We start from the raw sequence: 57,671 nt of genomic DNA, 5'->3' as shown, positions 1-57,671 counted from the left end.
CCAGTAGTAGATGCCCAGGGCACAGGCGGCCACGACCACGGTGTCGAATGGGTGGCCGATCACGCCCAGGCCGCCGAAGCTGCCCAGCCAGGACAGCAGAATGGTCACGGCGTAGAAACCGATCAGCCAGGCCGACGAACGCACTTGCTGGCCGATGGACAGGTGCTGGGTTGGCACGAAGCGGGCGCACAGCAGGTAAAGCACGAACATCACGATTTGCAGGGCCAACAGCCACGACACGGTGTTCCAGCCAGACCAGTAGACGATCAGCGCGGCGATGATGAACGACAGCGGGCCGAGCACGCTCATGCCCTTGACGCGGAACGGGCGCGGCATGTCGGGTGCGTTGCGGCGCAGCGCGGCGACGGTGACCGGGGCCACGGCATAGCTCAGTACCAGTGCCGCCGAGACCACGTTGATCAGCGCTTCCCAGGACGGGAACGGCAGGGTCCAGAACACCGACAGGGCAAAGGTCAGCCACAGCGCCGGGCGGGGGATGCCGGACTGCTCGTCGATGCGGGTGAAGACTTTGAAGAAGGTCCCGGTCTGCGCCCAGCCATAGATCACCCGCGGGGTGGCGTTCATGTAGATGTTGCCGCAACCGCTTGGCGAGATGACCGCGTCGGCCACCACCAGGTAGGCCAGCCAGCCCACGCCCAAGGCCAGGGCGATGTCGCGGTAAGGCAGGGCGAGTTCCTTGGTCACACCGGCCCAGCCGTTGGCCAGCATTTCGGTTGGCACGCTGCCGAGGAAGGCCAGTTGCAGCAGGGCGTAGATCGCGGTGGACAACAGCACCGACAGGATCAGCGCGATGGGAATGGTGCGCTGCGGGTTCTTCACTTCACTGGCTACCGAAATGATCGGTGTCAGCCCCAGGTAGGCGAAGATGATGCCACCCGCCGAGACGGCCATTTCCACACCGGACAGGCCGAATGGCGCAAAGCCCTGTACCTCGAAGTTTGCCGGTTTGAAGAAGGTGAACAGCACGCCGATCACCAGCAACGGCACGATGAACTTGAATACGCTGACCAGGTTGTTGGCTTTGGCGAAGGTCTTGACGCTGCGGTAGTTGAGCAGAAAGAACAGCCCCAGCAGCGCGAACTGCACCAGCCAGCCGAGCACGCTCGGGTCACTGGACCCGGCCTTGGTCAACTCGGGGAACCAGGCCGCGGCGTATTGCCGTGACGCGACCACTTCGATGGCGATCAGGCTGGAAAACGCGATCAGCGTGATGAAGCCCATCAGGTAACCAAGCAGCGGGCCGTGGGAGTACACCGGGTAGCGCACTACGCCACCGGCGCGGGGCAGGGCGGCGCCGAGCTCGCAGTAGACGATACCCAGCAACAGCACGGCGAAACCGCCGAGGAACCAGGACAAAATACCGGCGGGGCCAGCGATGGCCGAGACGTGGCTGGCGGCGAACAGCCAGCCAGAGCCGAAGATGGCGCCTAGGCCGATGAAGGTGAGGTCGAGCAATGAGAGCTGTTTTTTGAATTTGCCTGACATGGGTACGCCTTTTTGTAGGTTTTGGATAGGCAGGTCTGATGTCACGAGGTGCGGCTTTTTGGGCCGCGCTCTTGTAGGTATTGGGCGGCTTGTGTGGGGCATAGAGTGGACCGATCTGGGCATCGGTTCTTGATGGTTTTCTGCAGGGTGGATGACGAAATCGGCACAGTTGCAGAAAAGTAGTGGCGGGGTGGTGGGCTCGTGGATAGGCTGAAAGCCATACCGCATAAGGGCTTGGGAGATACAGTGCCAGTGCCGGCCTCTTCGCAGCACAAGGCTGCTCCTACAAGGCAGTGCGGTTCCTGTAGGAGCAGCCTTGTGCTGCGAAGAGGCCAGTAAAGCCATTAGAGATCAACCCGATGAGCGCCCCTTCCCTGGCAACCCTGTACCAGTCCTTGGACCAGCACCGCCCCGCCACCCTGGAGGCCCTGCTCGCCGGGGTCTCCCTGCTGCTGCCGATCCTCGACGCGATCCCCAACGCCGCGATCTTCATCAAGGACGCCGACGCCCGCTACGTGCTGGCCAACAACACCCTGGTCCAGCGCTGCGGCCTCAAGCGTTTGCAGCCCTTGCTGGGCAAGACCAGCGCCGAGGTCTTCCCGGCACAACTGGGCCCCGGCTACACCGAGCAGGACCGTCGCGTACTCAAGGATGGCCTGGTGTTGCAAGACCAGCTCGAACTGCACCTGTACGGCAGCCGCGAACCGGGTTGGTGCCTGACCCACAAGCGGCCTTTACTCAACCCCGACGGCGCAATCATCGGCCTGGTGGGCATCTCGGTCGACCTGCAGTCAGCCGCCGACACCCACCCCGCTTACCAGCGCCTGGCAGCCGTGGATGAGCACATTCGTCGGCATTTTCATCAACCCATCAGCATGGGCGAACTGACCCGCATCGCGGGTATTTCCGTGGCGCAGCTGGAGCGCTATTGCAAGCGGGTGTTCCACCTCACGCCACGGCAGATGATCCACAAGGCGCGGCTGGAGCATGCCCATCGCTTGCTGCACAGCGACTTGCCAATCACCGAGGTGGCGATGCAGTGCGGCTACACCGACCACAGCGCCTTCAGCCGCCAGTTCAAGCAACTGACCGGCTTCACCCCGCGCCAGTACCGCCAGGCGACGGCCGCTCAGGAAGGTTGAAACAGCGCGCGCGCCTCGTCAAAGCACTGCTCGGCAATCGCCGAACGCGGCTCGCTGCGGCGCAGCAGCAGGCCCACCGGGCTGTGGATGCTGGCGTCGACGATAGGCAGGATGCGCATGTGCTCGCTCAAGTCTTCCAACCCGCAATCCAGTGGCATGATCGCGCAGCACACGCCGGTGCTGATGGCCTGGATCAGCTGGAAGCTCGAGTCGCTTTCCAGCACGGCGTTGGGTTCCAGGCTGCGGCTGCGGAAGCTCAGGTCCAGCGATTGACGGTAGTGCATGCCTTTGCTCAGCAAACCCAGTGGAATCTCGCCGAGGTCTTCCCAACGCAGGGTGTCGGCCTGGAACTGGAAGTGGCGGGTATCGTGCAGCAGGCCCATGGTGGTGGTGCCCAGCTCGATCACTTCGAAGAAGCTGGCATTGACTTGGTCGAGGTAGCAGATGCCCAGGTCGAGCTGGTTGCGGCTCAGGCTATCCATGATCTGCTCGGTGCTGTGCGAGCTGATCTGGAAGTGCAGCTCGGGGTATTTTTCGCGCAGCGGCAGCAGCAATTGCATCGGGTTGAAGCTGGCCAGCGGCACGGTGCCCAGGCGCAGGCTGCCGACCACCTGGCCGCGGCAACTGGCGGCTTCGGCTTGCAGGCCGTCGTGGGCCGCCAGCAGCGTGCGGGCCCAGGCCAGAATGCGTTCGCCGGCTTCGGTGAACCCTTCGAAGCGCTGGCCGCGTTTGACCAGCACCAGGTCCAGTTCGTCTTCCAGGTTGCGCAGGCGCATCGACAGCGTCGGCTGGGTGATGTGGCACAGCGCTGCGGCCTGGCCAAAATGGCGAGTCTGGTCGAGCGCGATGAGGAACTTGAGTTGCTTGATGTCCATGGGAGTGCCTGGCGTCTGGTTATGCTGACCTTAACCAAGTCAGCGATAGATGTCATTGATCACCCGGTACGCCATATCGATTGGACGCCCCCCGGCCGTGCCTCTAGCGTGGTGACAATGCCCTTTCAGGAGTAGCCCACCGTGAGCGTCAAACCCGATGCGGTCTTCGTACCGCTCAACATCGCCGTACTGACCGTCAGTGACACCCGCACCTACGACACCGACACCTCCGGTGAGCTGCTGGCCAGCCGCTCGGTGGAAATCGGCCATCGTCTGGTGGCGCGAGCGCTGCTCAAGGACGACCTGTACAAGATCCGCGCCCAGGTCGCCACCTGGATCGCCGACGAGCAGGTGCAGGTGGTACTGATCACCGGCGGTACTGGCTTCACTGGGCGTGACAGTACGCCGGAAGCCGTTGAATGCCTGTTGGACAAACGTATCGATGGCTTTGGCGAGCTGTTCCGGGCGTTGTCCATTCTCGATATCGGCACATCGACCATTCAGAGCCGGGCATTGGCTGGGCTCGCCAACGGTACCTTGGTGTGCTGCCTGCCAGGCTCGACCGGGGCTTGCCGCACAGCGTGGGAAGGGATCCTGGCCGAGCAACTGGATGCGCGCCACCGGCCGTGCAACTTCGTGCCGCACCTGAAGCCTGTCGAGGCTTGCGCACGCCGCGGTTAATGCCCTGCCCGCGAAGCGGCCAGCACAGGCAGTAAAAGAATCAGCTCAACACATACCCCACCGGCTCCAATGCCGGTGGCAGCGGTTCAACCCCCAACCCGGCCAGCACATCGCGCTCCACGGTGCGCACCAGCGCATCGGTAGGCAGGTCGTTCTCATCGCGCCCAAACGGGTCTTCCAGTTCGTTGCCAATCGCATCCAGCCCAAAAAACGTATAGCCGACGATGGTGGTGAACAGCGGCGCCAACCAGCCCAGCGGTTCAGCCAGGGCGAACGGCAGCAGCAGGCAGAAGATGTAGATGGTGCGGTGCAGCAACAAGGTATAGGGGAACGGCAACGGTGTGCCTTTGATCCGCTCGCAGGTGGCCTGCACTTCGGTCAGCCCCACCAGCCGCTGTTCCAGCACGCTGTAGCGCCAATCGCTGATCTGCCCCTGTTGCGCCAGCCGTGAGCAGTGCCCGCCGGCTTCGCGCAAGATCGTGTCGCACACATTGTGCGCGCTGATCGCATTGGGGTTGGCCAGCCAAGGCCGGGCGGCCGCCAGGTCATCCTCGTTGCGCAGCCGGGCGTTGAGCGCATGGGCAAAGCCGCACAGGCTGCGCAACAGTTCGGCACGCAGTGCCGGGTCGGCGATCACCACGCTTTCGCGCACGAACGAGCGGGTCTCGATGATCAGCTTGCCCCAGGCCTTGCGGCCTTCCCACCAGCGGTCGTAGCAGGCGTTGTTGCGAAAGCTCATGAAGATCGACAGCGACAGGCCCAGCAAGGTGAACGGTGTGGCGCTGACCGGGTAGAAAAATGCCGGATAGTGGCGCTCGACCAGCACGATCAGTGCGGCCAGCAGGGTGACCATCAGGCAGCGCAGGGCGATGCGTTTGACGATCGACCCCTTGAGGGTGAACAGCACGCGCAGCACATCGGGGCGGGGGTGAACGATCATGGAAATCCAGAGGTGGCTGTTCAGCCGCCGGTCATGTTCATGAAACGCAGGATCTGCACGTCACCCCCCACCTCGAAATGATGGCGGTAAGGCTTGAGGTGCAAGGAGTCGCGGATGGCGTTTTCCAGGCGCTCGGCGTTGCCCGGGTGGGCACGCAGGACCTGCTTGAGGTCCACCGAATGCTCGTTGCCCAGGCACAGCAGCAGGCGACCTTCGACGGTCAGGCGCACGCGGTTGCAGGTGGCGCAGAAGTTATGGCTGTGCGGCGAGATGAAGCCGACCCGGGTGTGCGCCGCTTCGGCCAGGCGCCAGTAGCGTGCCGGGCCTTGGGACGACTCGGTGGACTCGATCAGGGTGAACTGCTCGGCCAGCCGGTCGCGCACCTCGTCACTGGAGTAGAACGACTCACCACGCTGGTGTTCGCTGATGTTACCCAGGGGCATTTCTTCGATGAAGGTGATGTCCAGCTCGCGGTCGATGGCAAAGCGCACCAGGTCGACCAGTTCGTCATCGTTGCGGCCCTTGAGCACTACGCAGTTGAGCTTGGTCTTGCGAAAGCCTGCCTGGCGCGAGGCGTCGATGCCGGCGATCACCTGGTTGAGGTCGCCGGTGCGGGTCAGTTGCTTGAAGCGCCCAGGGTCCAGGCTGTCGAGGCTGATATTCAGGCGCGAGACGCCGGCGTCGAACAGCGGCTGGGCCAGGCGCCCGAGTTGCGAGCCGTTGCTGGTCATGCACAGTTCGCGCAGGCCGGGCAGGGCGGCGATGCGCCCGCACAGCTCGACGATGCCCTGGCGCACCAGCGGCTCGCCACCGGTCAGGCGGATTTTGCGGGTGCCCAATGCGACGAAGCGCTCAGCCACCTGGAACAGTTCTTCGAGGCTTAGGATCTGCTGGCGCGGCAGGAACTGCATGTCTTCAGCCATGCAGTACACGCAGCGGAAGTCGCAGCGGTCGGTGACCGACATCCGCAGGTAGTCGATTTTCCGGTTGAAGCCGTCGATCAGGGCCCGGCTGTTCTGTTCCACGATTGCGCTCGAATGGGAGGGACTCAGCTCCAAGCTATAACCTGGCCGCACCCCCGTCAAATTGCTTTCCCCGACTGGTTGATCAATCTGCTCTATCACGGCTTCAGGCCCCGGCATGTATGGGAGATTCCCCCTGTAGGAGCAGCCTTGTGCTGCGAAGAGGCCATTGCAGCCACAGCTTCTCGGCTAGCCAAACCGGCCTCTTCGCAGCACAAGGCTGCTCCTACAGGACGCGATCTGGATTGTCAGTGCTGGCCCGTGATCGAAACGGCTTATCAGCCCGTAAGATCTTTCGATTGGACGCTTGTGCCCCACGCTCAATAGTCTGGAAAAAACACCGAGCGTGAGGATTCACCGCATGAGCCAGGACGAACATATCAGGGACTACAAAGGCGCGGCTGCCGGCTGGGGGGCGCTCAAGAGCGTGACCAAAAGCTGGCTGGGCAGCGAAAACGCCTTCAAGAACCTGCGGGCCATGCTCAAGACCAACCAGAACGGCGGCTTCGACTGCCCCGGCTGCGCCTGGGGCGAATCGCCGGAAAACGACATGGTCAAGTTCTGCGAGAACGGCGCCAAGGCGGTCAACTGGGAAGCCACCGGTCGCTCGGTAGACCCTGCATTCTTCGCCAAGTACAGCGTCAGTGCGTTGGCCGAACAGACCGATTACTGGCTCGAATTCCAAGGCCGGCTGACCCACCCGATGCGCTACGACGCGGCCACCGACCACTACGTCGAAACCTCCTGGGAAGAGGCCTTCGCCCTGGTCGCCAAACACCTGCAGGCGCTCGATTCGCCCGACCAGGCCGAGTTCTACACCTCGGGGCGGGCCAGCAACGAAGCGGCGTTTTTGTACCAGCTGTTCGTCCGCGCCTACGGCACCAACAATTTCCCCGATTGCTCGAACATGTGCCACGAGGCCAGCGGTGTGGGCATGTCGGAAACCCTTGGCGTGGGCAAGGGCACCGTGGTGTTCCATGACCTGGAACTGGCCGACGCCATCTTCGTCATCGGCCAGAACCCCGGCACCAACCACCCGCGCATGCTCGAACCGCTGCGCGAGGCGGTCAAGCGTGGGGCCCAGGTGGTGTGCTTCAACCCGCTAAAGGAGCGTGGCCTGGAGCGCTTCCAGCACCCGCAACACCCGTTCGAAATGCTCAGCAACGGCTCCGAACCGACCAACACCGCGTACTTCCGCCCGGCCCTGGGCGGCGACATGGCGGCCATGCGTGGCATCGCCAAGTATTTGCTGCAATGGGAACGCGAGGCCCAGGCCAAGGGTGAACCGGCGGTGTTCGACCATGCCTTCATCGCCGAACACACCAGCGGCGTCGACGCCTACCTGGCGGCGGTGGATGCCACCTCCTGGGCGCATATCGTCGAGCAGTCGGGCCTGACCCAGGCCGAGATCGAGTTGGCAGCGCGCATGTACCGCAAGGCCGAGCGGGTCATCATGTGCTGGGCCATGGGCGTCACCCAGCACCGCCACTCGGTGCCCACGGTGCAGGAAATCGTCAACCTGCAACTGCTGCGGGGCAACGTTGGCAAACCCGGTGCTGGCCTGTCGCCGGTGCGTGGCCACAGCAACGTGCAGGGTGACCGCACCATGGGCATCGACGAGAAGCCCAAGGCCGGGCTGCTCGATGCCCTGGAAAAACGCTTCCAGTTCCGTGTCCCCCGTGCCCACGGGCATAACGCGGTGCTGGCGATCAAGGCCATGGAAGAAGGGCAGGCCAAGGTCTTCATCGCCCTGGGCGGTAACTTCGCCCAGGCTACCCCAGACACCCCTCGAACCCACGCGGCTCTGCGCAACTGCGCATTGACCGTGCAGATTTCCACCAAGCTCAACCGTTCGCACTTGGTCACCGGCCGTGATGCGCTCATCCTGCCGTGCCTGGGGCGAACCGAGATCGACCTGCAGGCCGACGGGCCGCAGGGCGTGACCGTGGAGGACACCTTCAGCATGGTGCACATCTCCCACGGCCAATTGCGCCCGCGCTCGCCACACTTGCGTTCGGAGCCGGCCATCGTGGCCGGCATGGCCCAGGCGACCTTGGGCAAGCAGCCGATCGATTGGGAGTACGCCATTGCCGACTACAGCCGCATCCGCAGCATGATCGCCGATGTGATCCCCGGCTTTACCGACTTCAACGAGCGCTTGCAGCACCCGGGTGGCTTCCACCTGGGCAACAACGCGGCGGATCGCACGTGGCGTACCGCCACCGGCAAGGCGCGTTTCAGTGCCAGCCAGTTGCCGGAGCAACTGGTCAATGCCCAGGTGCTGGCCCGTGGCGACAAACCGGACCTGATTCTGCAGACGTTGCGTTCGCACGACCAGTACAACACCACCCTGTATGGCCTGGATGACCGCTACCGTGGGGTGTTTGGCCTGCGTGAGGTGGTGTTCGTCAATGAGGCTGACATCCGTCGCCTGGGGTTCGAGCCTGGCGAGCACGTGGACTTAGTGTCGCTGTGGGAGGACGGGCGCGAGCGGCGGGTCTCCGGGTTCCGCCTGGTGGCGTATGACGTGCCGCAGGGGCAGGCCGCGGCGTATTACCCGGAGACCAACCCGCTGGTGCCGCTGGAGAGTTATGGCGAGGGGACGTATACGCCGACCTCGAAGTTCGTCGCGATCAGGGTAGAGAAAGCCAAGGCGGGGAACCGGATCGAGGCGGTGCAGGCGGCTGAATAAAGGTTTGCCTGATCCGGCCTCTTCGCGGGCAAGCACCGGTCAGGGCCGGTGCACCGGGTAAGCGGTGGTGTACTTCATCTGCTCCATGGCAAAACTCGACGTAATGTTGGAAAGCCCGTCGGTGCGGGTGATCAGCTTCTTGTAGAACCGGTCATAGGCGGCAATGTCACCCACCACCACCCGCAGCATGTAATCCCAATCCCCCGACATGCGGTAAAACTCCATCACCTCCTCGAAACCGGTCACCGTCGCGGCAAACTGCTCCAGCCAGGCGCTGTCGTGGCGCTGGGTCTTGAGCTGGACGAACACCGTGAGGCCCAGCCCCAGGCGCGTGGGGTCGAGCAGGGCGACGCGGCCAAGGATGTAACCCTCTTCTTCCAGCCGTTTGACCCGCTTCCAGCAGGGCGTGGTGGACAGGTTTACCGCCTCGGCCAGTTCTTTGAGGGAAATGGACGCGTCGCGCTGCAGCAAGGTGAGGATGTGTTGGTCGAAATTGTCCATGTCGATTACAGGCTGGCCAGAGAATGATTTTCTCCAGATTACTGCAAAACCGGAAAAATGCGTGACCCCCGTTGCACGTCCTTGCCGCCGGCAATGGTTGTGCGATAGTTGCAGGCTTACCTCAGTCAATGGACCGGATCATGTCCGACAAGCCGCGTAATTTCGCCACCCGTACCATCCACGCCGGCGAGCAGCATAGCGTTGCCGACAACGCGATCTTCCCGCCCATTTATACCGCCAGTTCGTACATCAAGCGCAGCCTGGACGACAACCCCGAGTATGCCTACAGCCGCGTCGGCAACCCGACCCGGCATGCTTACGAGAGCTGTGTCGCGGCGCTGGAAGAAGGTGTCGGCGCGGTGGCTTGCGCCTCCGGCGTGAACGCCACGGCGACGGTGCTGGAGTTGTTGCCCAAGGATGCCCACGTGGTGGTGATGAACGGCGTATACGGCGGCACCTTCCGAATTCTGGAGGACTATCGCAGCCACACATCAGGGCTGACCACCACTTACGTCGATCTCAACGACGTGCAGGCTGTGGCCGCGGCGATTCGCCCAGAAACCCAGCTGATATGGATCGAGTCGCCGACCAACCCCTTGCTGCACCTGGTCGACATCAAGGCGGTCTGCGACCTGGCGCGCTCGCGCGGTATCCTCACCTGCATCGACAACACCTTCTGCTCGCCCTGGAACCAGCGCCCGATCACCCTGGGCGTGGACCTGGTGATGCACTCGGCAAGCAAGTACATCGGCGGCCATTCCGACCTTACTGGCGGTGTGGTGGTGGCCGCTAACGACGCGCTGCTGGCGCGGTTGCGCAAGATCAGCATGGCGGTCGGGGCGATCCAAGGGCCGTTCGACTGCTACCTGGCCCTGCGTGGCCTTAAAACCTTGGACGTTCGCATGGAGCGCCAGTGCGCCAATGCCCTGCAGGTGGCGCGTTTTCTCGAAAGCCATCCGCAGATCGAGCAGGTGTTTTACCCGGGGCTAGAAAGCCACCCCCAGCATGCGCTGTGCAAGCGCCAGATGCGTGCGGGCGGGGCCGTGGTGGCCATGAAGGTCAAGGGTGGCGACCGGGCGGCGCTCAATCGCCTGGTCGAGGCGCTGCAGATCTTCGTACTTGCCGATTCGCTGGGCGGCGTGGAGAGCATGATCAACCACTCCTGGAGCATGTCGCACAACTCCCTGAGCCCGGAGCAGAAGGGCGTGATGGGCATCAGTGAGAACTTGCTGCGGCTGTCGGTGGGGATCGAGGACTATCGGGACCTGATCGAAGATCTGGATACGGCGTTGAAGGCTTCGGCTAGCGTATAAAAGCGGCTGGCCCTATCGCCGGCTTGCTGGGGATAGGGCCGGTTGATTCAGCAGAAGCGCTTCACGATTTCGGCGGATGAATGATCCGTTCGATCTTGTCCTTGATCAGCAGCCGCTCCTTGCGCAGTCGGGTGATGGTGTCATCAGTGCTGGCGTTGCCTTCAGCGGCCAGCACTTCCTTGTCTTTGGCGTTGTACTCCTTGTGCAGTTTGTGCAGGTCATGGTCTTTGTCGATGCGCGTCTGGAAATCCTCGGCAGTGATGTTCAGGTCAGCGAGCAGATCATGCGGAACGGGCATTTCTTCACCTCTCGTGGGGGTTGGCGAACGGTCCTGACCTTTGAGGATAGTCGCCTTTGCGCAGGTGCGGGGCGGGGGGAGGCCGGCGCAGCCTTCTCGCAACCGGGCAGCACACTTGGCCTGCCAAGCTGAATGGCGGCTGAATAAACTTCATTTAATGTTGGGATAACGCCATCTCACGGTTTTGTTGGCGTCTTTTTCACGAAAAATTGATGGTGGCCTTTCTAGAGTTCAGCCAACTTTTCGCGGTGCCGTACAGGCCCGCGGGCTGATAATCACTCTTGATTGCGAACACTGATGCTCAACTTTAAATCCCTGCGGACTGAATGGGTCACGCTGCTGGCCAGCCTGTACCTGCTGATCGGCTTCAATTTCTTTCTCTGGCAGCACCTGGAGCACGTGGTTCCGCCAGGGTTGGCGGGGCTTTGGCTGAGCCTGGCATTTGCCGTGCTGATGCTGTTCGCATTCAACCTGATTTTGACCTTGTTTGCCTTCCGGTATGTATTAAAGCCGGTACTTATTGTGCTGTTCATGAGTGGCGCGGGTGTGGCTTACTTCATGAATCAGTACGGGGTGCTTATTGATGCCGGCATGTTCCGTAACATGGCAGAGACCAATGTTGCGGAAGTGCGCGACCTGATGTCGTTCAAGTTTGCCGCTTATATATTATTGCTGGGCGTATTGCCCTCGGTCCTGCTGTGGAAAACACCGATCGCCTACCGCGCCTGGCCCCGTGAGCTGTTGGGCAAGCTGGTGGTCAGCGGCGCCTGTGTGGTCGCCCTCGGGTCGGTGGCGTTGGTCAACTACCAGGGCTTGTCGTCACTGTTTCGCAATCACCACGAACTGCGCCTGATGCTCACCCCGAGCAATATCGTGGGTGCCTCTATTGGTTATGTCAGCGAACGCGTCGGTACAGCGGCCAGGCCCTTCCAGAATTATGGTACGGATGCGAAACGTGATGCCGCCTGGCAGAAGCATGAGCGCAAGTCGTTGACGGTGCTGGTCGTCGGCGAAAGTGCGCGGGCCGACCATTTCGGCGTGCTCGGTTATGACCGCGACACCACCCCCAGCCTGGCCAAGGAGCAGGGCCTGCTGGCCTTCTCCGATGTGCATTCGTGCGGGACTGAAACCGCCGTTTCGGTGCCCTGCATGTTCTCGGGCATGCCGCGCAAAGACTACGACGCGCGCGTGGCAAAAAACCGTGAAGGGCTGCTGGATATCCTGCAGCGGGCAGGCCTGGCCGTGCAGTGGCGCGACAACCAGTCGGGCTGCAAGGGCACCTGTGATCGGGTGCAGTTCATCGATGTCAGCAACCTCACCGACCCGGCGCTGTGCGCCAACGGCGAATGCCATGACGAGATCCTGTTGCAGGGCCTGGGTGAGCTGATCGACAACCTCGACAAGGACACCGTGCTGGTGCTGCACCAGATGGGCAGCCACGGCCCCGAGTACTTCAAGCGCTACCCCAACGCCAGCGAGCGCTTTACCCCGGTGTGCCAGAGCAATGCGCTGAACCAGTGCAGCGAGCAGGAAATCATCAACGGCTACGACAACACTTTAGCCTACACCGACAAGGTGCTGGCGTCCCTGATCGACACGCTGCGCAGCAAGCAGGGCAAGGTCGACACAGCGATGATCTACCTCTCCGACCACGGTGAGTCGCTGGGTGAGTACAACCTGTTCCTGCACGGCACCCCTTACCCCATCGCCCCGGAGCAGCAGAAGCACGTGCCACTGCTGACCTGGTTCTCCGACAGCTACAAAGAGGACTTTGGCCTGGACACCGACTGCCTGGCCAAGCTCAGCGATGCGCCGCTGTCCCAGGACAACCTGTTCCACTCGATGCTCGGCCTGTTGCAGGTGCGCACCGAGGTCTACCAGCAATCGCTGGACATGTTCGCCAGCTGCCGGCCGTGGCTGGCCGCCAAGCGCTGATCGCGCATGGCTTTTACACCACCGTTTATCTATTCCAGGGATGGCGCAGGTTTCACCCGCAGTGCCCGCGCCGTATATACTGCGCGCCAATGTTAGTGGGAGAGCCTCGTGGCCATCGAAATTCACTGGATCCGTGACGACCAGACCCTGGCCGACCTCTGCCGAAAGTGGCGCCAACTGCCCTTCGTAGCGCTCGACACCGAATTCATGCGGGTAGACACGTTCTACCCCAAGGCGGGGCTGATCCAGATTGGCGACGGTCAACGTGCCTTTCTGATCGACCCACTGCTGATCAAGGACTGGCAACCCCTGGCCGAGCTGCTCGAAGACAGCGGCGTGGTCAAGGTGCTGCACGCCTGCAGCGAAGACCTCGAAGTGCTGCTGCGCCTGACCGGCAAGCTGCCACAGCCACTGTTCGACACGCAGTTGGCCGCCGGTTACCTGAACCTGGGTTTCTCCATGGGTTACTCGCGCCTGGTCCAGGACGTGCTGGGGCTCGAGCTGCCCAAGGGCGAAACCCGGTCTGACTGGCTGCAACGCCCGCTGTCCGACACCCAGGTCAGCTACGCTGCCGAAGATGCTGTGCACCTGGCCGAGCTGTTCATCGCGCTGCGCCCGCGCCTGTCCGATGACAAGTACGCCTGGGTGCTGGAAGACGGCGCCGAGCTGGTGGCCCAGCTGCGCCGGGAAGTCGAGCCCGAGAGCCTGTACCGCGACGTCAAGCTGGCCTGGAAGCTGGCGCCCCAGCAACTGGCCGTGTTGCGCGAGCTGTGTGCCTGGCGTGAGCGCGAAGCGCGCAACCGCGACGTGCCGCGCAACCGCATCCTCAAAGAGCACTCGCTGTGGCCGATGGCCAAGTCCCAGCCCTCTAACTTGTCGGCCCTGGCCAAGATCGACGAGATGCACCCGCGCACCATCCGCCAGGACGGGGAGTTTCTCGTCCAACTGATCAAGCGTGCTGCCAGCCTGCCCGCCGATCAGTGGCCGCAGGTTTTGCCTGAGCCATTGCCGATCGAAGCGGCCGGCATCCTCAAGCAGCTGCGCGCCATCGGCCAGGCCGAAGGCGAGCGCTTAGGCATTGCCCCCGAGCTGATGCTGCGCAAGAAAACCCTGGAAGCGCTGCTCAAGAGCGGCTACCCCAATGGCCCCTATCAACTGCCCGATTCGCTGCGCGGCTGGCGTCGCGAGCGCATGGGCCAGGCCCTGCTGGACAACCTGGCAGGCGCCGGAGAGACCCGATGAAACGTATCTGCTCGATCTACAAGAGCCCCCGCAAGAACGAAATGTACCTGTATGTGCTCAAGGCCGAAGGCCTGGAGCGCGTGCCCGAGGCCTTGCTGCCGTTCTTCGGCACCCCCGTGCATGCGTTCGACCTGGTGCTGAGCCCCGAGCGCAAGCTGGCGCGCGAGGACATCACCAAGGTGCTGGAAAACCTCGACAACCAGGGCTATCACCTGCAGATGCCGCCGGCCGAGGATGAGTACATCGAGCACCTGCCCGAAGAGCTGCTGCGCCGTAACGACCCGGTCTGACCCAGGCCCGGTTCCTCTCATTCGCCAAGTGGCCCGCCTGTCGGGCCGCTTTCGTTGTCTGCCAAGGTTGTTTTCACGATGCGCGTTCTGATCGCCGAACAGGATCATGCCAAGTACACCCAGCTGCTGGGCGAAGCGGCCCCTGACCTGCAAATCCTGACCAGCAGCGACTCTGCCGAGCTGGCGCTGCAGGCGCCGCAGTGCCCAGTGTGGCTGGGCCAGCCCGACTTGTTGGCGAGCCTGCTGCGCCAGGGCCACAAGCCGGCCTGGATGCAGTCGACCTGGGCCGGCATCACCCCGTTGCTGGCCGAGGGTTTGCCACGGGACTATCGCCTGACGCGCGCAGTTGGCATTTTTGGCCAGGTCATGGCGGAGTACATGCTCACCTACCTGCTCGGCCATGAACGCGAGGTGCTGTCGCGCCTGGTGAGCCAGGTCGAGCGGCGCTGGGACGACCGCCCCGGGCGCACCCTTGAGGGGCGCAAGGTGCTGATCGTCGGCACCGGTGATATCGGCCAACGTGTGGCGGAGTTTCTGCTGCCGTTCGGCGTGACCCTGTACGGGGTCGCGAGCAGCGCCCGCGAGCAGCTGCCGTTCGTCGAAGTGGCGGCCCTGGCGGACCTGCCGCGCATGGTCGAGCAGGTCGACTACGTGATCAACCTGCTGCCGGACACGCCTGCCACCCACGACCTGTACGATGCGGCGCTGTTCCAGCGCTTCAAGCCCAGTGCCTTGTTCATCAATGCCGGGCGTGGAGTGGCGGTGGTCGATGCCGACCTGGTGGAAGCACTGAAGCAGGGGCATCTGGCGGGCGCGGTGATCGATGTGTGCCGCCAGGAGCCACTGCCCCAGCGTCACCCGTTCTGGACCGCCTGGGGGTTGCTGCTGACCGGGCACAGCTCGGCGCCCACCTCGCCGGCGGCGATGGTGCGGTTGTTTGTCGAGAATGTGCGGGCGTATGAGGCGGGGCAGGGGTTACGCGGGGAAGTGGATTTCGCCCGGGGTTACTGATTGCTAGTGGCCTGTACCGGCCTCTTCGCGGGGCAAGCCCGCTCTTACAAGTACTGCGCCGACCTTGGGCCTGCGGCGTACCTGTGGGAGCGGGCTTGCCCGCGAAGAGGCCAGTACAGCCCATAAAAAGGCTTACAGGCTCCCACAAGTACCGCGCCGACCTTGGGCCTGCGGGGTACTTGTGGGAGCGGGCTTGCCCCGCGAAGAGGCCGGTACAGCCAACAAAAAGCCTTACAGGCTAAAATCCCCCTCAGCCGCCAGCTCGCTCAGCGGCCGGCGCGAGCTCGGCACTTCACGCGCCTGCAGCGCCTCAGCCAAGGTCGCCTTGTCGCCCAGCTTACCGATCGCCACCATGGCATGCAGCTCGTAACCCTCAGGCACCTTCAGTTCGCTACGCGCCAGCTCCTTGTCGAAGCCGGCCATGCCGTGGGTGTGCCATCCGCTGATGCTGGCCTGCAGGGCCAAGTGCCCCCAGGCGGAGCCAGTGTCGAAGGTGTGCCACAGGGCAGGGCTTTCTTCAGCGGCGCCAGGCGCTGCGAAGGTGGTTTTAGAGATGATCAGCACCAGCGCCGACGCCTGTTGCGCCCAGCTGCGGTTGAACGGCACCAGCAGGTTCAGGTAGCGCTCCCAGTTCGCGGTATCGCGACGGGCATAGAGGAAGCGCCAAGGCTGCGAGTTGTACGCCGACGGCGCCCAGCGCGCGGCTTCCAGGAAGCTCAGCAGGGTCTCCTCACTGATCGGCTCGGCGGTGAAGGCGCGTGGCGACCAGCGGTTGATGAACTGCTCGTTAATGGCGTAATCGGCAATACGGGGGGTGGCGCTCATGGCTTTTCCTACAAGCGGATGGGAAAACTCCACGCTACTGCGTCCCGTCATGACTGACAAGCGGTCTGGCTTTGCCGAAGGCCAGGCTCTAGACTGGCGCCGCCGCGCGCCGCGCACTGATGATGAATGCAGGAAACCCGTGTGATGATCGCAGACAGCGCGCCGTTCTGGCGGCGCAAAACCCTCGAACAACTCAGCCCGCAAGAGTGGGAATCGCTCTGTGACGGCTGCGGTTTGTGCTGCCTGCAAAAGCTCGAGGACGAGGACGACAACAGCATCTATTACACGCGCATTGCCTGCAAACTGCTGGATCTCGACACCTGCCAGTGCAGCGACTACCCCAACCGCTTCGCCCACGTGCCCGATTGCATCCAGCTGACCCCTGGCAAGGCTGACCAGTTCAAGTGGCTGCCAAGCACCTGCGGTTACCGCCTGGTCAGCGAAGGCAAGGACCTGCCTGACTGGCATCACTTGATCTGCGGCGATCGCCAGCAGGTCCATGAACAGCGTATTTCCCAGTCAGGGCGAATGCTCAGTGAGCATGATGTCGATGAAGACGACTGGGAAGACCACCTGATTTTTCGCGCCAGCTGACCGGCGCACCCCCGTCGCCTCTGGGAAACAAGGAGTTTCTGTATGCGTTGCCAGCTGTTGTTGCTGCTGAGCCTGATGGCCTGTTCGCCGGCCTGGGCGAAGAAAGTCGACCTGGATTATCACGTGCGCCTGTTGCCAGCCAATGGCCAGGCCGAAGTGCGCCTGACCCTGGCCGAAGGCAGCAGCGTACGCAGCCTCGACTTCGACCTGGGCAAGGCCGGCACCTACAGTGGCTTCCAGGCTGACGGCCAGTGGCAAGTCGCAGACAAGGGCGAGCGCGGTGTGTGGCACCCGGCGCCCGGCAAGACCAGCCTCAGCTACCGCGTGCAACTGGACCAGAAGCTGCGCAGTGGCGCTTATTCGTCGCGTATCACGCCCCATTGGGCCTTGTTCCTCGGCGACCAGCTGGTCCCGCCCGCGCGCCTCGATCAGCAGGACGGTACCGAATTGGTGGCACGCCTGTGGTTCGACCTGCCAGAAGGCTGGAAAAGCATCGAAACCTCCTGGCCGCGCATTGGCAAGGACAAGTTCCGCATCGACAACGTCTCGCGCCTGTTCGACCGCCCCACTGGCTGGATGCTGGCGGGTGACCTGGGCAGCCGCCGGGCGCGGCTGGGCGAGACTGAAGTCACCGTTGCCGCGCCAGTCGGGCAGGGCATGCGTCGCATGGACAGCCTGACCCTGCTGACGTTCGTCTGGCCGCAATTGCAGGCCGTGTTCCCGCGTAACCCACCGAAACTGCTGTTGGTCGGCGCCCGGGACGGCATGTGGCGCGGGGCGATGGCGGCGCAGGGCTCGCTGTATATGCACAGCGCCCGGCCGATGATCAGCGAAAATGGCAGCAGCCCGTTGTTGCGTGAATTGGTGCAACTGTTTGCGCAGATTCATGGCCGTGACGGCAGTGACTGGCTGATCGAGAGCCTAACTGACTACTACGCCAGTGAGTTGTTGCGTCGGGCAGGCGGGGTCAGCGATGACCGCTATGAGGCCTGGCAGGCGCGTTTGAGCAAACAGGCTGCCAAGGTTACCCAGCTCAAGGGCGAGCAGGCCAACCCGGCGCAGGTTGCCCGTGGGGTGCTGTTGCTGCAGGCCCTGGACAAGGAGATCCGCATCCACACCCAGGCCAAGCGTTCGCTGGATGACGTGGCGCGGGCGCTGATGCGATTACGGACTGTGAGCACCGAAGAGTTCGTGCAGATCAGTGAGAGTGTGCTGGGGCGGCGGTCCGAAGTGTTGCAGAGCAAGGTGTTGCGCTAGCGATTTGTGTTACCTGTGCCGGCCTCTTCGCGGGGCAAGCCCGCTCCCACAGGATTGCGCTGCTCTGAGGCCCCATGGAGCAACTGCACTGCTCTGGGGGCCAATGGAGCAATGGATTGCTCTGAGGCCCCCATGGAGCAACTGCACTGCTCTCAGGATTAGTGAATAATTGTGGGAGCGGGCTTGCCCCGCGAAGATGCCGGCACAGGCAAAACAAAATCAAAGGCCAGTCAGCGGATCCTTCCCTGTCACCGTCACCCCGCGTGTAGCCGCTTTGGCACTCGCCTTCAACGCCTGCAACTGCGCAGCACTGTCTTCGATGTCCGCGCGCAACCGGTTGTATTCCTGACGATGCCGCTGCCACCAGGCCTTGGTCGAGCAATGCCCGCTGACCCCGCGCGCCACGGCCATACCGCCCACCACCATCTGCAGCAGCCCAACCAGGCCGCCATGGCGCAGCCCCTTGCTGAACATCAGCGCCCCGCCGGCCAGCGAACCGACCCTTTCCAGGCCCTGAACATTGTGCTCCGGCGACGCCGCAGCGGAATGGATATCGAGCATGGCAAGCCCTCCGTATGAAGTGTAAGCAGCTGACCGCAGGGGGCTCGCAGCCGTTCATTCGCTGCGCCGAATGGTTGCCAGGCGCACGGCCTGCGCATTGCCAATCAGCGCCAGCACCTGAAAAATGTCTTGTCTGGGCAGCTATTTGTCCGGTTTGGCAATGCAGCCCGCCAGGTGTTTAATCTCACCCTTTAAAACCGCGAAGCCCTTTAAATACGGGCGATCCAGAGATTCAACCGCTCATCTAAAATGCTGTAGACACATTGTCTAACAGTGCCCTATAGTCGTTATACAAATAGTAGACACAGCGCTATGACAACAAAGAAGGCCGCCATGAAAGCCACCGTTCAAGCCATCAGCGAAGAAGCGCCGCAGGACCGCAAGGCCGTCCTCGCCGAAGCGCTGCGCCGCCGGATCCTCAGCATGGAACTGGCCCCCGGCGCTGTGGTGGACGAGTTGGCCCTGTGTGACGAGTTCGGCCTGTCGCGCCCGCCGGTGCGTGAGCTGCTGCGCCAGATTGCCGCCGAAGGCTATATCGAGCTCGAGGCCAACCGCGCGCCACGGGTTGCCGCGATGAACCACGATTCGCTGCACAGCTTTTTCGTCGCGGCGCCGCTCATCTATATCGCCACCACCCAGTTGGCCGCTACCTACGCCAGCGAAGCGGAAATCGAGGCGCTCAAGGCTATCCAGGCGCAGTTCCGCCAGGCCATCGAAGCGCGTGATGTGGAAAACCGGGTGGTCTACAACGACGCATTCCACCTGGAAATCGGCAGGATGGCGCACAACGACTACCTGATGCCGAGCCTGCGCCGCCTGCTTATCGACCATGCCCGTCTAGGCAAGATTTTTTATCGCCACCCGACCACTGATGACATGCAACAGGACCTTGAAACCGCCTGCGACCAGCATGACCAGATGATCGATGCCATCGAACGCCGTGACCCCGCGCGCGCCGGGCAACTGGTGCGAGAGCACTTCGAGCTATCGCGCCGGCGCATGGCTGAATACGCGGCACCCCAAGGGCTGGATGTACCGATTCAGATATGAGGTTTCCAGGTCGTCGCCACTGGCGCTGATCGCTCGTCAACAACAAGATCCAGGTTAGTGACATGACAAGAATAAGCTCGTTACCTGCCGATGATGCCACCTGTGGTTGGTATCACCTGAGCACACCCCGCACGCCACGGCCGGCCCACCGTGGCCATAGCCAGGCGCGCTGGGTGGTGGTCGGTGCCGGCTTCACCGGGCTGGCCGCTGCGCGCCAGCTGGCAACGAACTTTCCGCATGACGAGGTTGTGCTGGTCGAGGCCCAGGAAGTCGGTTTTGGCACCTCCGGGCGCAACGCCGGTTTTGCCATCGACCTGCCCCATGACATCGGCGCCGAGGACTACATCGGCGATATCGATACTGCCAAGACCGTGCTCAAGCTCAACCTGGGTGGGCAGTCGTACCTCAAGGAGCTGATCGAGCGCCATGGCATCGAATGCCAGTTTCGGCACTGTGGCAAATACCAGGCCGCTGTCGAGGATCGTGGCATTGCCGTGCTCGATGCCTACCGTCGAGGCCTGGACAAACTCGGCCAGCCCTATGAAGTGATCGAAGGTCGCGACCTGCCCGAACACATCGGCACGCACTTCTACCGCAAGGGCTTGTTCACGCCGGGTACCGCGTTGCTGCAGCCTTCGGCGCTGGTCAAAGGCTTGGCCGACAGCTTGCCGAGCAATGTTTCGCTGTACGAGCACACGCCGATCACTGACGTCGAGTACGGCGACAAAGTGGTACTGCGCCACGCCAAGGGCTCGATCACTGCCGACAAGCTGGTGCTCACCACCAATGCCTTTGGCATGAGCTTCGGCTTCCTCAAGGGCCGCATGTTGCCCGTGTTCACCTATGGCAGCATCACCCGCCCGCTGACCGAAGACGAGCAAGCCCGCCTGGGTGGCAAACCCTACTGGGGCGTGATCCCCGCCGATCCATTCGGCACCACCCTGCGGCGCACCGTCGACAACCGCCTGCTGGTGCGCAACAGCTTCAGCTTCAACCCAGACGGGCGCAGCAACCGCAAGTACCTGGACCGTTTCGTTCAACGCCACCGCGAATCCTTTGCCCGACGCTTCCCGATGTTGCCCGACGTGAACTTTGAATACACCTGGGGCGGCGCCCTGGCGTTGTCGCGTAATCACATGGGGTTCTTTGGCCAGTTGGCGCCCAATGTGGTCGGCGCGCTGTGTTGTAACGGCCTGGGTGTTACCCGCGGCACGGTCACCGGGAAGTTGCTGGCCGACTGGCTGGCCGGTGACAAACACGAACTTATCGAGTTTTTGCTCAATGCCCCCGGGCCTTGCGCGAATCCACCGCAGCCCTTGGTATCCCTGGGCTTGAACGCCAACTTGATGTGGGGGCAACTGCGCGCGGGCAAAGAAAGCTGAGCGTTTTGTAAGTTAGGCCATTGAATATTTGACGTCGGGCGGATTTGCCCGGCACGGGCGCGCTTTGCCCGAAATTGATGATCGAGATGTCATGTCCGATGACCCGGGGCTGAAGGCTGTTTTCAGTTTCGCGGACGCGCTCGCCTTGAAAACGTGCATACAGAAGAAGTGGTAGGAACAACAATGACAAGTCCGAATATTTCGATTGAAGATGTACCGATCAACCGTTTTCACCAGTTCTTGACCCTGCGCTCCGGCGGGGGCTCTTTCGTCGATGGGTATGTGTTGAGCATCATCGGCGTGGCAATGGTGCAAATGTCCGCGGGCCTGAGCCTGACCAGCTTCTGGCAGGGCATGATCGCCGCCTCGGCGCTGATCGGCATTTTCTTCGGCGGCTTTTTCGGCGGTTGGCTGACCGACCGCTTTGGCCGCAAGCGTGTGTTTTTCGTCGGCCCGACCCTGTTCATTCTGTCGTCGCTTGCGCAGTTCTGGGTGGAGTCGGCGCTGGCCTTGTTCCTGTTGCGTTTTGCCATCGGCATCGCGGTGGGCATCGAGTACCCGGTGGCCACCTCGCTGCTGGTGGAGTTCCTGCCCAAGAAGAACCGCGGCCCGCGCCTGGCAACCTTGACGGTGCTGTGGTTCGCCGGCGCCGCGACCGCCTACATGGTCGGTGAGGCGATCCTGCGCCACGGTGGCGATGATGCCTGGCGCCTGGTATTGGCCAGTGCGGCGGTCATTGGCGCGCTGCTGTTCGCCATTCGCCTGGGCACCCCGGAATCGCCACGCTGGCTGATCAGCAAGGGCCGCTCGGCCGAGGCCGAACAGGTAATCAAGCGGGTCTATGGCAATGGCTTCTCGCTGCGCAACCTGCCGGAAGAGCCCAAGGCCCGCAAGCTGTCGTTTCTCAGCCTGCTGCACGCCGGGTATGGCAAGCGCATGCTGTTCGTCACCCTGTTCTGGACCTGTTCGGTGATCCCGGTGTTCGCCGTGTACGCCTTCGCCCCGAAAGTGCTGGGCGCGCTCAACCTCAAGGGTGACTGGGCATCGATCGGTTCGGTCGCCATCACCTTCCTGTTCGTGGTCGGTTGCATCATCGGCACCCGCCTGCTCAACACCCTCGGTCGGCGCACCACGCTGCTGCACAGCTTCTTCTGGTCTGGGCTGGCGCTGCTGGGCCTGGCGGCGTTCAGCCATGGTAGCGAGCTGCTTATCCTGGTGCTGTTCGGTGCTTATGCACTGTTCATCGGCGGTGCCCAGGTATTGCAACTGGTCTACCCCAACGAGCTGTTCCCCACCGAAATCCGTGCCGGCGCCGTGGGCGTGGGCACCTCCATGTCGCGGGTCGGTGCTGCTGTCGGTACCTGGCTGGTACCCATCGCCCTCGACAACTATGGCATCGGCGCAACCATGTATGCCGCCGCCGCCGTCACGTTTGTTGGCCTGGCCGTCTCTGTCGCCCTGGCCCCCGAAACCCGTTCATTGAACCTGCAGCAAGCGGCATCGCTGAGCTGAGCTATTCGAAAAGCCGCCGCAGCGTAGACCGCTGTGGCTTCTACACCCCTGAACAACGCACTGGAGAACCTACCGTGAAATTCGAAGGCATCTACACCCCGGCAATCACTCCGCTGGCTGCGGACGGCTCGATCGACAAGGCGGCGTTCGCCGAAGTACTCGACTACCTGGTCGAATCGAAAATCCACGGCGTGATCATCGGTGGCTCCACCGGCGAGTACTACGCCCACACCGCGCAAGAGCGCATCGAACTGGCCGCCCAGGCCAAGGACGTGCTCAATGGCCGCCTGCCGCTGATCATCGGCACCGGCGCGATCCGCACCGAAGACTCCGTGGCCTTCGCCAAGCACGCCAAGGAAATCAAGGCCGACGCGCTGTTGGTGGGCACGCCGCCCTACGCGCTGCCGACCCAACAGGAAATCGCCCTGCACGTCAAAGCGGTCGACGCGGCTGCCGGCCTGCCGATCATGCTCTACAACTACCCAGGCCGCATGAGCGTGGGCATGGGCGAGGAATTCTTCGATGCGGTCGCCGATGTGAAAAACATCGTCGCCATCAAGGAGAGCTCGGGCGACATGGCCCAGTTGCACCGCTTGGCCATCCAGCGCCCGAATATCCAGCTGTCGTGCGGCTGGGACGACCAGGCCCTGGAGTTCTTCGCCTGGGGCGCGCAGAGCTGGGTTTGCGCCGGTTCCAACTTCATCCCGCGTGAGCACGTGGCCCTGTTCGAGGCCTGCGTGATCGAGAAGGACTTCGCCAAAGGCCGCCGCATCATGGCCGCCATGATGCCGCTGATGGACTTCCTCGAAGGTGGCAAGTTCGTCCAGTCGATCAAGTACGGCTGCGCGCTGAACGGCCTGAGCACCGGTGGCGTGCGCAAGCCGCTGTACGACCTGGATGCCGCCGAGAAGCAGGCACTCGAGCGCGTGGTCACTGAACTCAAGCGCAACATCGCCCAGATCACCGGAGGTGCCTGACCATGGCTGAATTGCTGAGCAAGGAACAGTACGCGGCCATCGCCGCCGACCTGCAACTGCGTACCCAGGCGTTCATCGACGGTGAGTTCCGCGATGCCGTCTCGGGCCGCACCTTCGTCACCACCAACCCGGCCACTGGCAAACAGCTGGCCGAAGTCGCCGCCTGCGACGTGCAGGATGTCGACGTTGCCGTGGCGGCGGCCAAGCGTGTCTTCGAAGACGGCTCGTGGTCGAAACTGCAACCCGCTGAGCGCAAGCACATCCTGCTGAAGTTCGCCCAGCTGCTGGAAGACAACAGCCACGAACTGGCGGTTTTGGAGGCGCTGGACAGCGGCAAGCCGGTCAGCGAATGCCAGAACGTCGACGTGCCGGAAACCATCCACACCCTTCGCTGGCACGCCGAGCTGATCGACAAGATCTACGACAACACCGCCCCCACCGGCAATGCGGCCGTGACCATGGTGGTGCGTGAAGCCATCGGTGTGGTCGGCCTGGTGCTGCCGTGGAACTTCCCGCTGCTGATGCTGGCCTGGAAGATTGCCCCGTCGCTGGCGGCCGGTTGCTCGATCGTGGTCAAGCCAGCCAAGGAAACCACCCTCAGTGCCCTGCGCGTGGCCGAGCTGGCGCATCAGGCCGGCGTACCGGCGGGTGTGTTCAACCTCGTGCCAGGCGGTGGCCGTGAAGTGGGCGAGGCCATCGGCCGCCACATGGACATCCCGATGGTCAGCTTCACCGGTTCCACCGACACCGGCCGCCTGTTCCTGAAATACGCGGCCGAGTCAAACCTCAAGCGCATCGTGCTAGAGCTGGGTGGCAAGAACCCGGCCGTGGTCATGAATGACTGCGAAGACCTGGACGAAGTGGCCCAGTTCGTCACCGCCGGTGCGTTCTGGAACATGGGCGAAAACTGCTCCGCGTCCTCGCGCCTGATCGTGCACAAGGACGTCAAGGACGAGCTGCTGACGCTGATCGGCAAGCACTTGAAGGACTGGAAGCTGGGCGACCCGCTGGACCCGGAAAACCGCTTGGGGGCGATGGTCAGCAAAGCGCACTTCGAGAAGGTGAAGTCTTACCTGGAATATGCCGCCGAGCAGAAGCTCAACGTGGTGCAGGGCGGTGAGACCGAGCAGGGCGTGTTCGTGCAACCGACCATCGTTGACGGGGTGACGCCTGACAATCGGTTGTTCGTCGAGGAAATCTTCGGGCCGGTGCTGAGCGTGACCAGCTTCGAAAGCATTGACCAAGCGATCGAGCTGGCTAACGACACCATCTACGGCCTGGCGGCTTCGGCCTACACCGGCAGCCTGCGCAATGCCCTGCGCCTGTCGCGGGAAATCCGCGCGGGTGTGGTCACGGTCAACTGCTTCGGCGAAGGCGATGCTTCGACGCCGTTCGGTGGCTACAAAGAGTCCGGCTTTGGTGGGCGCGACAAGTCCATCTGGGCGCACGATCAGTACACGGAGTTGAAGACCATCTGGATCAACGCTTCGTGAGCTGACTGCAGGACGGTGCTGTTCTGACGGAGCTCAGCACCTGGCCGCCTCTGGTGATGCCTCTACCGACCTGTAGGAGCAGCCTTGTGCTGCGAAGAGGCCGGTACAGGCACCCTCAGAGGCGGCTTTTTTACTTGAACTTGGGCCCCGACCGGGTATTCAGCCCTTTGGCCATCCGGTCATACAGCACCACGTTCACTGTCGCCGCCAGGTTCATGCAGCCCTGGGTCGGGATGTAGATGGTCTCTTCACACCACCCCCGCACATCCGCATCGAGGCTGCCGTCTTCTGGCCCGAAAATGTAGATGGCGCGATCCGGGTGGGTGTACTCGGGCAGCGGCCGTGCGCCGTCGACCAGTTCTACCGCCACCGGCGTGCAGCCCAGCGGAATGATGCGTTGCAGGTCGTCGATGCCGATCAGCGGGATGTCGTAGTGCACACGTTTGGTGTCGGTGACGAAGTCGCGGGCGCGCTCATACCGTTTGCCGGTGTAGAACACCGAGTTGACGCCGTAGCAACCCGCTGCGCGCATCACCGAGCCGACGTTTTCCGCCGACTTGGGGTTGAACAGGCCGATGCAGCTGTATCGTTTGTTTGCCACGTGCCGGGGCCCTTCGCAAAAAAAGCGCGATTATACGGGCTCGCCGGCCGCAGCGGGGGCTGTGTCGATGGTCAGTCTTTTTTCAGCAGGCCAGCCAGCCCGGCAAACGGGTTATGGGTAGCCTTGGCGATGCTCGGGGTGCTGGTCGAGCCTTCGCTGAAATACTGCTGGTCGGTGTAGCGCGAGTGTTCGTTGTCGTGGCAGTACAGGCACAGCAACTCCCAGTTCGAACCGTCCTGCGGGTTGTTGTCGTGGTTGTGGTCACGGTGGTGCACGGTCAGCTCGCTCAGGCGCTTGCCGGCAAACTCGCGGGCGCAGCGGCCACACACGTGCGGGTACATTTTCAGGGCCTTGTCGCGGTAGCCCATCTCTTTGTCGCGCTTGGCGTCGGCAAGGATGCGGTCGAGGCGTGCGGTGGCGGCGGAGGTAGAGGCCGAACTCATGGTGTTTCCTTTGTTCTGATCAGGCAAATGACGGTTATGCCACTGAGTCTAGCGCGCTTGCAGGCCAGGCGGACAGGCGAAAGCTTCCATTTAGGCGTAGCCTGTAGGAAGGTTCCCGACAGGAGGTTGCTGATGTTGCATGCGATCCTCACCGCGTTGCTCCTGGCTGGCCTGCCCATGGCCGAAGCCGCCAGCGCGCCACCCCGGCTCAATACACCCGTGCCCGGCGCCCCCGGCACGCCCACGCCCACGCCCTATCCGCAGATCACCCCGAGTACGCCGCCGAAGGCTTATGACAGCCAGCCTGGCGCACCGTTGTTGCCGCCAATGCCGGTGCCTGGGCCGCCGAAGGACCAGCCATTGCCAGGCTTGCGGCCAGAGCCTGTGAAGGTGCCGGTGGAGGAGGATTAGAGTGACTGTTTTGGGCGGGAAGGGTTTGCCGTGGCATTTGCAGTGTGGCGAAGATCGAGCGCCGCCCGCGCGGCGCATCGCGAGCAACGCTCGCTCCTACGTTTGTTTCGGGCCAGTCACGCCGGTGCCAGCGTGCGCGACCGCCTTGTTTATACGTCCCGATATTGAGGTGGACGCCAAGGGGCCGCGCGCCAATGCCTCAGGAATAATTGGCCAGAAACAAACGTAGGAGCGAGCGTTGCTCGCGATGCGCCGCGCGGGCGGCGCTCGGTTTCAAAGCCGCTGTATCCCCAACGGCATGCACCTATAAAACACTGTGCGGTCTCACCTTTGCGCTACACCACCCCCAGCTCGCCAAACACAAAGGCATACTCCAGCGCCACATCCTTGAGCCCCTGGTACCGCCCACTCATGCCGCCATGCCCAGCCCCCATTTCAGTCTTGAGCAGCAGCAGGTTGTCATCGGTCTTGCGCGTGCGCAGGCGGGCGACCCACTTGGCAGCCTCCCAATACTGCACGCGGCTGTCGTTGTACCCGGCCACCACCAGCATGGCGGGGTAGGCCTGGGCTGTTACGTTCTCGTACGGTGCATAGGCCTTGATGCGCTCATACACCTCGGGCTCTTGCGGGTTGCCCCATTCGTCGTACTCGGTGACGGTCAGCGGCAGGTCGGGGTCGAGCATGGTGTTGAGCACGTCGACGAAAGGTACTTCGGCAATCGCGCAGCGGAACAACTCGGGGCGCAGGTTGAGCACCGCGCCCATCAACAAGCCGCCCGCACTACCGCCGCTGATGGCCAGGCGCTCGGGCGAGGTCACGCCTTCGGCGATCAGGTGCTCGGCACAGGCGATGAAGTCGGTGAAGCTGTTCTGCTTGTGCGCCTGCTTGCCGGCCCGGTACCAGGCCTCACCCAACTCGCCACCACCGCGCACGTGGGCAATGGCAAAGGCCACGCCGCGCTGCAGCAGGCTCAGGCGGGCATGCGAGAACCACGGGTCGAGGCTTTCGCCATAGGCGCCATAGCCATACAGGTACAGCGGCACGGTCTTGCCCAGGTCTTCGCGGCGGCGCACCAGGCTGATCGGCACCTGTGTGCCGTCCTGGGCGGTGGCCCACAGGCGCTGGCTGACATAGCCGTCGGCATCGAACGCACCCAGCACCGGGGTTTGCTTGAGCACCGCCTGTGCACCGGTGGCCAGCTCCAGCTGGCGCACCTGGGCCGGGCGGTTGAGCGCTTCGTAGCGCAGGCGCACACGGGGGCTGACGAACTCAAGGCTGTCCTGCACGTAAAGGCTGTAGGCAGCATCCGGCAATTCGACACGGTAAGCCGCCAGGCCCTGGGGGCGTACTTCGATGATCGGCAGGCCACCTTCGCGCAGGCTCAGGGTCAATGCCCCTGCGTTGAGGCTCAGGCCTTCCAGCATCACCTCGTCGCTGTGCGCTACCAGCAACTGCCAGCGATCACGGGTCGGTACGTCATCGGCCGGGGCGTGGTACAGGGCGAAGTTGATGCCGTCCTGGTTGGTGCGGATGAACCAGCGCCACTCGCCATCGAGCTGGCCGTGGTCCGGGAAGTACTCATGGTCTTCAACGCGTGGCGCCAGGCAGGTGAACGGCAGCTGCGGCGTTTCGGCATCGAGTACCCAGGCCTCGCTGGTGGTCTTGCTGTTCAGCAGCAGCACCAACTGGCGTTCGGAGCTGGTGCGGTAGCAATGCAGGAAGAAGCGGCCGTCGGGCTCTTCGAACACGGTTGGCGCGCCGCTGCTACCCAGGGTGTGACGACGCAGGCGCCAAGGGCGGTGGGTGTCATCCAGTTCGGCGAAGAACAGCGTCTGGCTGTCATTGGCCCAGGTCAGGCTGCCGTCGCAGTCCTCGAAGGGCAGGGGGGTGATGCTGCCGTCGCCCAGGTCCTTGACGTACAGGGTGTAGATTTCGTCGCCGCTGGTATCGAGGCTGTAGGCCAGCAGGCGATGGTCGGGGCTGACGTTGAACGCCCCCAGTGACAGGAAGCCGCCGTTGGCCAGTGCGTTGGGGTCGAGCAGCAGCTGTTCGCGGCTTTCATCCACAGTATTGGAGTCGTCAGCCGGGCGCGGGCAGCGGTAATGGCGTGGGTATTCGTCGCCGGCGGTGGTGCGGGTGTAGTACAGGTACGGGCCCCAAGGGGAGGGCAGCGACAGGTCGGTTTCCTGGATGCGGCCTTTGATTTCCTCGAACAGCTGTTCGCGCAGGGGCGCCTGGTCGGCCAGGCAGGCTTCCTGGTAGCTGTTCTCGGCCTGCAGGTATTCGAGCACCTCGGGCGCGTCGCGCTGTTGCAGCCAGGCGTACGGGTCGGCGGCTTGGTCTGCACGGGCGATGGGGGGCTGGGGCTTGGTGGGCATCGGGGGTCCTTGGCTGAGGGCTTGCGGTGCCTGTTCAGGCTGCTTCGCGGGCAAGCCTGAACAGGGAAGCGCTGTCTGCGCCCTGAAAAGTGTTTATCATAGGCAACTCTTTGCCTGGCTTGCACGAACACCATGACCGAGAACGACTATACCCTCGCCTGGGGCCTGTACGCCCTTGCCGCCCTGGGCTGCCTGTTGGTGGGCTTCAAGCTCACGGGTTGGATGTGGCGCTGGCTGCGCGAACCGCTGCGGGTGATCCTGGCGGTACTGCTGCTGACCCCGACCATCGTCGACCCGGTCAAGGACAGCTTTGCCCCGGCCATCGCCATTACCGCCCTGGACGTGGCCTTCAAGGTCGGCAACAACGCCTGGCGCGCGGTGTCCGATTTTGCTATGTACGGCATGATCGCCTTTGGCCTGTACTTGCTCTTCGTGTTGGTGCGCTGGCCGCTGGAAAAACGTGCCCGTGAGCGCCGCGAGCAAGCCGAAGCCGCCGCCAAGCGCCAGGCTGCCGAAGATGACGAGGTCCGGGTCGATGCCCCGCTGGCGGCCGAGCGCCGCGACCGTTACCGCAACGATCCACCCCCTGCCGCGCCTGCGGGCGGCGGTCGGGTCGAGCCTCGCCTGTAAATCGGAGACACGCGCATGTGCGAACTGCTGGGCATGAGTGCCAACGTCCCCACCGACATCGTTTTCAGCTTCACCGGCCTGATGCAACGCGGCGGCCGCACCGGCCCGCACCGTGATGGCTGGGGCATCGGCTTCTACGAAGGGCGCGGCCTGCGCCTGTTCCAGGACCCCGCCGCGAGCAGCGAGTCGGAAGTCGCCAACCTGGTGCAGCGTTACCCGATCAAAAGCGAAGTGGTCATCGGCCACATCCGCCAGGCCAACGTCGGCAAGGTGTGCCTGTCCAACACCCACCCGTTCGTCCGCGAAATGTGGGGCCGCAACTGGTGCTTCGCGCACAACGGCCAGTTGGGCGATTTCAAAGGTGAAGCGACCTTCTATCGGCCCGTGGGCGATACCGACAGCGAAGCGGCCTTCTGCGACCTGCTCAACCGCATCCGCGCGGCCTTCCCAGAGCCGGAAGCCGTGGAACAGCTGCTGCCGGTGCTGGTTGAAGCCTGTGCCGGTTACCGTGGCAAGGGTGTGTTCAACTGCATGCTCAGTGACGGCGACTGGCTGTTCTGCTTCTGCTCGACGAAGTTGGTGCACATTACCCGGCGCGCACCCTTTGGTGCGGCACGGTTGAAGGATGTCGACCTGATCGTCGATTTTCACACCGAAACGACCCCCAATGACGTGGTCACGGTGATTGCCACCGAGGCCCTGACCGAGAACGAGACCTGGGCGCGTTACGCGCCGGGCGAGTGGGCACTGTGGCGGCACGGAGAGTGCGTTTCGCAAGGCCAGAGCTAAGGACGGTGCATGTTCAGAAGTTACCTGCGGTTGTTGCTGTTCACCTTCGGCCTGCTGGCCGGTATCCAGGTTCCGGGGCTGGTCAATGACTACACCCAGCGGGTCGAGGCGCACCTGTTCGAATCGCGTCAGGCGCTGGATGGCTTCAAGCAGACGGCCGAACGCTTCTTCAATGGCGACCTCCAGGCGCTGCTGCGGCATTACCGCAGCAGTGATGACCCGGTGTTCAACAGTGATGCCAACAGCATCGAAAGCCTGATGATCCGCAACGAACTGCTGGAAAACGAATGGCAGGCGTTGCAAGGGTCGTGGGTGAGTCGTACCTGGCATGTGTTGGTACAGCCGGACCCGCAAATGCGTGAAGAAACGCTCAAGGGCTACAGCTACCAGATTCTGCTGGTGCCAGAGGCGGTTGGCTGGGGCATTGGTGCCGGGTTTGTGCTGGCCTTTTTGGTCGAGAGCCTGTTGCTGGCGCTTGGCTGGGTGATCATGGGCGGGCGGCGCCGGGTGGTGAAGGAAAGCTGGCGCTGAGTCATGTAGCGCCTGTGCGGGCCTCTTCGCGGGGCAAGCCCGCTCCCACAGTTGCCCACTGCTCCCAGGCTCAGTGGGCAGCCTGTGGGAGCGGGCTTGCCCCGCGAAAGGGCCGGTAAAGGCAGCGATAATCCCTAGACCAGCACAATCCGTTGCCCACCCACATCCTGCGCATACCGCTGAAGCACCTGCCGGCACACCTCGACCACCTCATCCACCAATGCCACCCCAGTCTGCCAAGCCACCACCAGCTCCAGGCTGGGCGGTGGTTGCAGCCCTTCCAGCAGCACCAATTCCCCCAAACCTAGCTCCGCATCCACCAAGGCCGGTGGCAGCGCACCCACCGCAAAGCCGTCGCGCAGTAGCCGGGTAATCGCTGCCACTGAATTCACACAGTTCAAGCGCGGTGTTTGCACCCCGGCGCCTTGCAACAGGCTGAGCACCTCCTGGTGCGGCCTCGAGTTTTTCGAAAAGGTCACGATGCGCTCGCGGCCCAGTTCCGCCAGCGAGGCGTAATCACGGTGCTGGAGCGAGCCTGCGGCCACGATCCAGCCCATCGGGTAACGCGCCAGGTCCAGGCTGCGGATCGACTGTTCACGCAGCAGGTCGGTCTGCAGGATCACATCCAGAAAGCCCTTCTGCAGCTGTTCGCGCAGGTTCAACGCGGTATCAGCCACCAGCTCGATCTCTACCTGCAGGTAGCGCTCGGTCAACGCCGCCACCAACGCGCTCATCCAGGTATGAATCACCGTGTCCATCACCCCGATGCGAATGCGCCCGACCTTGGCCCGGTCGCTGTCCAGCGATTGCTTCATGGCCTTGGCGGTGTCGAGCATACGCTCGGCGTATTCCAGCACCTTGCTGCCCTCCGGGGTCAGGCTGACGCCGCGCGAGTCGCGCAGCAGCAGTTTGACGCCCAGGTCGGCTTCCAGCGCGGCGATGCGGCTGGAGACCGAGGCCTGGGTGGTGAACAGCTTTTCTGCGGTCAGGCGGAAGCTTTTGAGCCGGGCGACCCAGACGAAAGTTTCGAGGAAACGAAGGTTCATGATCAGTTTTTCTTGTTCCAGACCGGCGGTTTTTCTCGTTGGACGCACCCGGCGCGGTCTCTGAACAATGATGCCCAGGCCGCGACGCAATAAGTCGCCCCATAAAACAATACCAACAAGCCGAGGCAAGCATGAACCCCACCGGCGTGCAGCAGCAGGTCGCTTCACCTTCTTCGACCGGGCCTTTCGCCTGGTACCGCGACATCGACAAGCAGCAACGACGCACCTTCTGGAGCTGCAAGATCGGCTATGGCCTGGACGGCATGGACACGCAGATGCTCAGCTTCGTCATCCCCACGCTGATCATGCTGTGGGGCATCAGCACCGCCGAGGCCGGGCTGATCCACACCAGTACGTTGATCGCGTCTGCCATCGGCGGCTGGGTCGCCGGCATCCTGTCCGACCGTATTGGCCGGGTCCGCACCTTGCAGCTCACGGTGCTGTGGTTCGCCTTCTTCACCTTCCTCTGCGGCTTCGCGCAAAACTACGAACAGTTACTGATTGCCCGTACCTTGATGGGTTTTGGCTTTGGCGGCGAATGGACTGCAGGCGCGGTGTTGATCGGCGAAGTGATTCGCGCCCAAGACCGTGGCAAGGCGGTGGGCATGGTGCAGTCTGGTTGGGCCATCGGCTGGGGCTTGACCGCAATTCTGTACGCGCTGCTGTTCTCCTGGCTGCCGGCCGAGCAGGCCTGGCGCGCGCTGTTTTTGCTGGGGCTGGTGCCGGCCGTGTTCGTGATCTTCGTGCGCCGCCTGGTCAAGGACCCGGAGGTGTACCGCCAGGCCAAGGCGGCTGAGGCGGTCGAAGCACCGTCGCACTTCTACGAAATCTTCGCCCCCGGCATGCTCTGGACGACCGTGCGTGCATCCTTGCTGACCACCGGAGCGCTGGGCGGTTACTACGCGATCACCTCGTGGTTGCCGACCTTCCTCAAAAACGAGCGCGGCCTCAGCGTGCTGGGTACCGGTGGCTATTTGGCGATGGTGATCGTCGGTTCCTACATCGGCTATGTGGTCAGCGCGTACCTGTCCGACCTGTTGGGCCGCAAGAAGAACTTCATCCTGTTCGCCGTGGGCTCGTTCATCATCGTGCTGCTGTACACGCAGGTGCCGGTCAGCGATGGCGTCATGCTGTGGCTGGGCTTCCCGCTGGGGTTCTTCGCCTCGGGCATCTTCAGTGGCATGGGCGCGTTCCTGACCGAACTGTTCCCCACCCGCATTCGTGGCTCGGGGCAGGGCTTTTGCTACAACATTGGCAAGGTTATCGCCGCACTGTTCCCCTTGCTGATCGGCGTGCTCAGCCAAGAGGTGCCCCTGGGGTTAGGGATTGGTGTTTTCTCGGCCGTCTCGTACGGCGTGGTAATCCTGGCAGCGCTCAGCCTGCCGGAAACACGCGGCAAACACCTTCAGGCGCGGTAAGGTAGGCCTATGAACAGCGACAAGGGAGTCTGTGTGGTGGAACGCCTGCTTCTCAATTGTGACATGGGCGAGAGTTTTGGCAGCTGGCGCATGGGCCTGGATGCCGAAGTGATGCCGTTTATCGATTGCGCCAACATCGCCTGCGGCTACCACGCCGGCGACCCCAGCATCATGCGCCGTACTGTGGAGTTGGCACTGGCCCATGGCGTGACCATCGGCGCGCACCCGGCCTACCCAGACCTGGTCGGCTTCGGCCGCCGCTCCATGGCCTGCAGCCCTGAGGAAATCCGCGACCTGCTGCACTACCAGATCGGTGCGCTGGACGGCATCTGCAAGGTGCTTGGCAGCCGGGTGGCCTATGTCAAACCCCATGGCGCGCTGTACAACGACATGATGGCCGACCCGCTCAAGCTGCGCGCGGTGCTCAAAGCCGTGGCGGCCTATGACAGCGGCTTGCCGTTGATGCTCATGGCCACTGCCGACGACAGTGCGGCACAGGCCCTGGGGGAGGAGATTGGCGTGCCGCTGTGGTTCGAGGCCTTCGCCGACCGCGCCTACACCGCCAGTGGCCACCTGGTCTCGCGGCGCCTGCCCGGCGCCGTGCACCATGACCCGGCCCTCGTGGTCGAACAGGCCGTGCGCCTGGCACGTGGTGAAACCCTTGTAGCGGACGATGGCAGCGCGCTGCGTCTGCGCGCCAGCACCCTGTGCGTGCACGGCGATAACGACAGTTCAGTGGCAGCGGTGCGGCAGATCCGCCAGGCCCTCGATGCGCTGGAGCACGCATGAAATTGCGCATTGAAGTGGTCGCCTTCGATAGCCTGATGGTGCGCCTGTTCGACACCATCGATGAAGCCAACATGCCGTGGATGCTCGCGGCCAGCCAGCGCTTGAGCGCCGCGTTCGGGAAGCACCTGGTGGACTTGGTGCCTTCCTACACCACGCTGATGGTGCAGTTCGATCTGCCGCCTGGGCAGGCGAGGGCGCTGATCACCCAAGCGCTGGAGGGGCTGCAGCCGGACACCGGCAGCGGTGGCCGTCGGCATGAGATTCCGGTGTGGTACGACGCCAGTGTTGGCCCTGAATTGCCCGTATTGGCGGCGCGCACCGGCCTGAGTGAGCAAGCGGTGATCCGCCTGCACAGCGAGCGCGAATACCCCGTATTCGCCCTCGGCTTCGCCCCGGGTTTCGGCTTCATGGGGCTGGTGGACGAGCGCCTGGCATCGCCGCGCCTGAGCACCCCGCGTAAGCGTGTGGCGGCGGGCAGCGTGGGTATCGCCGAGCGCCAGACCGCCGCTTACCCGGCGGTATCGCCAGGCGGCTGGAACCTGATCGGGCGTACCCCGGTGCGCCTGTTCGACCGTGAACGCGAAGGCTACAGCTTGTTGCAACCGGGGGATCGGGTGCGTTTCGTGGCGGTTTCCCACGCCGAGTTCAGGGCGTTGGGGGGTGATGACAGCCCACTGGAGGCGCAGGCATGACGCAGTTGAAGATCGAGGCCAGCACCGCGCTGTGCCAATTGCAGGATGCCGGGCGGTTTGGCGTGCGCCACCTAGGCGTGACCCAGGGCGGGGCGCTGGACTGGGTGGCGATGAATTGGGCCAACTGGTTGCTGGGTAACCCGCTGGGGGAGCCAGTGATCGAGGTGGCGCTGGGCGGATTCAGCGTGGTCGCCGAGCACGATTGCGTCCTGGCCTTGGCGGGCGCCGATCAGGATGCGCGGGTTGATGATCAGCCCCTGGCGCCTTGGCGCAGTTTTGCTCTGGCCAAGGGCCAGCGGCTGACTTTGAGGCAGCCCAAGCAGGGCGTACGCGCTTATCTTGCTGCGCCTGGCGGGTTCCAGGCTGAGACAGTGCTAGGCAGTTGCGCCACCGTTGTACGTGAGGCATTAGGCGGTATCGATGGTCGAGGGGAAGCGCTTGGCAAAGGTCAGGGGCTGACGTTTGTCGGTTTATCCCCGGCCTTGCGCGAAGTGCCTGGGGCGTTGCGGCCTGTGTATTCGGCGAAGCCTGTGCTCGACCTGGTGATGGGCGCGCAGATCGGTGACTTCAGCGGCATGAGCCTGTTTGAAGCGTTCAACAGTGACTGGACGTTGGACAGCCGCGCAGACCGCATGGGGATCCGATTGCTTGGGCCACAGCTGGTTTACCAGGGCGCGCCGATGATCTCCGAAGGGATCCCGCTGGGCGCGGTGCAGGTGCCGCCAGATGGGCAGCCGATCGTGCTGCTCAATGATCGGCAGACCATTGGCGGGTATCCGCGATTGGGGGCGTTGACGCCGTTGGCGCTGGCGCAATTGGCGCAGTGCATGCCGGGGGCGGTGGTGCGGTTCAGGGCGGTGGTGCAGGAGGAGGCTTGGCGGGAACAGCAGGGTTATCTGAACCGTTGGCGGTGAAGCTACCGGCCTCTTCGCGGGACAAGCCCGCTCCCACAGGTAAGGTGCTGTCCCTAAGAACAGCACCCTACCTGGACTGCACTTGAACCTGTGGGAGCGGGCTTGTCGCGCGAAGAGGCCGGTGCAAGCGATATCACTTAGACAGGTACCGCATCCCATCCTCCAACCCCTGCAAGGTCAGCGGGTACATCTTGTCCTCGATCAAATCCCGCACCAGGTGCGTAGACGCCGTGTAGTCCCAGGCCTGCTTTGGATACGGGTTGATCCAGATGACTTTCTTGAATTTTTCCATGAAGCGCTGAATCCAAATATACCCGGCCTCTTCGTTCCAGTGTTCCACGCTGCCACCCGGCTGGGTGATCTCGTAAGGCGCCATGGCCGCGTCACCGACGAACACCACCTTGTAATCATCGCCGTACTTGTGCAACAGGTCGAAGGTGGAGAAGCGCTCGGAAGTGCGGCGCAGGTTGTTCTTCCACACCGACTCATACACGCAGTTGTGGAAGTAGTAATACTCCAAGTGCTTGAACTCGGTCTTGCAGGCCGAAAACAGCTCTTCGCAGACTTTGACGTGGGCATCCATCGAGCCACCGATGTCGAACAGCAACAGCAGCTTGACGGTGTTGCGCCGCTCCGGGCGCATCTGGATGTTCAGCAACCCGGCGTCGCGTGCGGTGTGGTCGATGGTGCCGTCGATATCCAGCTCTTCGGCAGCGCCTTCACGGGCGAACTTGCGCAGCCGGCGCAAGGCCAGCTTGATGTTGCGCGTGCCCAGCTCGACCTGGTCGTCGAGGTTCTTGTACTCGCGTTGGTCCCACACCTTCACCGCCTTGCCCTGGCGTTTGCCAGCCTCGCCCACGCGGATACCTTCGGGGTTGAAACCGCCTGAACCGAATGGGCTGGTGCCGCCGGTGCCGATCCACTTGTTGCCGCCGGCGTGGCGTTCCTTTTGCTCTTCGAGGCGTTTCTTGAATTCCTCGATCAGCTTGTCCAGGCCGCCCAGCGACTGGATTTGCGCGCGTTCTTCATCGGTGAGCGAGCGCTCGAACTCCTTGCGCAGCCAGTCTTCGGGGATCAGCGCTTCAAGGTGGCGGTCGAGGTTTTCCAGGCCCTTGAAGTAGGCCGAGAATGCTCGGTCGAATTTGTCGAAATGCCGCTCGTCCTTCACCAGGATCGCCCGTGCCAGGTAGTAGAACTCGTCCATGTCGGCGAACACCACGCGTTTTTGCAGGGCATTGAGCAGGTCGAGCAGTTCGCGTACCGACACCGGCACCTTGGCCGCGCGCATTTCGTTGAACAGGTTGAGCAGCATGGCCGGCCCCTCAGCGGTTGCCGCGCCGGCTCATGAACGCCAGGCGCTCGAGCAATTGAACGTCCTGCTCGTTCTTCACCAGGGCGCCCGCCAGGGGTGGGATGGCCTTGGTCGGGTCACGCTCGCGCAGCACCGCTTCGCCGATGTTGTCGGCCATCAGCAGCTTGAGCCAGTCGACCAGCTCGGAGGTGGAGGGCTTTTTCTTCAGGCCCGGCACCTTGCGCACGTCGAAGAACACGTCCAGCGCCTCGCTGACCAGCGATTGTTTGATGTTCGGGTAGTGCACGTCGACGATCTGTTGCAGCGTGGCGCGGTCGGGGAAGGCGATGTAGTGGAAGAAGCAGCGGCGCAGGAAGGCGTCGGGCAGTTCTTTTTCGTTGTTCGAGGTAATGATGATGATCGGGCGCTGCTTGGCCTTGATGGTCTCGTCGGTTTCGTAGACATAGAACTCCATCTTGTCGAGTTCTTGCAGCAGGTCGTTGGGGAACTCGATGTCGGCCTTGTCGATTTCGTCGATCAGCAGGATGACCCGCTCTTCAGCCTCGAAGGCTTCCCAGAGCTTGCCCTTTTTCAGGTAGTTGCGCACATCGTGGACTTTATCGGTGCCCAACTGCGAGTCGCGCAGGCGGCTGACCGCGTCGTACTCGTAGAGGCCTTGGTGGGCCTTGGTGGTGGACTTGATGTGCCAGGTGATCAGGCGGGCGCCGAAGGAGGCGGCGAGCTGTTCGGCGAGCATGGTCTTGCCAGTGCCCGGTTCGCCTTTGACCAGCAGCGGGCGTTCGAGGGTGATGGCCGCGTTTACCGCCAGTTTCAGGTCGTCTGTGGCGACGTAGTCGCGGGTGCCTTCGAACTTCATGGGAGTGTCCTCTGCGGGTGGCTGTGCCGGCCCTTTCGCGGGGCAAGCCCGCTCCCACTGGGGTTATGCAGTCTCTGTGGGAGCGGGCTTGCCCCGCGAAAGGGCCGGCACAGGCAACACATGTTTATCATTTGTCAGCGACTATACCCCGGCCCCGGACGCCTGCAAACGCAGACCGGGTATTCAGTCCCTGAATGCCCCGTCACGCGCTTTCAGTCGGACTTTGGCGCAGGCTGCTCATACCGGGCATTGAACGCCTGGACAAAGCCATTGCGCAGGATCTGCAAAAACGCCTCGAAGGCACTGACATCCTGCTTGTGCACGCTGCCACTAAGCTCCACCCGGGTGGCGAACTGGTTTTTCGGCTGGTTTTTCAACACCGATTCGGTGCCCCCCACCAGCGCCTCCCACACCGAGCGGAAAAAGCCCTTGTCCTTGTTCTGCACGTCTTGCTGCCAGTTGAACACATCGACATCGCGCAGCAACGGCTTGATATAGCCCGTAAGCCGGCCTTTCTCAGCCTGGGCTTCGATCACCAGGTCGCCATGCCCGGCATTGAAGTCGAACTTGCCATAAGCGCTGGCAAAGTCATTGAGCTTGCGCAACTGAATGCCGGTGGCGCGCAGGCGGAATTCGAAGTCGTCGAAGTCGCTGAACGGGTCGAAGGTGGCGCGGCTCTCCACCTTGGCATCCCCGAACAACACGGCATGGGCGTCGAAACTGGCGTCGCGCCGGCCTTTTTCGTTGCGCACGTTGGTCAGGTTACGAATGCTGGCGTCGAGCTGGGTGGCCTTGAGGTTGACGGGGGGCTTGGAGGTGAAGTTGCGAAAGGTCAGCACGCCGTCTTCAATGCGTAATTCGTTGAGGGTGATCGGCAGCAGTTTTTCCAGTTGTTGGCGCCAATCGGTGCCACGGCCGGTCTGTGACGCCTGCTTGCTGCCGCCATCGACAAAGTTCAGCGCTGGCCGCACGAAGGTCACCTCGGCCACTACGGCGCGGTCGTACCACAACGCGTGCCAGCTCACCGACAGGTCGATCAAGGGCGCATCGAGCAGCGGCACCGGGACCTTGCCGCTGGTCTTGACGATCTTCAGGCCGTTGATCTGGTAAGCGCCGCGCCACCAGGCCAGGTCGACGTCGACGACCTGGCCGCGGTAGTCACCCATGTCGGCCAGCTTGTCGTTGAGGTAGTCGCGCACCAGGTAGGGCAGGGCCAGGTGCAGGGCCACCAGCAGCACGACCAGGCTGGCCAGGCCGACCAGCGGCCAGCGGTAGCGACCTTTCATCGAAGGTTCTCCTAGGCTGGATGTGCGGTTGACCGCAGCCGCCGCCTGGGAGTTCGAACAGGCTTTACGGGGCAACGGGGCAGGCTTACCCTTGAAGTCTTTCCCTGCATCTTCATGTTCAAGGACCCCTGCCATGAGCCGTATCTACGCAGACAACGCCCATTCCATCGGTAACACGCCGCTGGTGCAGATCAACCGCATCGCCCCGCGTGGGGTGACCATCCTGGCCAAGATCGAAGGGCGCAACCCGGGCTATTCGGTCAAATGCCGGATCGGCGCGAACATGGTCTGGGACGCCGAAAGCAGCGGCAAGCTCAAGCCCGGCATGACCATCGTCGAGCCCACCTCGGGCAACACCGGCATTGGCCTGGCGTTCGTTGCCGCCGCCCGTGGCTACAAGCTGATCCTGACCATGCCGGCCTCGATGAGCTTGGAGCGGCGCAAAGTGCTCAAGGCCTTGGGTGCCGAATTGGTGCTGACCGAGCCGGCCAAGGGCATGAAGGGCGCCATCGAGAAGGCCAACGAAATCGTTAACTCCGACCCGGCCCAGTACTTCCAGCCAGGCCAGTTCGAAAACCCGGCCAACCCGGCAATCCATGAAAAGACCACCGGCCCGGAGATCTGGAACGACACCGACGGCGCCGTCGATGTGCTGGTGGCCGGTGTAGGCACTGGCGGTACCATCACCGGCGTTTCGCGCTACATCAAGCAGACCCAGGGCAAGTCGATCCTCTCGGTGGCGGTGGAGCCGGTGGCCTCGCCGCTGATCAGCCAGACCCTGGCCGGTGAAGAACTCAAGCCCAGCCCGCACAAGATCCAGGGCATTGGTGCGGGCTTCGTGCCGAAGAACCTCGACCTTTCCATGGTCGACCAGGTCGAGACGGTGACTGACGAAGAGTCCAAGGCCATGGCCATTCGGCTGATGCAGGAAGAGGGCATTTTGTGCGGTATTTCCTGTGGCGCAGCGATGGCAGCGGCAGTGCGCCTGGCCGAAAAACCAGAGATGCAGGGTAAGACCATCGTCGTAATCCTGCCCGACTCTGGCGAGCGTTACCTGTCGAGCATGCTGTTCAGCGATATGTTCAGCGAGCAGGAAAACCAGCAGTAATCGCCTCGTCCTCTGATCAGGCGCAACACTCGGCAATCCGGTTTATTGCAGAATCTTCATGAATGAGATCCCGTCCAGGTTGTTTTTACCGGGGCGGGATGGGTTTATGATGGCCGGATGATTTTTTCGGGAGCAGGCGGCGCAGGCCTGCTTCCTTTCCAAGGAGTGTTGCATGACCTTTTCCTTTGCAGCCAAGGCGGGTGTCCTGCTGGTGTTTTTCGGCAGCGTGCTGTTCGTGCACCTGCGCGGCAAGGCGCGCCTGCCGGTGTTGCGCCAGTTCGTCAACCATTCGGCGCTGTTCGCCCCCTATAACGCCTTGATGTACCTGTTTTCTGGCGTGCCGTCCAAGCCGTACCTGGACCGCCAGCGCTTCCCTGAACTGGATGTGCTGAAGGACAACTGGCAGGAAATCCGCGAAGAGGCCATGCGCCTGTTCGACGAGGGCTATATTCGCGCAGCTGAAAAAGACAACGACGCCGGCTTCGGTTCGTTCTTCAAGAAGGGCTGGAAGCGCTTCTACCTGAAGTGGTACGACAAACCGCTGCCGTCGGCCGAGGCCCTGTGCCCGCGCACCGTCGAGCTGGTCAGCAGCATCCCCAACGTCAAGGGCGCGATGTTCGCCTTGCTGCCCGGTGGCAGCCACCTGAACCCGCACCGCGACCCGTTCGCCGGCTCGTTGCGCTATCACCTGGGCTTGTCCACGCCCAATTCCGAAGACTGCCGCATCTACGTCGATGGCCAGGTGTATGCCTGGCGTGACGGCGAGGACGTGATGTTCGATGAGACCTACGTGCATTGGGTCAAGAACGAGACCGACGTCACCCGCGTGATCTTGTTCTGCGACATCGAACGCCCGCTGAGCAGCCCGCTGATGACCCGCATCAACCGCCAAGTCAGTGCCTTCCTCGGCCGCGCCACCGCGCCGCAGAACACCGACGACGAGCGCGTCGGCGGGATCAACCAGGCGTATGCCTGGAGCAAGCGTTTCAGCAACAAGATCAGCAGCCACGTGAAGCAGTTCAAGCGCGCCAACCCCAAGGCTTACCGCATTTTGCGGCCGGTGTTGGCGGTGGTGGTGGCGTATCTGTTGTACCGCTGGTTGTTCTGATTGCTAATTGCCCGCAGCGCCAGGTGTTCCTGGCGCTTGCAGACGACCCTTTTTCGGGGTTTATAGTGATTTATAGATCGATTATAGAGCCATTATAGATAGCGCAAAAAAAGGGCGGCCATTGTCGTGACCGCCCCTAGCCAAGCCCGCGCTACGCTACTTCACGCCGGCTCTAACGCCTCGACCACCTTCCCGCGGCTCAGGTGCACCACCTTGTCCGCCGTATCGAAGTAGCGGTCATCATGCGAGATCACGATGATGGTCTTGCCCAGCCGCTTCAGGTCCGGCAGCAGCTCGGTGTAAAACACCCGGCGGAAGGTCGGGTCCTGGTCCGCCGCCCATTCGTCGAACACCAATACCGGCCGGCCATCCAGCCAAGCGTTGACCAGCGCCAGGCGTTTGCGTTGGCCGGTGGAAAGGTCGGTGGTGGTAAACGCACCATCGCGCACGCTCACCTTATGGGCGATTTCCAGCCGCTCCAGGTAGCGCGTGGCATCGCTGGGCAGGCTGTGCTCGTGCTCGGGCAGGTCTTCGAACAGGTAGTAGTCGGCGAATACGGTGGTGAACAGCTGGCGATAGTCGTCCAGGCCCTGCGGGTCAACGGCCTTGCCGTTCAGGCGTACTTCGCCGCGTTGCGGGGTATACAGGCCCAGCAGCAGCTTGATCAGCGAGGTCTTGCCGCAGCCGTTTTCGCCGACGATGAACAGGATCTCGCCCGGCGCGATGCTCAGGTTCACCGGCCCGACGCGGAAGGGTTCGTTACCGTCCACCGGTGGGTAGGCGTATTCGACATTGTGCAGCTCCAGGTGCGCGCTGCCGGGGGCGGTGTGCTTGACCGGCTGGTCCAGCAGCAGGTGCGGTTCGGGCGAGGAAAAGCGCTCGGACAGGTCGGCGATGCGGCGGAACGCCACTTGCGCGCGGCCGAGAATCGGCAGGTTGCCGATCAGCGTCTCCAGCGGGCCTTTCATGTACAGCAGCACCAGCACGAAGCCGCTCATTACGGCCGGGTCGTTGCTCGGCCACAGCGACTGCAGGGCCAGGGTCAGGCCGATGACCACGAAGAACAGCATCGAGCCGAGGCTCTTGGCGGCCACGAAGATGTTGATGGCGCGAATGTGGGTGTTGGCGATGAAGTCGGCGGTGCCCTGGATGTTGCTGGTCAGCATGGCATGGCGGCGGCGGCGGTCGATGCGCAGTTCTTTGGCGCCTTCGGCAATCGCCGAGTAGTGCTTTTGCAGGTTGTCCTCGGCATCGCGGGCGGCGTTGAAACCGGCCACGCCTTTTTGCCGGGCCACGTACTGCACGGCGCTGCCGATGCCGATCGCTACCAGGGTGATCAGGAAGATCGGCCACGACAGCCAGGCCAGGTAGGCCAGGCAGCCGATCACCGTGGTCAGCGAGATGGCCAGCGGGGCGAAGGCGAAGGCGAAGTCGCTGATGGTGTCGACGTCGCGGGTCAGCACTGGGATCAGGCGGTGGGTGCGGTAGCGCTCGATCTGCTCGATCGGCGCCGACAGCACCTTGGCGCCGAGGTCTTTGCGCAGCCGGGCGATGACCTTCTGGCCTACGTAGTTGGTGCCACTGTCGGCGGCCACGCTGCTCACCAGCGCCAGCACGCACAGGCCGGCGAAGGCCAGGATCACGCCCTGGCTCATGCCATCGGGGGCATGCAGGCCCTGGTTGACGGTGGCCAGCAGCGCGGTCACGGCCAGGCCGCCGACCATGCCCAGCAGCACCGAGACGATGACCGCTGGGCGGTAGGGTTTGAGCAGGCCCAGCAATTCGCGGATGGCCCCGGGGGAAGACGTTTTCATGAAGCGCGATCTCGGTGAGGGAGTGGAGGTGGGCGGCGCGGCGGGGTCAGCTCCCGAGGGCCAGGGTGCCCTTCATCAAGGTGCTGTGGAACGGGAACGAGCAGTAGAAGCTGTAGGCAGTGCCGGCCTTCAACGACCGGGTGTCGAGGGTGACGCTGTCTTTTTCGCCACCGCCAATCAGGCGGGTATGGGCGATGACCCGGGTATCGCCGGGCTTCACGTAGTCCTGGGCCTCGCCTGCCTTCAGGCCGTCGTCCAGCACGCCCTGCATGTCTGCCTGGGTGCTCAGGACCCAGTTATGGCCCATCACGTTCTTCGGCATTTCGCCAGGGTGGGCGAGGGTGACGGTGAACGACGTGCAGGCCTTGGGGATGGTGATTTCGGCCTTGTCGAAGGTCATCTGGTCGGTGCCGTGGATGTCCACGGCGCAGTGCTCGGCCGACCAGGCGACGGCAGGGGCCGCGGCAAGCAAGGCGAGGAGCAGAAGCTGGCGAGTCATGTAGGGTTCCTGGACGATAAAAGGGTGCACATCGTTCAGACGAACCGGCGCGCGTTCGCTTTACCTGTGTGTTCGCGCGGGTGAATTTCTGCCGGGCATGCTCGTTCATCTAGTCAGGCGCCCTGATGGCGCAGCATCCCTTTCGCCGCCACGGCGGCCCTGGCTTGAGGTGACGGTACATGAGTGAATTGCTGAGCTTTGCGATCGAACCCCTGGACGCTGCCCGCGGCGACCTGCCGTTGTTGGTGCGCGCGCCGGAGCCTGGCATCGACCTGCTCGACGCGTTTGACGAGCTGAAACCGCTGGTTGAGCGCCACCTGCTGCACGCAGGCGGCATCCTGTTCAGGGGCTTCCAGGTGGGCGGGGCTGAGGCTTTTCGCCAGTTCGCCGCCGCGTTCGGCCACCCGCTGCTCAACTACGAGTTCGGCTCCACGCCGCGCAGCAACGTGACCCAAGGCGTGTACACCTCGACCGAGTACCCGGCGCACCAGAGCATCCCGCTGCACAACGAGCAGGCCTACACCCTCGAGTGGCCGATGAAGATCTGGTTCTACAGCGTGATCCCCGCCGAGACCGGCGGCGAGACGCCGATTGCCGACAGCCGCGAGGTGTATCGGCGGATGCCAGCGCGTATTCGCGAGCGCTTGGTCGAGAAGGGCCTGATGTATGTGCGCAACTACGGCAACGGCCTGGACGTGGAATGGTCGCAGGTGTTCAACACCGAAGACCCGCGGCAGGTAGAGGCCTACTGCCGTGCGCATGCCATTGAATGCATCTGGAAGGAAGATGGCGAGTTGCGCACACGCCAACGCTGCCAGGTGGTAGCGCGTCATCCGGTGACGGGGGAGGACGTGTGGTTCAACCAGGCGCACCTGTTCCATGTGTCGAACCTGCAGCCGGAGGTGCGGGAGTCGTTGATGGACATCGTCGAGGAAGAGGACCTGCCGCGTAATGTGTATTACGGCGATGGCTCGACCATTGAGGACGCGTTGCTTGATGAGGTACGCGGGGTGTTGGATGAGTGCGCCATCCGTTTCCCTTGGCTGGAGAATGATGTGCTGATGCTCGACAACATGCTCGCGGCGCATGCGCGTTCGCCGTTTACGGGGAAGCGCAAGGTGGTGGTGGCGATGGCGCAGGGGCATTCGCAGGTGGGGCGGTGAGGAGGTGCATGCCTTGGGAGTTCTGTCGCCTGTGAGACCGAGCGCCGCCCGCGCGGCGCATCGCGAGCAACGCTCGCTCCTACGTTTGTTTTTGGCCAATAACGCCTGTGACAGGCGCGCGCGACCGCCTTGTTTGTTCGACGCGATATCGAGCCATGCGCCAAGGGGCCGCGCGCCAATGCCCCAGGAATAATTGGCCCGAAACAAACGTAGGGGCGAGCGTTGCTCGCGATGCGCCGCGCGGGCGGCGCTCGATCTCACCGGCGCTGCAAAACCCAAGGCATGCACCTATCAGCCCCAACCCCTAAATCAGCCCCCCATGCCTTCGTCTGACAGTTACCGCTCGACTGCCAGGACACCGCTCGACATGAATGCTGAACAGACGCTCAAACTCGCCCGCCGCTTCATCGAACTCAGCCCCGACAAGCGCCGCCTGTTCCTCAAGGCGTTGCAGGGCGAGGGCATGGACTTCTCCGTGCTGCCGATTGCGCCGGGTGTCGAGGTCGACGAGCGTGACCGGTTGTCCTACGCCCAGCGGCGCATGTGGTTCCTCTGGCAACTCGACCCCCAAGGCGCAGCCTATAACCTGCCAATGGCCGTGCGCCTGAATGGCCCATTGGATCTGAGCGCTCTGCAACACGCCTTCGACGCCTTGGTCGCCCGCCACGAAACCCTGCGCACCCGCTTTGTCGCCGACGGCGATGACGTGCGTCAGCACGTGGATGCCGTCGCGGCCCCGCTGCAATTGCGCCAGGACTGCCTGAGCGAGCTGGCCGAAGCGGCCCGCCAACACGCCCTCGAATCGATTGCCGAAGCAGAGGCCCTGGCGCCTTTCGACCTGGCCACCGGCCCGCTGATGCGCGTGCGCCTGCTGCAACTGGCAGCGCAGGAACATGTCCTGCTGCTGACCCTGCACCACATCGTCGCCGATGGCTGGTCGATGAACGTGTTGATCGACGAATTCCTGAACCTCTACGACGCGGCCGTGGCCGGCACCCCAGCCACACTCGAGCCCCTGCCGATCCAGTACCGTGATTATGCCCTGTGGCAGCGCAGCTGGCTCGAGGCCGGTGAGCAGGACCGCCAGCTGGCGTACTGGCAGGCGCGCCTGGGCGATGATCACGCCCCGCTGGAGCTGCCGCTGGACCGCACCCGCAACGGCCGGCCAAGCTACCGCGGCGCCCGCCACACATTCCCGATTGCTGCCGATGTCGCCGAGCGCCTGCGCGGCCTGGCGCGTCGGCACAACGTCACCTTGTTCATGGTTTTGCTGGCGGCCTTCAAGCTGCTGCTGCAGCGCTACAGCGGGCAGGGCGCAATCCGCGTCGGCGTGCCCATCGCCAACCGCAACCGCGCCGAAAGCCTGGGTTTGATCGGCTGCTTCATCAATACCCAAGTGCTGCACACCGAGCTCGACCCGCTGCTGGATATCACCGGCCTGTTGCAGCGTGTGCGCGAAACCGCCGTGGGCGCGCAGAGCCACCAGGACCTGCCGTTCGAGCAACTGGTCGAAGCCTTGGACCTGCCCCGCAGCACCGACAGCCCGCTGTTCCGCGTGCTGTTCAACCATCAGGCCCAGGTGGCGGATGTCGAAGCCATCAAGACCCGCTCCGGGCTGAGCCTGGCGCCGATCACGCTGGAAAAGCACAGCGCCCGTTTCGACCTGGCGCTGGATACCCACGAGCGTGCCGGGCAGTTGCATGCGGCCTTCACCTATGCCCTGGACGTGTTTGATGCGGCCACTGTCGAGGCCCTGGGCGAGCAATGGCTGGCCTTGGTGCAGGCGCTGGCCGATGACACCGCTGGCGCGGTGGGCGAGTTGCCGTTGCCTGGCCTGGCAGCCACTCGGGGTGTGCCAGGTCATTTGGTCGAGCCGCTGCTGGTTCACCAGCGCTTTGCCGACGCCGTCCGCTGCCACCCCACACGCACCGCAGTGATTGCCGCTGGCGAGGCAGCCAGCTACGCCGAACTCGACGCCCGCGCCGAGGCCATCGCCGACAGGCTGGTCGAAGCCGGCGTGCAGCCAGACACCCTGGTCGGCGTGCTGGCTGACCGCAGTGTCGGCATGCTCGCCAGTATCCTCGGCGTGCTCAAGGCGGGCGGCGCGTACCTGCCCCTGGAACCTGAACAACCGGCCGAACGCCTGGCCTACTTGCTCACCGACAGCGGCACCCAGCGGGTGCTGGCCCCTGGCAACTGGCTGGCGGAACTGCCTGAAGGCGTCTCCCGGCTGGCGTGGGAACATACCCAAGCCCTAAGCCAAAACACGCCACGCCCTAGTGCTGCCGCAGCCAACCTCGCCTACGTGATCTATACCTCCGGCACCACCGGCCAGCCCAAGGGCGTCGCGATCAGCCATGGCGCCTTGGGCAACTACGTTGAGGGTATCGCCGCACGCCTGCCGGTGGGGCAGATCCACAGCATGGCGCAAGTCTCGACCCCGGCTGCGGACCTCGGCCACACCATGCTGTTCGGCGCCCTGTGCGGTGGCCAGACCTTGCACCTGATGCTACGCGAGCAAGTGTTGGATGCCGAGGGCTTTGCGGCCTACCTGGCACAGCACCAGGTGGACGCCGTTAAAATTGTGCCCTCGCACCTGGAGGCCATGTTGGTCGCCGGTCGCGCGGCACTGCCTGGCCAGTGCCTGGTGCTGGGCGGCGAAGCCATCAGCCCGGGCCTGCTCGGCAAAATCCGCGCCCTGGCGCCGACACTCAAGGTGTTCAACCACTACGGCCCGACCGAGACCACGGTCGGCGTGCTGGTGGCTGAACTGGACGATCAGGCGTCGCTCGGCCAACCGCTGGCCAACGCAACCGTCAGCGTGCTCGACAGCTGCCTGCAGCCACTGCCGGCCAAGGCCAAGGGCGAGCTGTACATCGGCGGCGCCGGCCTTGCCCGTGGCTACCTCGGCCGCCCGGCGCTCACCGCCGAGCGCTTCGTGCCCGACCCAAGTGGTGCCCACGGCGAACGCCTGTACCGCAGTGGCGACTGGGTACGGCACAACGCCGCTGGCGAGCTGCAGTTTGCCGGGCGCATGGACGGCCAGGTGAAAATCCGCGGTTACCGCGTGGAACTGGCCGAGATCGAGCAGCAGTTGCTTAGCCTGGAAGGCGTCGCCAACGCCGTGGTCCGGGTCAAGGGCCAGGCACCGGAAGCGGTGCTGGCGGCCTGGCTGGTGCCCAGCCAGATGCCGGCAGACAGCCAGGCTTGGCAGGACACGATTCGCGCCACGCTCAAAGGCCTGCTGCCCGAGCACATGGTGCCGACCCACCTGATGGTGCTGGCGCAACTGCCGGTCACGGTCAACGGCAAGGTCGACGTCAAGGCGCTGCCCGAGCCGGTGGCCACCCAGGCGGTTTACCAGGCACCGGTGACCCCGCTGCAGGTGCAACTGGCGCAGATCTGGGCTGAAGTGCTGCAGGTGCCGCAGGTGGGCCTGAGCGACAACTTCTTTGCCTTGGGCGGGCATTCGCTGCTGGCCACCCAGGCCGTATCGCGGGTGCGCAAGCACCTGGGCCTGGACATCCCTCTGCGTACCTTGTTCGACACGGTCGACCTGCAGGCCTTCGCCCAGGCAGTGGCTGAGGGCGAGCAGGGCGCTGGGCTTGAGATCGAGATCCTCGACCGCGAGCAGCCACTGCCGGTGTCCCGCTCGCAAAACCGTCAGTGGCTGTTCTGGAAGCTCAACCCCGAAAGCCTGGCCTACAACACGCCAATGGCCGTGCGCATGCAAGGCACGCTCGACCGTGCTGCGGTGCAGGCCGCGCTGGATGCGCTGGTGGCGCGCCACGAGTCACTGCGCACGGTATTCGTCGAAGCCAACGGTTTGCCGTGGCAACGCATCCTGCCCGCCGCCTCGGTGCCGATCGGTTTCGAAGACCTCAGTGGCCAGGACGAAGCCGCGCAGATGCGCAAGCTGGAGGCCGAAGCCTTCGCCCCGTTCGACCTGGAGCACGGCCCATTGCTGCGTGCCCGCCTGTTCATGGTGCATGCGCAAGAGCACCTGCTGTCGCTGACCCTGCACCACATCGTCTCCGACGGTTGGTCGATGAGCCTGTTGGTACGCGAGTTCGCAGCGGCCTACAACGCGGCGGCCAGCGGCCAGGTGCGGGCCATTGAACCGCTGCCGGTGCAGTACGCCGACTTCGCCGCCTGGCAACGCAAATGGCTGGACGAGGGGCAGATGCAGGCACAGATCGACTATTGGAAAGCGCGCCTTGAAGACGACTTCGAAGTCCTCGAACTGCCCGCCGACCGTATTCGCCCGCAGGTCAAAAGCTACCAGGGCAGCCGCTTCGATGTGCGCCTGCCGCTGGCCCTGACCGAGCGCCTGCGGGCATTGGCGGTGTCGTCCAATGCCACGCTGTTCCATGTCTTTTTGGCGGCCTATGCCATCGTGCTGTCGCGCTACAGCCGCAAGGACACGATCAACATCGGCGTGCCGGTCACCAACCGCAACCGCCTGGAGCTCGAAGGGCTGATCGGCTTCTTCATCAACGTGGTAGTGGCGCGGGTGGGCGTCGATGGCAGCCTGCCGTTCCCGCAACTGCTGGCCGCGATCAAGGAGACCACGTTGCAGGCCCAGGCCAACAAGGACGTGCCGTTCCTTGAGGTGGCCGAAGCCCTGTACCCCGAGCGCGACCAGGGCGTGAACCCGTTCTTCCAGGTGCTGTACAACCATTTGCGCGACTTGGGCGAGCAGGTGTCCAGCGATGCCCTGCTTGGCCTCAAGGTCCGGGAAGTGGACCTGCTGGAGCCGGGCGCGCAATACGACATCTCGCTCAACACCCTGGAACGTTCCGACGGTGTAACGGCCTCGTTCAACTACTCCACCGACCTGTTCGATGCCCCGCGTATCGAGCGCATGGCCGGGCACTGGCAATCGCTGCTCGAAGCCATCTGTGCCGAGCCGCAGCGCTGCATCGCCGAGCTGGACTTCTTGGCCGACGCTGAGCGCCGTCAACTGACTCATGGCTGGAACCCGGCACCGCAGGCCAGCAGCGGCCTGTGTGCGCACCAGTTGCTGGAGCGTCAGGCAAGTGCACGGCCCGACGCCGTGGCGCTTATTTTCGACGACCAGCAACTGAGCTACGCCGAGCTCGACCGCTGCAGTAACCAGTTGGCCCACCGCCTGCGTGCCCTGGGCGTAGGCCCAGACCGCCTGGTAGGTGTAGCCGTCGAGCGCGGCCTGGGCATGGCGCTGGCGCTGATCGCCATTCACAAGGCTGGCGGTGCCTATGTGCCGCTAGACCCGGACTACCCGCAAGAGCGCCTGGCGTACATGGTCGAGGACAGCGGCATCGGCCTGCTGCTGGCCGATGCGCCGTCGCTGGCGCGCTTGCAGCTGGATAAGCAGCTGCCTTGCGTGGTGCTCGAACCCGGCACCCAGTGGCTGCACGCCTGGCCAACCGAGCCGCTGCCGAACTTGGCCGCGCCGCACAACCTCGCCTATGTCATCTACACCTCCGGTTCCACCGGCATGCCCAAGGGTGTGGCCATCGATCACCATGCCTTGTCGGTGTTCTGCCAGGTGGCTGGCGACTACTCGCGCCTGAGCCCGGAAGACCGTGTGCTGCAGTTCGCTACCTTCAGCTTCGACGGCTTCATCGAGCAGTTTTTCCCGCCGCTGGCGCAAGGCGCTTGCGTGGTGCTGCGCGACCTGCGGCTGTGGGACACCAACACCCTGGTGGACGAGATCAACCGCCACGGGGTTACCGTGGCCGACCTGCCGGCGGCCTACTGGCGCCTCCTGGCCCTGGAGCGTCGCGCACCCGAGGCCTATGGCCGGCTCAAGCAGATCCACGTGGGCGGTGAAGCGGTGCCGGAAGATGCCCTGCGCGCCTGGCTGGCCGACGGGCCGCCGGCGGTGCGCCTGCTCAACACCTACGGCCCGACCGAGGCGACTGTGGTCGCCACCACGTTCGACTGCTCGCCAATGACGCCCGAGCAGATCAGCGCAGGCGGCGTACCGATTGGCCGCGCGTTGCCAGGCCGGACCTTGCACGCTCTGGACGACGGCCTGTCGCCGACCCCGGTCGGCGTGTCGGGCGAACTGTTCATCGGCGGGGCAGGGTGCCTGGCGCGGGGTTACCACCAACGCCCATCGCTGACAGCCGAACGCTTCATTCCCGACCCGTTCGACCCCGTGGGTGGAGGCCGGTTGTACCGCACCGGCGACCTCGGTTACTACGACGAGCAGGGGCAACTGGCCTATCGCGGGCGAGCTGACCACCAGGTGAAAGTGCGCGGCTTCCGCATTGAACTGGGCGAGATCGAGCAGTACCTGCGCGCGCACCCGGATGTGCGCGAGGCAACGGTACTGGCCATCGACCTGCCCAGCGGCAAGCAGCTGTGCGCCTATGCCGTGCCTGTCGAAGGCAGCACTGGCGACCTGCGCCAGGCGCTCAAGCAGTACCTCAAGGCCAGCCTGCCGGACTACATGATCCCGTCCTACCTGGTGACCCTGCCGAACATGCCGCTGACCCCCAGCGGCAAGCTCGACCGCAAGGCGCTGCCGCTGCCCGACCCCAGCCAGCCGCAGCACGACTACGAAGCGCCGCAGACCGAACTGCAACAGCAACTGGCGCAGATCTGGGCGCAATTGCTGAACCTCGGCCAGGTTGGCCTGAACGACAACTTCTTCGAGCTCGGCGGCCACTCCCTGCTGGCCGCACAGGCGGTTTCGCGCATCAACGTGGAGCTGGGCCTGGACCTGCCCCTGCGGCTGATCTTCGCCCACCCCGAGCTGCGTGCGTTCGCCCAGGCACTGGACGAGCAGGGCCTGTCGCTGAGCGACGACGGCCTGAGCGATATCGAAAAAATGATGAATGAATTCACAGAGGCCTGACATGGAACTCACTGCAGCACAACGCATTGCCCAACGCTTCGTCGGCCTCCCTGTGGAGCAGCGTCAGCAGATCCTGGAGAAAATGCAGGCCACCGGGCAAAGCTTCCGCCTGTTGCCCATCGTGCCCGCACGCCAGGGCCTGGCGCGCATTCCGTTGTCGTTTGCCCAGCAGCGCTTGCTGTTCCTGTGGCAGTTGGAGCCCGATAGCCCGGCCTATAACGTGCCGATGGCCGTGCGCCTCAAGGGCGCACTCGACCTGGCGGTATTGCAGCAGGCGCTGGATGCGCTGGTCAGCCGCCATGAATCACTGCGTACCCGCTTCGTCTCGGATGAAGGCGAGTTCCATCAGGACATTCTCAACGCCTGCCCGCTGCTGCTGGACGTGGTCGAGTGCCAGGACGATGAAGCCGCCTTGAGCGTGGCTGTCGATGCCGCGCTGAAGCACCCGTTCGACCTGCTGGCCGGGCCGTTGATGCGGGTTACGCTGCTGCGCGTGGACGCTGAGCACCATGTGCTGGCCCTGAGCATGCACCACATCATCTCCGACGGTTGGTCGAGCGACCTGCTGGTGCAGGAATTCATCCAGCTGTACACCGCGTTGGCTGAAGGCCGTCAGGCCGTATTGCCGGCCCTGCCGATCCAGTACGCCGATTATGCGATCTGGCAGCGTGCCTGGCTGGAGGCCGGTGAGGCCCAGCGCCAGCTGGCGTACTGGCAGGCGCAACTGGGTGACGAGCAGCCGTTGCTGAGCCTGCCGCTGGACTTCGAGCGGCCGGCCACGCCGAGCTATCGCGGCGCGGTGCTCAAGCTGAACATCGGCGCCGAGCAGGCCGAGGCTTTGCGCGCCCAGGCACGCAAGGGCGGCCACACCGTATTCGTGCTGATGCTGGCGGCCATGGCGGTGGTGCTGTCGCGCTACAGCGGGCAGTCGGACATCCGCATCGGCGCGCCGAATGCCGGGCGTAACCGCAAAGAGCTGGAAGGCCTGATTGGCTTCTTCATCAATACCCAAGTGCTGCGCGTGCAAGTGGACGAGCGCGCGACCTTCGCTGCGCTGCTGGAGCAGGTCAAGGACGTGATTGGCGGCGCCCAGTCGCATCAGGAACTGCCGTTCGAGCACCTGGTGGATGCCTTGCTGCCAGAGCGCAACCTGGCCCACAACCCGCTGTTCCAGTTCAAGATCAACCAGCACGTGGCGGCCGGCGACCCCTCGCGCAAGCGCCTGGGTGAGCTGGAAGTGGAAGGCTTTGCTCGCGAAGGAGGCGATGCGCGCTTTGACCTGGCCTTCGACTTCTCGGACAAACCCGAAGGCATCGAGGGGTATTTCACCTACGCCACCGACCTGTTCGAGCAGGCCACCATTCAGCGCCTGGCGGATTCGCTGCGGCGCGTGCTGGACGTGCTCAGCCACGCCCCGCACACGCCGATCGTCGAACACCTTGAAGTGGCGGCGCAGCAGAAGGCCGTGCCAGCAGCTTACTCGCACCGCGACTTCCTCGCCTTGTGGCACCAGGCGATGGCCCAAGGGCAGGCCCAAGGTGGCGTGCGCGCAGGTGACCGCTTCATGACCCAGGCCGGGCTGGACGCTGCGTCCAACCGCGTGGCCGACTACCTGCGCCAGCGCGGCGTCGGTGCTGGCAGCATCGTTGCCCTGTGCCTGCCGCGCTCCATCGAGTGGGTCACAGCCTTGCTGGCAGTCCTCAAGACCGGGGCCGCCTACCTGCCGCTGGACACCCAGCAGCCGGAGGAGCGCTTGCAGCAGTTGATCGTCGACAGTGGCGCTGCCGTGCTGCTGCATGAGCCGGGCGATACACGCTTCGCGGGCCTCGACGGGGTGCAGGCGGTTGCCTGTGAGCCCGCCACCTGGGCAGGCTGCAGGGACAGCCGGGTAGAGGTTGCAGTCAGCCCTGAACAGCCGGCCTACCTCATCTACACCTCGGGCTCGACCGGCCAGCCGAAAGGCGTGGTGGTCAGCCACGGGTCGCTGGCCAGCTACATCCAGGCCGTGCTGGAGCGCCTGCAACTGCCCGCCGGTGCGAGCATGACCATGGTGTCCACCACCGCCGCCGACCTGGGCCACACCGTGCTGTTCGGGGCCCTGGCCTCGGGCCGCCTGCTGCATTTGTTGCCGCAGGAGCTGGCCTTCGACCCCGACGGCTTCGCCAGCTACATGGCGCAGCACCAGGTGGGCGTGGTTAAGCTGGTGCCAAGCCACCTGCAAGGCCTGCTGCAAGCGTCCCGCGCCGCCGAGGTGCTGCCCGCCGAGGCGTTGATTCTGGGCGGCGAAGCGTGCCCTTGGAGCCTGCTGGAAAAAGTCCGTGAATTGCGCCCGGGGTGCCGGGTGATCAACCACTACGGCCCAACCGAGACCACGGTCGGCGTGCTGACCTTCGAGCCAGGCCAGCGTTTGCAAGGCTGCCGCACGGTGCCGGTTGGTCGCCCGCTGGGCAATGCCTGCGCCCAGGTGCTCGATGGTTACCTCAACCCGCTGGCGCCGCACGTGGCCGGCGAGCTGTACCTGGGTGGGCAGGGCGTTGCTCAGGGCTACCTGGGCCAGCCGGGGCTGACGGCCGAACGCTTTGTACCGGCCCCGGGTGGCGCCCGCCTGTACCGCACGGGCGACCGAGCGCGAATGAGTGCTGAAGGCCTGATCGAATTCATCGGGCGTGCCGATGACCAAGTGAAAATCCGTGGCTATCGCGTCGAGCCGGGTGAAATCGGCCGAGTCATCGCCGGGCTGCCCGGTGTCAGCGACGCCGTGGTCCTGGCCGTGCCGCTGGAAGGCGATGCCGAGCGCCTGCAGTTGGTGGCCTACGTGGTGGCTGAAGGGGGCATGAGCACGCAGCAGTTGCAGGCGCACCTGCAGACGCGCCTGCCTGACTACATGGTGCCCGCACACATCCTGTTGCTCGAGCGCCTGCCACTGACCGCCAACGGCAAGCTCGACAAGCGTGCCTTGCCCACACCGGGCGCGGTAAGCCGCGGCTATGTGGCCCCAGAAGGCGAGGTCGAAGAAAAGCTCGCCGCCGTGTGGGCCGATGTGCTCAAGCTGGAACGCGTGGGCAGCAGCGACAACTTCTTCGAGTTGGGTGGCGACTCCATCCTTAGCCTGCAGATCATTGCCCGGGCCAAGCGCCAAGGCATCAAGATCACCCCCAAGCAGCTGTTCGAACAGCAGACCGTTGGCCAACTGGCCCAGGTCGCCAAGCGCATCGAAGCCAAGCAACCGCTTGCAGCCCCCGTGGATACCGCGACCCGCGGTGAGGTGGCGCTGCTGCCGGCCCAGGTGCGTTTCTTCGAGATGGACATCGCCCAGCCTGCGCACTGGAACCAGTCGGTGCTGCTGAAGCCGGCCCAGCGTGTGCAAGTGGAGCACCTGGAAGCGGCCCTGCGTGCGGTGCTGGAACAGCACGACGCTTTGCGCCTGCGCTTCAGCCGCCAGAACGGCCAGTGGCAGGCCTGCTTCCAGGCCTTGGACGCTTCGCCGGTGCTGCGCCAGCGCAGCCTCGCGGCGTTGAGCGAACTGGACGCTGCGGGCACCGAGGTGCAAGCCAGCCTCGAGCTGGAGCACGGGCCGCTGCTGCGTGCCGAACTGTTCGACGTCGCCGATGGTCAGCAGCGTTTGCTGTTGGTCATCCACCACTTGGTGGTAGACGGCGTGTCCTGGCGGGTACTGCTGGAGGACCTGCAAGAGGCCTATCAGCAACGCCTGAACGGGCAGGTCGTTAGCCTGCCGGCCAAAACCTGCGGCGTGAAAGCCTGGGCAGAGCGCCTGGCCGCTCACGCCAGCAGCCCAGCGCTGCACGCCCAGGCTGACTACTGGCAGCAGGTGCTGCAAGGCAGCCCGGCAGAACTGCCGCGTGACAACCCGCAGGGCAGCCTGGGCAACCAGCATGCCCGCACCGCTGCATCGCGCCTGGATGCCGCGCGTACCGCCCAGTTGCTGAAGCAGGCACCCGCCGCCTACCGCACCCAGGTCAACGACCTGCTGCTGACCGCGCTGGCGCGTACCCTGTGCCAGTGGAGCGCGCAGGACGAGGTGCTGGTGCAACTGGAAGGCCATGGCCGCGAAGACCTGTTCGACGACCTTGACCTCAGCCGCACGGTGGGTTGGTTCACCAGCGTGTTCCCGGTACGCCTTGCCCCTGGCCAGGCGCTGGGCCCGTCGATCAAGGCAATCAAAGAGCAATTGCGCGCGGTGCCGGACAAGGGCATCGGTTACGGCCTGCTGCGTTACCTGGGCGATACCCCGGTGCGTGAGCGGCTCAGCGGCACTGCGCAGCCACGCGTCACCTTCAACTACCTGGGCCAGTTCGACAGCAGTTTCACGACCGACGATACCGTCTTGTTCAGCCCGAGCGGCGAAAGCGCCGGGCGTACCCAATGCGCCGGTGCGCAACTGGGCAACTGGCTGAGCATCACCGGCCAGGTGTATGGCGGCGAGCTGTTCCTGGAGTGGACCTACAGCGAAGACGTCTACCACCCGGAAACCATCCAGCAGCTGGCCCAGGCCTACGAGCAGGCACTGGCCGAGTTGGTCGAGCATTGCTGCCAGGCGCAGCACCACGGCGTGACGCCTTCGGACGTCCCCTTGGCCGCGCTCACCCAGGGCCAGTTGGACAGCTTGCCTGTACCTGCAGCGCAGATCGCCGATGTGTATCCGCTGTCGCCGATGCAGCAGGGCATGCTGTTCCACACGCTCTACGACCATCAGGCCGGCAACTACATCAACCAGTTGCGCGTCGATGTCGAGGGGCTGGATGTACAGCGCTTCAAGCAGGCCTGGCAGGCTGTGCTCGATGCCCATGACATCCTGCGCAGCGGTTTCGTCCTGCAGGGCGAGCTGGAGCAGGCCGTGCAGGTGGTGCGCAAATCGGTGGCGTTGCCGTGCAGCGAGCATGACTGGCGTGGCCAGCCGGCGCTTGAGCAGGCCCTGCAGGCGCTGGCCGAAGGGGAGCGCCAACAAGGGTTCGACCTGACCGAAGCGCCGCTGCTGCGCCTGGTGCTGGTCCGTATCGACGATGACCGTTACCACTTGATCTACACCAACCACCACATCTTGATGGATGGCTGGAGCACCTCACGCCTCCTGGGTGAAGTGCTGCAACGTTACGCAGGCATGGCGCTAAAGGCCCAGGCCACGCACTACCGCGACTATATCGCCTGGCTGCAAGGCCAGGACGCGGCGGTCGCCGAAGCCTTCTGGCAGGCCCAACTGGCCGCGCTCGATGAGCCGACGCGCCTGGCCCAGGCCATTGCCGGTTGCGCAGGCGATGCCGGCAGCGGCTACGGTGATCATCGCCTGGCCCTCGATGCCGAGCAGACCGCCCGCATCGAAGCCTTCGCCCGGGCTAACCGCGTCACCGTCAACACCTTGGTGCAATCGGCCTGGCTGCTGCTGTTGCAGCGCTATACCGGCCAGGCCAGTGTCTGCTTCGGCGCCACCGTGGCCGGCCGCCCGGCAGATTTGCCAGGCGTTGAGGAGCAGATCGGCCTGTTCATCAACACCCTGCCGGTGATTGGCGCGCCCCGCGCCGAGCAGCGTGTCGGCGAGTGGATCGCCCAGGTTCAAGGCTGCAACCTGGCGTTGCGCGAGTTCGAGCACACCCCGTTGTACGACGTGCAGCGCTGGGCCGGGCAGGGCGGTGACGCGCTGTTCGACAGCATTCTGGTGTTCGAAAACTACCCGGTGTCCGAGGCGCTGCAACAAGGCGCGCCGGGCGGGTTGCGCTTTGGCGACGTGGCTGTGCAAGAGCAGACCAACTACCCGCTGACGCTGGTAGTAGAACTGGGCGCGACCCTGTCGATGCAATACAGCCATGACCGTGCCCTGTGGAGCGACGAGAGCATTGGCCGGTTGGCGGGTTATTTCACTCGCCTACTGCAGGCATTGGTCGCCGATGCGGATGCAGTAGTCGGCGAGCTGCCGATGCTGAG

Annotated in this window: 45 protein-coding genes (2 of these 45 cut by a window edge); 28 read left to right on the top strand and 17 right to left on the bottom strand. The window is 63.9% G+C overall.

Annotated features, from left to right (window positions below; genetic code table 11):
- A protein-coding gene (locus tag HU764_RS19445) for an APC family permease (protein WP_027594629.1) crosses the window boundary here: on the bottom strand, positions 1-1,506 show its 5' portion. It extends 111 nt beyond the left edge of the window; only the first 1,506 of its 1,617 coding nucleotides appear in the window; it begins with the start codon at positions 1,504-1,506; its stop codon lies beyond the left edge, outside the window.
- A 359-nt stretch (positions 1,507-1,865) separates the two neighbouring features.
- Here HU764_RS19445 and HU764_RS19440 point away from each other — a divergent pair, with 359 nt between their 5' ends.
- Positions 1,866-2,648, top strand: a complete 783-nt coding sequence (locus tag HU764_RS19440) for an AraC family transcriptional regulator (RefSeq protein ID WP_186680956.1) — start codon at positions 1,866-1,868, stop codon at positions 2,646-2,648.
- On the opposite strand, the gene HU764_RS19435 is transcribed toward HU764_RS19440, so the two are convergent.
- Positions 2,636-3,523 carry a LysR family transcriptional regulator gene (locus tag HU764_RS19435; protein WP_186680954.1) on the bottom strand — a complete coding sequence of 296 codons (888 nt, stop codon included), beginning with the start codon at positions 3,521-3,523 and terminating at the stop codon, positions 2,636-2,638. The genes HU764_RS19440 and HU764_RS19435 overlap by 13 nt on opposite strands.
- A gap of 141 nt (positions 3,524-3,664) precedes the next feature.
- Between HU764_RS19435 and moaB the strand changes: the two genes are divergently transcribed.
- Complete coding sequence (gene moaB / locus HU764_RS19430; RefSeq protein ID WP_186703813.1) at positions 3,665-4,204, top strand: molybdenum cofactor biosynthesis protein B; 540 nt, start codon at positions 3,665-3,667, stop codon at positions 4,202-4,204.
- Positions 4,205-4,244: 40 nt separating this feature from the next.
- Here the strand turns inward: moaB and HU764_RS19425 are convergent, their stop codons facing one another.
- Together HU764_RS19425 and moaA are read right to left on the bottom strand one after the other, a co-directional pair.
- Entirely contained in the window at positions 4,245-5,144 is a 900-nt protein-coding gene (locus tag HU764_RS19425; RefSeq protein WP_186680951.1) for a bestrophin family protein, read from the bottom strand.
- Positions 5,145-5,164: 20 nt separating this feature from the next.
- Positions 5,165-6,169: a GTP 3',8-cyclase MoaA gene (gene moaA, locus HU764_RS19420; RefSeq protein ID WP_027594624.1), complete on the bottom strand. Its 1,005-nt coding sequence runs from the start codon at positions 6,167-6,169 to the stop codon at positions 5,165-5,167.
- 358 nt (positions 6,170-6,527) lie between these two features.
- On the opposite strand from moaA, the gene HU764_RS19415 reads away from it, so the two are divergent.
- A complete protein-coding gene (locus tag HU764_RS19415; RefSeq protein WP_186680946.1) occupies positions 6,528-8,858 on the top strand; it encodes an FdhF/YdeP family oxidoreductase in 2,331 nt (776 codons plus the stop codon).
- A 39-nt stretch (positions 8,859-8,897) separates the two neighbouring features.
- Here the strand turns inward: HU764_RS19415 and HU764_RS19410 are convergent, their stop codons facing one another.
- Positions 8,898-9,359 (bottom strand): Lrp/AsnC family transcriptional regulator, encoded by a 462-nt coding sequence (locus HU764_RS19410; RefSeq protein WP_186703814.1) that lies wholly within the window; start codon positions 9,357-9,359, stop codon positions 8,898-8,900.
- Between the two features lie 128 nt (positions 9,360-9,487).
- On the opposite strand from HU764_RS19410, the gene HU764_RS19405 reads away from it, so the two are divergent.
- On the top strand, positions 9,488-10,672 hold the full coding sequence (locus HU764_RS19405; protein WP_186680944.1) for a trans-sulfuration enzyme family protein: 1,185 nt from the start codon (positions 9,488-9,490) through the stop codon (positions 10,670-10,672).
- A gap of 61 nt (positions 10,673-10,733) precedes the next feature.
- On the opposite strand, the gene HU764_RS19400 is transcribed toward HU764_RS19405, so the two are convergent.
- Positions 10,734-10,970, bottom strand: coding sequence for an HP1242/YdcH family protein (locus HU764_RS19400; protein ID WP_186680942.1), 237 nt, complete (start codon positions 10,968-10,970; stop codon positions 10,734-10,736).
- Positions 10,971-11,267: 297 nt separating this feature from the next.
- Here HU764_RS19400 and HU764_RS19395 point away from each other — a divergent pair, with 297 nt between their 5' ends.
- From HU764_RS19395 to HU764_RS19380, 4 genes are all read left to right on the top strand, one after another.
- Positions 11,268-12,905, top strand: coding sequence for a phosphoethanolamine transferase (locus tag HU764_RS19395; protein WP_186680940.1), 1,638 nt, complete (start codon positions 11,268-11,270; stop codon positions 12,903-12,905).
- 108 nt (positions 12,906-13,013) lie between these two features.
- The gene (gene rnd / locus HU764_RS19390; protein ID WP_027594618.1) at positions 13,014-14,147 is read left to right on the top strand and encodes a ribonuclease D; all 1,134 of its coding nucleotides are present in this window, start codon (positions 13,014-13,016) and stop codon (positions 14,145-14,147) included.
- The gene (locus HU764_RS19385) at positions 14,144-14,437 is read left to right on the top strand and encodes a YcgL domain-containing protein (protein ID WP_027594617.1); all 294 of its coding nucleotides are present in this window, start codon (positions 14,144-14,146) and stop codon (positions 14,435-14,437) included. The genes rnd and HU764_RS19385 overlap by 4 nt, the downstream gene beginning before the upstream one ends.
- A gap of 78 nt (positions 14,438-14,515) precedes the next feature.
- Complete coding sequence (locus HU764_RS19380) at positions 14,516-15,448, top strand: D-2-hydroxyacid dehydrogenase (RefSeq protein ID WP_186680938.1); 933 nt, start codon at positions 14,516-14,518, stop codon at positions 15,446-15,448.
- 231 nt (positions 15,449-15,679) lie between these two features.
- Here the strand turns inward: HU764_RS19380 and HU764_RS19375 are convergent, their stop codons facing one another.
- Complete coding sequence (locus tag HU764_RS19375) at positions 15,680-16,273, bottom strand: nitroreductase family protein (protein WP_186680935.1); 594 nt, start codon at positions 16,271-16,273, stop codon at positions 15,680-15,682.
- A 144-nt stretch (positions 16,274-16,417) separates the two neighbouring features.
- Here HU764_RS19375 and HU764_RS19370 point away from each other — a divergent pair, with 144 nt between their 5' ends.
- Together HU764_RS19370 and HU764_RS19365 are read left to right on the top strand one after the other, a co-directional pair.
- On the top strand, positions 16,418-16,867 hold the full coding sequence (locus HU764_RS19370) for a YcgN family cysteine cluster protein (RefSeq protein ID WP_027594614.1): 450 nt from the start codon (positions 16,418-16,420) through the stop codon (positions 16,865-16,867).
- A 42-nt stretch (positions 16,868-16,909) separates the two neighbouring features.
- Positions 16,910-18,124, top strand: a complete 1,215-nt coding sequence (locus HU764_RS19365) for a hypothetical protein (RefSeq protein ID WP_186703815.1) — start codon at positions 16,910-16,912, stop codon at positions 18,122-18,124.
- A 219-nt stretch (positions 18,125-18,343) separates the two neighbouring features.
- Here HU764_RS19365 and HU764_RS19360 read toward each other — a convergent pair whose 3' ends face one another.
- Positions 18,344-18,685: a YgaP-like transmembrane domain gene (locus tag HU764_RS19360; protein WP_027594612.1), complete on the bottom strand. Its 342-nt coding sequence runs from the start codon at positions 18,683-18,685 to the stop codon at positions 18,344-18,346.
- 333 nt (positions 18,686-19,018) lie between these two features.
- Between HU764_RS19360 and HU764_RS19355 the strand changes: the two genes are divergently transcribed.
- From HU764_RS19355 to HU764_RS19335, 5 genes are all read left to right on the top strand, one after another.
- Complete coding sequence (locus tag HU764_RS19355) at positions 19,019-19,735, top strand: GntR family transcriptional regulator (RefSeq protein WP_186680931.1); 717 nt, start codon at positions 19,019-19,021, stop codon at positions 19,733-19,735.
- 62 nt (positions 19,736-19,797) lie between these two features.
- Positions 19,798-21,117 carry an NAD(P)/FAD-dependent oxidoreductase gene (locus HU764_RS19350; protein ID WP_186703816.1) on the top strand — a complete coding sequence of 440 codons (1,320 nt, stop codon included), beginning with the start codon at positions 19,798-19,800 and terminating at the stop codon, positions 21,115-21,117.
- A gap of 183 nt (positions 21,118-21,300) precedes the next feature.
- On the top strand, positions 21,301-22,629 hold the full coding sequence (locus HU764_RS19345; RefSeq protein WP_027594609.1) for an MFS transporter: 1,329 nt from the start codon (positions 21,301-21,303) through the stop codon (positions 22,627-22,629).
- Positions 22,630-22,703: 74 nt separating this feature from the next.
- Entirely contained in the window at positions 22,704-23,606 is a 903-nt protein-coding gene (locus HU764_RS19340) for a dihydrodipicolinate synthase family protein (RefSeq protein ID WP_027594608.1), read from the top strand.
- Between the two features lie 2 nt (positions 23,607-23,608).
- Positions 23,609-25,099: an aldehyde dehydrogenase gene (locus tag HU764_RS19335; protein ID WP_186703817.1), complete on the top strand. Its 1,491-nt coding sequence runs from the start codon at positions 23,609-23,611 to the stop codon at positions 25,097-25,099.
- 130 nt (positions 25,100-25,229) lie between these two features.
- Here the strand turns inward: HU764_RS19335 and HU764_RS19330 are convergent, their stop codons facing one another.
- Positions 25,230-25,700, bottom strand: coding sequence for an RNA methyltransferase (locus HU764_RS19330; RefSeq protein WP_027594606.1), 471 nt, complete (start codon positions 25,698-25,700; stop codon positions 25,230-25,232).
- 71 nt (positions 25,701-25,771) lie between these two features.
- Positions 25,772-26,143, bottom strand: coding sequence for a YajD family HNH nuclease (locus HU764_RS19325; protein ID WP_027594605.1), 372 nt, complete (start codon positions 26,141-26,143; stop codon positions 25,772-25,774).
- Positions 26,144-26,275: 132 nt separating this feature from the next.
- On the opposite strand from HU764_RS19325, the gene HU764_RS19320 reads away from it, so the two are divergent.
- Positions 26,276-26,554 carry a hypothetical protein gene (locus tag HU764_RS19320; RefSeq protein WP_027594604.1) on the top strand — a complete coding sequence of 93 codons (279 nt, stop codon included), beginning with the start codon at positions 26,276-26,278 and terminating at the stop codon, positions 26,552-26,554.
- A gap of 335 nt (positions 26,555-26,889) precedes the next feature.
- On the opposite strand, the gene HU764_RS19315 is transcribed toward HU764_RS19320, so the two are convergent.
- On the bottom strand, positions 26,890-28,932 hold the full coding sequence (locus tag HU764_RS19315; protein ID WP_186703818.1) for a S9 family peptidase: 2,043 nt from the start codon (positions 28,930-28,932) through the stop codon (positions 26,890-26,892).
- A 132-nt stretch (positions 28,933-29,064) separates the two neighbouring features.
- Here HU764_RS19315 and HU764_RS19310 point away from each other — a divergent pair, with 132 nt between their 5' ends.
- The 3 genes from HU764_RS19310 to HU764_RS19300 are packed head-to-tail and all read left to right on the top strand — an operon-like array spanning position 29,065 to position 30,882.
- On the top strand, positions 29,065-29,562 hold the full coding sequence (locus HU764_RS19310; RefSeq protein WP_027594602.1) for a hypothetical protein: 498 nt from the start codon (positions 29,065-29,067) through the stop codon (positions 29,560-29,562).
- 15 nt (positions 29,563-29,577) lie between these two features.
- Entirely contained in the window at positions 29,578-30,351 is a 774-nt protein-coding gene (locus HU764_RS19305; protein ID WP_186703819.1) for a class II glutamine amidotransferase, read from the top strand.
- A 9-nt stretch (positions 30,352-30,360) separates the two neighbouring features.
- Complete coding sequence (locus HU764_RS19300; RefSeq protein WP_186703820.1) at positions 30,361-30,882, top strand: DUF2937 family protein; 522 nt, start codon at positions 30,361-30,363, stop codon at positions 30,880-30,882.
- A gap of 134 nt (positions 30,883-31,016) precedes the next feature.
- Here HU764_RS19300 and HU764_RS19295 read toward each other — a convergent pair whose 3' ends face one another.
- On the bottom strand, positions 31,017-31,928 hold the full coding sequence (locus HU764_RS19295) for a LysR family transcriptional regulator (RefSeq protein WP_186703821.1): 912 nt from the start codon (positions 31,926-31,928) through the stop codon (positions 31,017-31,019).
- Positions 31,929-32,059: 131 nt separating this feature from the next.
- Between HU764_RS19295 and HU764_RS19290 the strand changes: the two genes are divergently transcribed.
- Genes HU764_RS19290 through HU764_RS19275 form a run of 4 tightly spaced genes read left to right on the top strand, consistent with a single transcriptional unit; the run spans position 32,060 to position 35,741 of the window.
- The gene (locus tag HU764_RS19290; RefSeq protein WP_186680922.1) at positions 32,060-33,346 is read left to right on the top strand and encodes an MFS transporter; all 1,287 of its coding nucleotides are present in this window, start codon (positions 32,060-32,062) and stop codon (positions 33,344-33,346) included.
- A gap of 9 nt (positions 33,347-33,355) precedes the next feature.
- Complete coding sequence (locus HU764_RS19285) at positions 33,356-34,135, top strand: 5-oxoprolinase subunit PxpA (protein WP_186703822.1); 780 nt, start codon at positions 33,356-33,358, stop codon at positions 34,133-34,135.
- A complete protein-coding gene (pxpB, locus tag HU764_RS19280) occupies positions 34,132-34,827 on the top strand; it encodes a 5-oxoprolinase subunit PxpB (RefSeq protein ID WP_186680918.1) in 696 nt (231 codons plus the stop codon). Before HU764_RS19285 ends, pxpB begins: the two co-directional genes overlap by 4 nt.
- The gene (locus tag HU764_RS19275; protein WP_186703823.1) at positions 34,824-35,741 is read left to right on the top strand and encodes a 5-oxoprolinase subunit C family protein; all 918 of its coding nucleotides are present in this window, start codon (positions 34,824-34,826) and stop codon (positions 35,739-35,741) included. The genes pxpB and HU764_RS19275 overlap by 4 nt, the downstream gene beginning before the upstream one ends.
- Positions 35,742-35,874: 133 nt before the next feature.
- On the opposite strand, the gene HU764_RS19270 is transcribed toward HU764_RS19275, so the two are convergent.
- From HU764_RS19270 to HU764_RS19260, 3 genes are all read right to left on the bottom strand, one after another.
- Complete coding sequence (locus HU764_RS19270) at positions 35,875-37,053, bottom strand: vWA domain-containing protein (protein ID WP_186703824.1); 1,179 nt, start codon at positions 37,051-37,053, stop codon at positions 35,875-35,877.
- Positions 37,054-37,063: 10 nt separating this feature from the next.
- The gene (locus HU764_RS19265) at positions 37,064-37,909 is read right to left on the bottom strand and encodes an AAA family ATPase (RefSeq protein WP_186703825.1); all 846 of its coding nucleotides are present in this window, start codon (positions 37,907-37,909) and stop codon (positions 37,064-37,066) included.
- A 212-nt stretch (positions 37,910-38,121) separates the two neighbouring features.
- Positions 38,122-39,195 (bottom strand): DUF748 domain-containing protein, encoded by a 1,074-nt coding sequence (locus HU764_RS19260; RefSeq protein WP_186680913.1) that lies wholly within the window; start codon positions 39,193-39,195, stop codon positions 38,122-38,124.
- Between the two features lie 133 nt (positions 39,196-39,328).
- On the opposite strand from HU764_RS19260, the gene cysK reads away from it, so the two are divergent.
- On the top strand, positions 39,329-40,303 hold the full coding sequence (gene cysK / locus HU764_RS19255) for a cysteine synthase A (protein ID WP_027594589.1): 975 nt from the start codon (positions 39,329-39,331) through the stop codon (positions 40,301-40,303).
- 172 nt (positions 40,304-40,475) lie between these two features.
- A complete protein-coding gene (locus HU764_RS19250; RefSeq protein ID WP_186703826.1) occupies positions 40,476-41,411 on the top strand; it encodes an aspartyl/asparaginyl beta-hydroxylase domain-containing protein in 936 nt (311 codons plus the stop codon).
- A gap of 161 nt (positions 41,412-41,572) precedes the next feature.
- Here HU764_RS19250 and HU764_RS19245 read toward each other — a convergent pair whose 3' ends face one another.
- Complete coding sequence (locus tag HU764_RS19245; protein ID WP_186703827.1) at positions 41,573-43,225, bottom strand: cyclic peptide export ABC transporter; 1,653 nt, start codon at positions 43,223-43,225, stop codon at positions 41,573-41,575.
- Between the two features lie 46 nt (positions 43,226-43,271).
- The gene (azu, locus tag HU764_RS19240) at positions 43,272-43,724 is read right to left on the bottom strand and encodes an azurin (protein WP_186703828.1); all 453 of its coding nucleotides are present in this window, start codon (positions 43,722-43,724) and stop codon (positions 43,272-43,274) included.
- 179 nt (positions 43,725-43,903) lie between these two features.
- Here azu and HU764_RS19235 point away from each other — a divergent pair, with 179 nt between their 5' ends.
- The 3 genes from HU764_RS19235 to HU764_RS19225 all read left to right on the top strand — a co-directional run.
- Complete coding sequence (locus tag HU764_RS19235) at positions 43,904-44,887, top strand: TauD/TfdA family dioxygenase (protein WP_186680907.1); 984 nt, start codon at positions 43,904-43,906, stop codon at positions 44,885-44,887.
- A 367-nt stretch (positions 44,888-45,254) separates the two neighbouring features.
- Positions 45,255-51,734, top strand: coding sequence for a non-ribosomal peptide synthetase (locus tag HU764_RS19230; RefSeq protein WP_186703829.1), 6,480 nt, complete (start codon positions 45,255-45,257; stop codon positions 51,732-51,734).
- A gap of 1 nt (position 51,735) precedes the next feature.
- Positions 51,736-57,671 carry the 5' portion of a non-ribosomal peptide synthetase gene (locus HU764_RS19225; protein ID WP_217835012.1) on the top strand. It continues 1,909 nt past the right edge of the window, so the window shows 5,936 of its 7,845 coding nt (coding positions 1-5,936); the start codon lies at positions 51,736-51,738; the stop codon falls past the right edge of the window.

It is taken from the genome of Pseudomonas kermanshahensis (assembly GCF_014269205.2).
Classification (GTDB): domain Bacteria; phylum Pseudomonadota; class Gammaproteobacteria; order Pseudomonadales; family Pseudomonadaceae; genus Aquipseudomonas; species Aquipseudomonas kermanshahensis.
Note: the sequence above shows the minus strand (reverse complement) of the source record. Positions and strands in the feature narration are given on the sequence as shown.

Coding starts and splice junctions, on each gene's coding strand:
- HU764_RS19440 (WP_186680956.1), top strand. CDS start 1,866: ATGAGCGCCCCTTCCCTGGCAACCCTGTACCAGTCCTTGGACCAGCAC.
- HU764_RS19435 (WP_186680954.1), bottom strand. CDS start 3,523: ATGGACATCAAGCAACTCAAGTTCCTCATCGCGCTCGACCAGACTCGC.
- HU764_RS19425 (WP_186680951.1), bottom strand. CDS start 5,144: ATGATCGTTCACCCCCGCCCCGATGTGCTGCGCGTGCTGTTCACCCTC.
- HU764_RS19415 (WP_186680946.1), top strand. CDS start 6,528: ATGAGCCAGGACGAACATATCAGGGACTACAAAGGCGCGGCTGCCGGC.
- HU764_RS19410 (WP_186703814.1), bottom strand. CDS start 9,359: ATGGACAATTTCGACCAACACATCCTCACCTTGCTGCAGCGCGACGCG.
- HU764_RS19405 (WP_186680944.1), top strand. CDS start 9,488: ATGGACCGGATCATGTCCGACAAGCCGCGTAATTTCGCCACCCGTACC.
- HU764_RS19400 (WP_186680942.1), bottom strand. CDS start 10,970: ATGCCCGTTCCGCATGATCTGCTCGCTGACCTGAACATCACTGCCGAG.
- HU764_RS19395 (WP_186680940.1), top strand. CDS start 11,268: ATGCTCAACTTTAAATCCCTGCGGACTGAATGGGTCACGCTGCTGGCC.
- HU764_RS19385 (WP_027594617.1), top strand. CDS start 14,144: ATGAAACGTATCTGCTCGATCTACAAGAGCCCCCGCAAGAACGAAATG.
- HU764_RS19380 (WP_186680938.1), top strand. CDS start 14,516: ATGCGCGTTCTGATCGCCGAACAGGATCATGCCAAGTACACCCAGCTG.
- HU764_RS19375 (WP_186680935.1), bottom strand. CDS start 16,273: ATGAGCGCCACCCCCCGTATTGCCGATTACGCCATTAACGAGCAGTTC.
- HU764_RS19370 (WP_027594614.1), top strand. CDS start 16,418: ATGATCGCAGACAGCGCGCCGTTCTGGCGGCGCAAAACCCTCGAACAA.
- HU764_RS19365 (WP_186703815.1), top strand. CDS start 16,910: ATGCGTTGCCAGCTGTTGTTGCTGCTGAGCCTGATGGCCTGTTCGCCG.
- HU764_RS19360 (WP_027594612.1), bottom strand. CDS start 18,685: ATGCTCGATATCCATTCCGCTGCGGCGTCGCCGGAGCACAATGTTCAG.
- HU764_RS19355 (WP_186680931.1), top strand. CDS start 19,019: ATGAAAGCCACCGTTCAAGCCATCAGCGAAGAAGCGCCGCAGGACCGC.
- HU764_RS19350 (WP_186703816.1), top strand. CDS start 19,798: ATGACAAGAATAAGCTCGTTACCTGCCGATGATGCCACCTGTGGTTGG.
- HU764_RS19345 (WP_027594609.1), top strand. CDS start 21,301: ATGACAAGTCCGAATATTTCGATTGAAGATGTACCGATCAACCGTTTT.
- HU764_RS19335 (WP_186703817.1), top strand. CDS start 23,609: ATGGCTGAATTGCTGAGCAAGGAACAGTACGCGGCCATCGCCGCCGAC.
- HU764_RS19325 (WP_027594605.1), bottom strand. CDS start 26,143: ATGAGTTCGGCCTCTACCTCCGCCGCCACCGCACGCCTCGACCGCATC.
- HU764_RS19320 (WP_027594604.1), top strand. CDS start 26,276: ATGTTGCATGCGATCCTCACCGCGTTGCTCCTGGCTGGCCTGCCCATG.
- HU764_RS19315 (WP_186703818.1), bottom strand. CDS start 28,932: ATGCCCACCAAGCCCCAGCCCCCCATCGCCCGTGCAGACCAAGCCGCC.
- HU764_RS19310 (WP_027594602.1), top strand. CDS start 29,065: ATGACCGAGAACGACTATACCCTCGCCTGGGGCCTGTACGCCCTTGCC.
- HU764_RS19305 (WP_186703819.1), top strand. CDS start 29,578: ATGTGCGAACTGCTGGGCATGAGTGCCAACGTCCCCACCGACATCGTT.
- HU764_RS19300 (WP_186703820.1), top strand. CDS start 30,361: ATGTTCAGAAGTTACCTGCGGTTGTTGCTGTTCACCTTCGGCCTGCTG.
- HU764_RS19295 (WP_186703821.1), bottom strand. CDS start 31,928: ATGAACCTTCGTTTCCTCGAAACTTTCGTCTGGGTCGCCCGGCTCAAA.
- HU764_RS19290 (WP_186680922.1), top strand. CDS start 32,060: ATGAACCCCACCGGCGTGCAGCAGCAGGTCGCTTCACCTTCTTCGACC.
- HU764_RS19285 (WP_186703822.1), top strand. CDS start 33,356: ATGAACAGCGACAAGGGAGTCTGTGTGGTGGAACGCCTGCTTCTCAAT.
- pxpB (WP_186680918.1), top strand. CDS start 34,132: ATGAAATTGCGCATTGAAGTGGTCGCCTTCGATAGCCTGATGGTGCGC.
- HU764_RS19275 (WP_186703823.1), top strand. CDS start 34,824: ATGACGCAGTTGAAGATCGAGGCCAGCACCGCGCTGTGCCAATTGCAG.
- HU764_RS19270 (WP_186703824.1), bottom strand. CDS start 37,053: ATGCTGCTCAACCTGTTCAACGAAATGCGCGCGGCCAAGGTGCCGGTG.
- HU764_RS19265 (WP_186703825.1), bottom strand. CDS start 37,909: ATGAAGTTCGAAGGCACCCGCGACTACGTCGCCACAGACGACCTGAAA.
- HU764_RS19260 (WP_186680913.1), bottom strand. CDS start 39,195: ATGAAAGGTCGCTACCGCTGGCCGCTGGTCGGCCTGGCCAGCCTGGTC.
- cysK (WP_027594589.1), top strand. CDS start 39,329: ATGAGCCGTATCTACGCAGACAACGCCCATTCCATCGGTAACACGCCG.
- HU764_RS19250 (WP_186703826.1), top strand. CDS start 40,476: ATGACCTTTTCCTTTGCAGCCAAGGCGGGTGTCCTGCTGGTGTTTTTC.
- HU764_RS19245 (WP_186703827.1), bottom strand. CDS start 43,225: ATGAAAACGTCTTCCCCCGGGGCCATCCGCGAATTGCTGGGCCTGCTC.
- azu (WP_186703828.1), bottom strand. CDS start 43,724: ATGACTCGCCAGCTTCTGCTCCTCGCCTTGCTTGCCGCGGCCCCTGCC.
- HU764_RS19235 (WP_186680907.1), top strand. CDS start 43,904: ATGAGTGAATTGCTGAGCTTTGCGATCGAACCCCTGGACGCTGCCCGC.
- HU764_RS19230 (WP_186703829.1), top strand. CDS start 45,255: ATGAATGCTGAACAGACGCTCAAACTCGCCCGCCGCTTCATCGAACTC.